The organism is Prolixibacter denitrificans (assembly GCF_003014495.1).
GTDB lineage: Bacteria > Bacteroidota > Bacteroidia > Bacteroidales > Prolixibacteraceae > Prolixibacter > Prolixibacter denitrificans.
In genome coordinates this window covers 1-57,671 of the sequence record NZ_PYGC01000006.1, presented here as the reverse complement: position 1 = coordinate 57,671, position 57,671 = coordinate 1, and the positions used below count along the sequence as shown (strand labels likewise).

The window sequence follows — 57,671 nt, the reverse complement described above, 5'->3', positions numbered from 1 at the left end:
TTCTCCAATCTTTCTTTCAATGGTCGTTCCTTCAAGGTCAGGACAACAGGAATGATGAATATACTCATCGGGATGAGTAAAAAAATGATGACTCTTAACTTCTCTCTTCTCTTCATCGCTTGACACATTCTTCCATTGGATCGATATTTACTCTTTCTTAATTATTCCATTCTCTTGGAGCGTGTATTTCTCGCTGGTGTACCGAGTAACAAAATCACCAGCTTCGGCATCATATCCATCAAAATGAATATTTCTGACGACTTCATTATTTGCAATAGAGGCTGTTTCCAAATAATATACATCAGACACTTGTTCTAATTTTCCCAGCCTGATAGCATCTATGGGGTTCCCTGATTTGTCATAGCTTGCCAGAACTACAAATTTTAGTTCCCCGTCGAGATTCATCGGAATATTAACAAGAAGTATTTTGCCTAGAACTTTATCATTCACAATAAATTTTCTGTATTCATAGTATTCAGCAACCTTCTTTACTAACTCATAGACACTTTCTTTCCCTCCATATATTACTGGCTTTACATCCTTTACTTGAGGCAAACTGTCAACGGTATAGGATGCCAAAAAGGTCGAATCAATACGGATATGAAAACTTAGAGCTTTGCTGTTCATTTGCTGACTTTTAATCCCTCCGCCTCCGAGCCTATATTTCCTTGTTTTCTCAAACTCTTTTACAGACCTTTCAAAATCGATGCTGTCTTTTATCGGATATTCAAATAGCATCCTGCTTTTCTGAGGATTTTTATTGTAGTAAACAACAAGATACTCCTTTCCTTCCACTATTATATTACCGGGAATATTATATGTGTTTGCATCATATCTATTCACGTATTCAATATTTTTAACAGCATACTTAAACTTAACAAAGGGTGGATTTCCAGGTTCATTAACGACGTTATTCGGAGTAATTACGGTACCGCTTCCCTTACTATATTCGATTAATTTACCAATTGAAAAATCAGCATTGTTAAAGATATATTTTGTTTCGTTCCTGGAAACTCCTTTCAGCAAGAAGAATCCCGCAATACATAGTACCGCAATAATAAACTTTGTCAGTTCCTTCTTTGTAGATTTATTTCTTTTCACTTCGAAATCTTGATTTTTAGCCTATTATTTTAAAGTAAGCAAGCTTTGTTATCAATCACCAGTTGCTTTCTTCTTCCTCATTTCCTCAAACTCTCTCACATATTGTTTAAAAGAGGTGCTGTCCTTGATTGGATAATCTAACCTGATAATTGCTTTCTTAGGAGTTTCCATATTATATAATACAAGAAATCTATCTCCAGATTTGGCTAAATCTGGATCTGTAAATGCAAGTGCTGCTTTTCGAGAATCTTGCATGCAACGAGTATCACCTCCTCTATATTCGTGAGAATCGATGATATAACTAAATGATATCGACGACGTAGTTGTATTTGACGCAACTCTTCCCTCAAATACTCCGATTGCAAAACCACCGTGCAAAGCTAAGCTTTCTCGTTCTTCATTACTTTTCCTCGAGTTCATTTGAACAACGAAAATAACTCCAATAAAAAATACAACTAACAACGGAAATAGTAATTTATTCATCCTCACATTATTTAACATGGATAGACTCAACGATAATAGTATCCGGCCAAAGTAAAATTAACAAAATATTCTCACCAACATTCGTCGAAGGCTCCGAGGTGTTGGGCAACACCTCAACTTTCGAAGGGTTTCATGCGTTTGCATGTTATCAAACAACCTTGCCGGTGCATTTTAATGGCATTTGTCATCTTTCAGCTTGCCGGATGGTTGTTATTTTGTTAACAGACTTCAAATCGCAAGTAATGAGTAATAACGACAATCTCTCCTTTTCAAGAGAAGAACTGCAGGACGAAATCAAATACCTGCGCCTGCTATCCGACCGCTTCCAAAACATCCAATCTGCCAGCACCGAGGTCATCAACCTCGAGGCCATCCTCAATCTTCCGAAAGGAACCGAACATTTTTTGAGCGACATTCACGGCGAATACGAAACCTTCAGTCATGCCCTGGCCAACGCATCGGGTGTGGTTCGCAAGAAAATCGACGACGTATTCGGCAAGAATATCCGGGAAAAGGACAAGAAGATACTGGCCACGTTAATTTATTACCCGGAAGAAAAAATGGATTTGGTACTGAAAGAGGAAGAAAATCCGGAAGAGTGGTTTACGGTTACCTTGCGTCGTCTGGTAGTGGTTGCCCGGGCTGCTGCATCGAAATACACCCGCTCGAAAGTGCGAAAAGCCATGCCGCCCGATTTCGCCTACATCATCGACGAGCTCTTGAACGAGAGTGGTGAGGACAAAGAAAAATACTTCGAAGGCATTATCAGCACCATCATCCACATCGACCGGGCCGATGCATTTATCATCGCCATTTGCCGATTCATTCAGCGACTCCTCATCGACCGTCTTCACGTTATCGGCGATATTTTCGACCGGGGACCATCGCCCGAAAAAGTGATGGACCGTATCCTGAATTATCACTCCATAGACATCCAGTGGGGTAATCACGACATGTTGTGGATGGGAGCCGCATCGGGCAACCGGGCGCTGATTGCCAACATGATCAGGATTTCGCTCCGGTACAACAACATCGATACGCTGGAAGATGCCTACGGAATCAATATGATGCCGCTGGCCACGCTGGCGCTTCACTCGTACGACAACGACCCGTGTGAGAAGTTCATTCCACTGGTGCTCGACAAAGGGAAAGACAAGGACCTGGTGAAGAAGATGCACAAGGCGATTTCCATCATTCAGTTTAAACTGGAAGGGCAAATCATCGAGCGCAACCCACAATTCAACATGCGCGACCGGTTGTTGCTCGACAAAGTCGATTACGAGAAAGGGACCATCAAAATTGGGAACAAAACCTACGAGTTGCTCGACAAGAACTTCCCGACCATCGATCCGAAAAATCCCTACCAGCTAAACGAGGAAGAAGCAGCGGTCATCGACAAACTGGCCAATAGCATTAAAAATGCCAACCGTTTGCAAAAACACATTGCCTTCCTGTTCTCGCACGGTAGCATGTACCTCACCTTTAACGATAACCTGATGTATCATGGATGTATTCCCATGACGAAAAAAGGTGAATTTCAGTCACTGGAAATTGAAGGGACGGCATATTCCGGCAAGGCTCTTTGTGATCATTTCGACCGGATGGCCCGCAAGGCTTACCAATTCCGCTTTCAACGGAAGTACGAACCCATCAGCGATTACATGTGGTACCTATGGTGCGGTGCTTCTTCTCCCCTTTTCGGGAAAACGAAAATGGCAACGTTCGAGCGCTATTTCCTGGCCGAGAAAGAGACCCATGCCGAAGGAAAGAATTCCTACTACTCGCTGGTTTACGACGATGAAACATACTGCGATAAAATCCTGAATGAGTTCGGCATTGGCGGCCCCAATTCGCACATCATCAACGGCCATGTGCCGGTGCAGGTGAAGAAAGGCGAAACACCCATCAAAGCCGGAGGTAAACTTTTCGTTATCGACGGTGGCATGTCGAAACCGTACCAGAAAGTGACGGGGGTTTCGGGCTACACACTTATCTACAACTCGTATGGTTTGGTGCTGGTGGAACACGAACACTTCGATTCGCGGCAAACGGCCATCCTCGAAGAGAAAGACATCATCTCGAAGCGGATTTACATCGAGGCCAGTGCCCAGCGTATGCGCGTTAAAGAGACCGATATCGGTAAAAGCTTGCTGGCGCAAATCGAGGATTTACATAAACTCCTCGCCGCTTACAAACGTGGTTTGATTAAGGAACGTTTCTGACAAAAATAAAGGAGGCCCGCCAGCCTCCCGTTAACGTGTGAATACGTTTATATATCTCAGGGGGCTTTGCCCCCTTTTTTTGTCGTTGAATATTGTGGAAGCCCTTCAGGCTTCTGTCATTTTTTCTGCCTTTTTACAGGGGGCGTTGCCCCCAGCTTTGGAATTTCAGGCTTTCAGCCTGTTTGGAGCAATGCTATTAATTGATTGAAAAACGCCCCCAATCGGCAATACCGGAGCCTGAAGGGCTCCTGCGCCATAGCTTGGGGTATCGCCCCAAGAGAACGAACCAACCAGAATCCCCCAGCCTGAAGGGCTGGCACAAGCCCCACTTATTCATTCAGCAGTTTCCTAAAGAACGGCACCAGTTCATCAGCCATCTTCGCCTGGTCATCTTTGTCGGGGTGACCGGCACAACCGTGGCCCTGAATATCGTGAAACTCAAAAACACGGATGGATTGGGCTACCGGCTTTTCGTTGAAATGACCAGCGACCTTGTGCAGGCAATTCATTAACACTGCATTTTTTGTTGAATCCAGAATCGGGCTGTTGAGCAGGGCTATCTGTACGTCGGGATAGTATTTGTAAATCGTATCAACGAAGGAAATGTAATGGCTAACAAACATCTCCGGGTTAAACGGCTTCCGCGCGTGGATGGTATCCCCCTCCGACATATCGTTCGTGCCCAGGCAAATGCTCACCACATCAGGCCGGAAGCGGGAGAAATCCCAGCGCCTGGTGCTGTCGGTATTCAGGTAGCGATTGCCATACACTTCCGGCATCGACGGGCCGGTCATGTTCCAGGTGCGGTAAATCCCGATACCGGAAACCGAGCTCAGCATAAACTGGGTACGCAATGCACGTGCCACTCGCGGGCCATAAGCCCAGTACGAATTGTGTTGATCCTGGTACTCACCGCTGCCGCATGGAATCAGTTTCCAGTCGATGCCCACGCCGCAGGTAATGGAGTTGCCGATGAATTCGATCTTCTTTTCGGGAAGCGTCGGGGGAAGCAGCAAATTATCGACCTCAGCACCGCCGAAGATGATATCTCCTATCATCGATTCGGTCGATTTGTAAACCGTTACCGTGTGCTCTTTCGCCTTTCCCGTTACCGGAATATGGTACCAGGTAGCGGTATCGGAAGCAATCTTCATTTTGGTCAGGTAAACACTGTCGACGGCAATGGACACGTAGTTGTAATCCGAGCCATTTTTCCCGATTTTCAATGATACTTTACAGGAATCGCCGGTAAAACGAAGCGTAACCGACGACGCCGAACCGATCAATACCACATCGCCGTCACTCAGCCGGTCGGTCCTTCCCGCGTATTGGAAATTATCGTTATCAGGAGTAAAAATCTTCAGGGTATGCTGCTGGCATCCGCCGGAAAAAACTGCTAAAGCCATCATCAACAGGATGGTTACTGTTTGTCTCATCGAAAATCGCTTTTAGGTTGTCATTTATACAAAAAGGTGGTCTAAAATAGGGAAAATATCGGTTCGGATTTTGTCTAAAATATTTCCACAACGAACCAATATAGCAAGAAAGTCAATACAGGTATTCCTAAAATCATGAGATAAACAATTATATCAATTATGAGTCTGGCTATTTTTCCCTTTGCCTGGTATCTTGATTTTATTCTGGAAACATCAAGATTGCGATAATAGGGAACATATAATACTACTGGAACGAGAATAAAAACAGACATCCAAATAATGAAATTCGGTGTTGCCAGATAACTGCCAAAGGAGCTATCAATTTTCCGGCCGGCAATATTAATTACAGAAAGTATAAAAAAAGAAACATACGCGCTCAAATAAAGGTATGCACTGTGTTTCGCTCCAGCCTCATCTTTCCTTAAGTAATAAACAATCTGATACCACTTCAAAAGGAAATACTTCATAAGTATTTTTAATTCTGTCTATGATGTCTTCAATATTCTTTCAACATTAATTCTCTCCACAACGCTTAATTTATTCGTCACATCATCAAACCGGGGACGGTACCAACTTTGTGACTCAAAATAACTCTTCCACTTTTGGGTTTTAAATATATAGCCATGATCAGCAAAGATTTCGTTTCGCATAACATCTAATTCATCCTCGTTCATTTGCTTTAACTCTGAGAAAGTAAGTACCCTCAACGAAGCTTGCGGATAAAGGCGTCCATCTGATGGTTCGGACACGTTAGCTGGGCGAAATCCGTGATTATTTATAACATAGTAAGAATAATCATCAATAGTATCTTTCACTGGATTGCCATCGTCGTCATTTTCGATATCATGATCTTGTACTTCGAGCAATGAATCGTTGATCAAACTAATCCTGCTGTTTGTTCCGCCTCCTAAGTCCCCCCAACTACTACCAATATATTTTGAGTTTTCAACTTTTCCATCATCCGTAGTTGAAATCATCACATATGAAAAGCAATAACCTCCGGCATCTCCGGGACATCCCAGCTCAACAATAAAAATGAAACTTTTGCCCCTGTCGAACATCTTAAACGCCTCTACGTATGGCACTTTTTCATTGGTGAGCTTATTCCCCAGTACTTTGCGGTATAATTCAACCGGTATTTGCCTTTCCTTATTAATGGCCTCATCACTACTCTCATGATTTAGAAAATATGATCTAAATTTTCCAAAAGTACTTAACGTATCCAATGGTCGCAGAGGTTGGGCAAATGTTTCCAGTGAAGCAAAGATTAATAAACCAAATACGATTGTTTGGATTACACCTTTTCCGAATAGTCTTTTCATAAAAATGCGATTTATGAACCCAATGTCATGTTTATTATCTGCTCGTTTCTTGTGATTTTGCGCATTCAGAATTCATCATCGATTCTTTTTTTACATATTTCAATGTCTCAAAAGGTACAGCAGTTCCATATTCAATTGCCAGCTCCTTCACATAAAAACTCAGAGATGGCGACGTCTTTATATTTGCTTCCCTTATAAACCGATACAATCTCAAATTTTAAAACGTCTCCCTCCTTGATTTCGTATGGAGCATTCATGTATTTGTGATCTCTTCTGTTGATAAAATATTTCCCGATATCGAAAAATTGAAATTGCCATGTATTCTTTAGCAGAACATAACAGATGGGTGTGTTATTGTAATACACCTTAAGCAACTTAACTCTCGAATTTGCCTGCCATATCTTCAACGATTTACAATACCCGTTAAATACATTACAGATGCCATAAAACTGGTAGGCGCCGGCATAAGCCGTGTTTTCCGGAAAGTTAAATGTAAATTCCAGGTAATCCCCGATTCCTTTCTTTCCAACCCAGGCAGTATTCAAATCATAGTCTTCGATATTCTTCACCCCGTAGGTAATATCCCCAGCCGGATTTAAAACTGAAGATGCTTTAGGGTCACCAATGGGCATTGACCAGTCGCCCCAAAGTTCACTGTTTTTATACGCGTCAATATTGGGTTCATAATTGTCACTCGACTTATCGAATGTTTGGGCCTGAATAGTATCAAGAACAGCAGCCTGAACGGTTGTTGTTATCAGTAAAAACATAAAGAAACCTATAAGTCTCACAGGGTATGTACATTTCATTGCTAGTCTTTTAATTGTTGGACACAGGTATAAACTTAACACATATTTACACTATCTGATTCACATAAGATATGTTTTAAATCAAGCTTTCAACTAACACAAATTAATCAGACACCTATATTCTACAAACCGTATCAACTACGACCGAAAAAGACAAATAAATAAAGAAAAACATCCCCTTTTCAAAGCATCAAACTGCCTTCAAAATATTACCTTTAAGGTCAAACACTGATTTAATCGATGAAATTTACTTCGAAGTTTCATGGCGGCATAAAAGCCCTGGTTGACATTGCTCTGTATGATGAAGGTGAGGGCGTATTACTGAAAGATATTGCCCAACGAAACTGCTTGTCCATCCGGTTTTTGGATCAGATTGTTGCGTCGTTAAGAAAGAACCAGTTAATCTTTAAGAATAAGGGCTACCGGACGGGATACAGACTGGCCAAGGACCCCAATTCGATTAGTTTGTATGACGTCTACATCGCGTTCGAGGGCAAGTTGGATGTGTACCACTGCGTGGACGAAGCAACACCCTGTCCTGTTTCACCTACCTGTGCAACACATTTCACGCTTGAAAATCTAAATAAAGAAGTAACTTTATTACTCCGTAACCAAACCATTGGCGAAGTGTGCCAACTGCAGGCTCAGCTAAACCATCAGTCCGAACTAAAAGCTACCGGGTCCGTCAACGAGAATTAAGGCAACCTGGTATATCATAGAATTCCCGGTCGTCTGGCCGGCACAAAACGTAACCAATAACCAAACTAAAACAACTATGGGACAATCACTGGCCAAACTCTACATCCATCTTACTTTTGGAACCAAGAACCGGGCACCTTCTATTATTCCGGCTCTCAAACCGAAACTGGAAGTATTCATTGACGGAATTTTGGACAAACTGGAAAGCCCTTCCATCCACACGCATGTCGATCCCGACCATATGCACGTCTTATTTTCGCTGTCGAAAGACCAGGCATTGACAAATGTGGTGGAAGCGATTAAAGAACAGTCGACGCAATGGATGAAAGAACAAGGAATCGATGCGTTTGCCTGGCAAACCGGATATGCGGCTTTTACAGTTAGCAGTTCCAACGTCGATTACCTGAAGAAATACATCCTCAACCAACAGGAACACCATCAGAAAATCAGTTTCCGGGAAGAGGTGGAAGAGTTCATTAAACAGTACCAGATTATGGACTACAATACTGACCATTTCTGGTCGGAAAACTAACCAAAGGAAGCCTGACAGGCTTCCTTTTCTTTCGGGCCTTTTACCACGGAGTGTTCGAAACAACGTTTTCTACTCATCCCAACCCTTCTCTAATCATAGAGAAGGGCTCACGGCACTACAAAATTGCAACGACTCAATTCGGAATCAACAAATACTACCGGAAAGAATGAAGCTACCAACATCGATGTAATCTCCGGTCCCCCATCTTTATTTGTCTTAATTCTCCGTTACCTACCCCTCCGAAAAAGGGGCTGGTTTAGGCAATTCGAAAAAAATATCGCATCTTGGGAAACGTTTTTCACGAATTAGTCAGTAACAATAACCTTTCTCTAACGAACAGCGATGAATCGACTACAATCTGTCATCGGAGGGATGATTTTCATTTTCGGCCTGACCATTCAGACGCAGGCACAGCCGGCATCGAACTATGACCAGCACAAGGCGTTCAACCCCGAGTTTATGAGCGAACCCGGCACCACTTTCCGCGGCGGTAGTGGCGCTCCCGGACCATTATACTGGCAAAACCGGGCCGATTACAACCTGGCAGCCACGCTGGATACGACGCAACACAAAATTTCCGGAACCTCGGAAATTCATTATACCAACAACAGCCCCGATGCCCTGCATTACCTTTGGTTGCAGGTCGAGCTGAATCTTTTCAAGGAAGGTTCACGGGGAAGCTATTCAGGTAATGTCCCGACAACAGCCGGTGGCATCGATATTCAACAGGTGGAGGTCACCCAGGATGGGAAGACTTATAAAGCCGACCATGTGATTACCGACACCCGGATGCAGGTTCGCTTGCATCAGCCGGTAAAACCTGACGGCGGCAAAGTAACCATTACCGTGAAATATGCCTTTCGCATGACGACGAACCAGTTCCGACTCGCGATGATGGATTCGAAAAACGGTGCCATTTACGATGTGGCCCAGTGGTATCCGCGCATGTGTGTGTACGACGATGTGCGGGGCTGGAATACCCTTCCTTACCAGGGAGCTGGTGAATTTTATTGCGAGTATGGGAACTTCGATTACAAAGTAACCGTGCCGGCTAACATGATTGTGGCTGGTGCAGGGGTACTGCAAAATCCGGAAGAGGTACTGACGAAGACCGAAATCAAACGACTCGATAAAGCACGTCAGAGTGACGAAACCACCTATATCATCAAACCGGACGAAGTAGGAAAAGCGGAAACACGCCCAAAACAGGAGGGCATGCTAACCTGGCATTTCAAAATGGAAAACAGCCGTGATGTGTCGTGGGCTGCTTCGAAAGCTTTTGTTTGGGACGCTGCGAAAGCCAATCTTCCGGAAGGAAAAACCGTTTTGGCGATGTCGGTTTACCCGAAAGAGAGCATGGGTAAAAATGCCTGGGACCGTTCTACCGAATACCTGAAACACAGCATCGAGTCCTTCTCAGCTGACTGGTATCCTTATCCCTACCCAACCGCTACAAATGTGGGCGGCCCGGTTGGTGGCATGGAATATCCCGGCATCATTTTCTGCAAATGGAGTATCAACAAGGCGAACGTGATGTACTTTGTCACCGCGCACGAGATTGGACACAACTGGTTCCCCATGTTGGTCGGCTCAGACGAGCGCCGTTTTGGTTTCATGGACGAAGGCCTGAACACTTTCATCGACATTTATGCACAAGACAAGTTTAACCATGGCGAATTCGGCCCGAAACGGGACGGCGAGTATGACCCGGAGGGGAAAAATCCGGCTCGTGATATTGTTCCGTTTATGACGAAAGACGGTACCGAAGCCATCATGAACTTCTCGGACGTGCTGCAATGGAAGAACAGCCACATGGTGAATTACTACAAAACATCACTGGGCCTCGTACTCTTACGCGAATATATTCTCGGACACGACCGTTTCGATTATGCCTTCCGGACCTATATCGATCGCTGGGCCTACAAACATCCCAGACCGGAAGACTTCTTCCGGACAATGGACGATGCCGCCGGTGAAGATTTAGGCTGGTTCTGGAACGAGTGGTTCTATCAAACCTGGACGCTGGATCAGGCGGTAACGGCTGTGCACTATGCCAAAGGAAAACCGGAAGAAGGCGCCCTGATTACGCTAACGAACAACGACCAGATGGTGATGCCAACGACTGTAAAAGTCGTAGAAAGCAACGGCAAAACGGGGGAAGTGAAACTCCCGGTAGAAATCTGGCAGCGAGGAGGCACATACCTGTTCAAATACGCTTCCACCTCTCCCATCGACTCGGTGATTGTTGACCCGGGTAAGCAACTTCCGGATGTCAATCCATCCAATAATGTTTGGACCAACGATAACAAATTGACAAAGAAATAGAATCACAAGTCTCCGGCAGCGATTTTGCTGGAATTCCATTTTTCCAAGAAATACCCAAGTTGCACCTAACGTGGCAGCTTGGGTATTTTGACAAACTGTGCAAATACCAATGAAGCTAATGCGATACCGGCGCCACCGATAAACGGAATCCGCCAGTTGTACATCCAAAGCAAACCGCCAAATACCGGAATAACCACCGCCATAATGTGATTGATGGTAAACCCAACGGCCATGGAGGGGGCAATGTCTTCGTGGTCAGCTTTCTTCTGGAAATAGGTATTAATGGCAATAGAGAAGCTGAAAAAGAGATTGTCGACCAGGTACATCGCAGTGGCCACGTTCTTGTCTTCAATCAATCCGTAACCGAGAAAAACCAAAAACAGGCTGGCATATTCAATGGTCAGCATCGTCCGCTCGCCAAACCGGTGGATGGCTTTGGCCACTTGCGGACTGAGGAAGAAGGTCATGATATTGTTCAGAACAAACAGGACGGTGATGTGCCGAACCGAGAATCCGTACTTCTCCACCAAAAGGAAAATCGCAAACACCACAAAAATCTGCCGGCGTGCGCCAGCCAGAAAGTTCAGCGTGTAAAAAAGCCAGTACTTCTTTTTCAGAATCAGTTTTCGCTGCTGTGGGGGCTTCGTTTTATCTACCGGGTCACGCGTCAGCGCATACAACCCGGTCAGGATGAGAACACCGCCAAATAACCAGAACATATTTTGCAACGGAAGAAAACTACTCAGCAACCAAATAATACCTCCTACCGTAATGTTGGTCAGTGCGCCATAGCTCTTAAAACTGGCCAGCACCCGCGGAACGCGCGTATGGTCGAAGTACTGAAGGCTGAGAGATTGATTGGTGGTCTCGAAGAAATGAAAGCCCACGGACATCACCACCGTTGTAAAAATCAATCCGCCAAACGACGGGAAGAAACCGGCCAGCAAAACTCCTCCGCCAAGCATGATGATGGAAAGCGCTGCAAACCGGTGCTCTTTGATGACTAGCAACAGGTAAACGACGAAGAAGGTCAGAAAGCCCGGTATTTCACGAACGGATTGGATTACCCCGATTTGAAATCCGTTGACCCCCACTACATCCACCGCGTAGTTATTGAACAAGGTTCTCCACCCCTGGAATCCAATAGCAGAGGAAATCACCAGCAACAGCAGGTAACGGTACATCGGATTGTCACGAAAAGTCCGGTAAGAATTCATCATCTATCAGTTAGATTAAGACGACAAAAGTAATAAAATGAACCAGTGCCGGGATTGATTTTACACGAACGCGACCGGAAGCTTTCTTAATATTCACTTAAAAGCCCTCTTTTTAGTCTTCCCAGAAACGCGATTACACACTGTGAAACAACCCGCTACACCTTCAACATTTACAGGTCTTTTAATTTTTTTTGCTTGTGTGACTAAAGTTACTGAAGGATGCCTTCTCCAGACCTTTCTTTGTAGCGTCATTCAAGGTTACATACATGATAGGTTTTTTTAAAAGCTATCGATTAAGAATTCTCTTTATCATTCTTGGAGGAATTGCCGGGTACCTTTACTGGTCCCAAATCGGATGTGCTTCCGGCACTTGCCCGATTACTTCAAACTGGTATACGAGCAGCGGTTACGGTGTTTTGCTTGGCTGGTTACTCGGTGATTCCTTCAGAGTGAAAAAGGGACAGAATGAAGAAAATGCAACGAACTAGCCAGATATCCGTACTGATGGCCATCTTCCTTTCCCTGTTGGTTTCATGCAACCAGGCAGGAAATGGCAACCAGTCACAAATGGCAGACAAAGGTAATGAGAAGAATTTGGTGGTTGTAAAGGATATGAGCAAGTTCACTGAAATAATAAACGGGGATACTCCCGTACTCGTTGATTTTTACGCCGATTGGTGTGCACCATGCAAAATGATGTCACCAATTCTCGAACAGCTTTCCAAAGAGATGCAGGGTTCGGTAAAAGTAGTAAAAGTGAATGTGGACAACAACAGAGAAGCTGCCATGCAATATGGCGTACGAAATATACCTACCATGCTCCTGTTTCGCAACGGACAAATCAAATGGCAGGGCGTCGGCGTAATGCAAGCCGACCAACTGAAATCTATTATTCAACAGAATAGCTGATATTGGTTATGATTTAGGTTTGGTTAGGGAAAAGGTTCGGTGGCCACCCGGCTGCCGGCCCTCCTTCCCGCTTTTTTCAGACAGTCCGTTGGTAATTCCAGTAAAACTTTATCGAATTCAGACAAGACAATTTACCCATAGCGAGTAAATCGTGGAACTATTATAATAATCAGATGAAAAGCAGCATTTTAGTAAACGAACATTATTGTCCCAAAAATCATCCTTGTCCGGTCATCAGAGTATGCCCGACAGGAGCGATTTCGCAGAAGTCACCATTTCATGCACCCGAAATCGACGATGATAAGTGTGTAAGTTGTGGAAAGTGTATGTATTTCTGTGCATTTGGGGCCTTTCAGCCTGGCAATTGATTTTATCCCAGCTCATAAGTTCATTGTGTCCCTCTGCCGTTAAGGCGGGGGGATTTTTTATTTTCCACCTATCACAAGTTCCAGTACGCGGGTCGTTTCATCGGTAATCTTGTACCGGTCGTCAATGCGTTTTCCAATCACCCAAACCACCTGTTCCCCATTGGTCACCAGCCAGGTATTTTCCTTCTCGGGAAGGCTCATTTTCTCGTCAATAAAAAAATCACTGAGCTTTTTAAAACCGGTCATTCCCAACGGCCGGAAATAATCACCCGGTTCCCATTTTCGTATTTTCAACGGAAACTGAATTTTGTCCAGGTCGATGCAGGCCACTTTTGTCGAACGGGGAATCCGGAAATGCTGGTCACGTTCCACCTTTCGTATTTGGATGAGTAGCGGTTTGGTTAAATCTTTAAGTTCTTCATCAATGTAATAAACTGCTTTTTCCTTATCAGGAAGTCGGGTAATGATGAGGTATTCCCGGTCGCGGACCAGCCGGTGTGTTGGCGAGAAAAACTGTCTTCCGGATTCACCATCCAGCGTCTCCTCTATTTGGGCAACCACATCACTGTTGAAATGAAAAGGCTTCAAAAATTCAAACAGGTAGGTATTCAGTGGCTGCAGCAATTTCAATTCACTAATGGAGAGATGATATTCCCTTCCTTTGCGCACAGCCACCCGTTCCCAACACTGCTGAATTTCCTGGAAGTAAATCGTCGAAACATCTTTCAGGTAGTGAATGGTCTTCTGCAAGCTTTCGCGGAATGAAGGATTCAGTTCTTCCATCAATGGCAGCAACTGATGCCGGATTTTGTTCCGCTGAAAATCGAGGCTGGCATTGGATGAATCATCGCGGTATTCCAACTCATGTTCCAGGCACCAGTTGGCAATTTCCTTTCTGGAGGCAAACAGCAACGGGCGTACTACTCTCCCGTTCTTCGGCTTGATGCCCGTCATTCCTTTCAATCCGGTTCCCCGGGAAAGATTCAGGAAAAAGGTTTCCAGCAAGTCGTCACGGTGATGCGCCACAGCAATCGCATCGTAATGATTTTCAGCCCTGATTTTCTCAAACCAGTCGTAGCGCAACTCGCGGGCAGCCATCTCGATGGAGTAACCATGCTCTTCGGCGTATTCCTCTGTATCGAACGATTGATGATAATACCGCCGACCATATTTCTCGGCCAACCGGGCTACCAACGCCTCGTCGCCATCCGATTCTTCGCCGCGCAGATGAAAATTGCAATGCGCGATGCCTAAGGCATATCCGGCCCGTTCCAACAGATCGAGCAGTACCACTGAATCCATTCCACCGCTTACGGCCACCAGGATGGTATCGCCCGACGTAAACAGGTTGTGACGTTGAATATAGCTGACCAGTTCGTTTATCATCACTTTGTTTTATTCAAAAATACGATAATCCCGTTAACCAAAAGAAAACCGGAGAACGATTTCAGCCATTCCCCGGTTTCTGTTATCTCTAAAAATACTTTTACAACTTCACAACGACCTGCCCGCGGTTCTTCTTGCTCAGCAGGCGTTGAATATAGGTATCCAGTTCTTCGAGTGAAATAAAGGTAACGAGGTTATCGAGACCTTCCGGTTTCCAATCATTGGCCAGTTTCTCCCAAACGGCTTTCCGTTCTTCCAGCGGTGTTTGCTGTGTATCCACGCCCAACAGCGAGATGTTATTCAGTATGAAGGGATAAACCGTTGTATTCAACTCGCCGGAACCGATATTTCCACAAGTCGTAACATTTCCATTGTATTTACAGGCCTTCAGCAATGTGGCCAGTGTATTTCCACCAACCACATCAACCGCTCCGGCCCATTTGGGGCGTACGATCGGCCGTCCGGACTGGTCATCCGTTTCCGATTTATCGATATGCTGATGCGCTCCGAGCTTTTCAATCACTTCCCGACTGTCGTCGAGATTGGAGGTGGCAGCGATCACTTCAAAGCCTTCTTTCAACAGTATTTTTACCGCCAGGCTACCTACTCCGCCGGCAGCTCCGGTTACCACAACCGGTCCCTGCGATGGTTTCTGACCAGCGTCCAATAACCTTTTCACCGAAAGGGCGGCCGTCAATCCGGATGTTCCGAGCATCATGCTTTCGGCCAGCGACAATCCTTTTGGCAATTGAACAATCCAATCGGCGGGCACGCGAATGTATTCCGCGAAAGCGCCATCGGTGTTCATTCCCAAATCGTAGGAAGTGACGGTCACTTCATCGCCGGTTTTGAACAAGGGCGACGAACTTTCTTCCACCACTCCGGCTGCGTCGATTCCGGGTGTATGCGGATATTTTTTCGTCACACCGCGGTTTCCTGAAGCAGAAAGCGCATCCTTATAATTCAATCCGGCATATTTTACCCGAATAAGTACCTCGCCCTCCGGCAATTCAATAACAGAACGATTCACCAATTTACGTGTAAACGTTCCGTTCTCTTCAAATATCCGGTAAGCTCTGAATGTTGTATCTGTCATTTTCAATGTTCTTTATTTATTCTCTTTATGATACTAACAAAAAGAAAGCAGCCCCGTTCAGAGACTGCTTGTATTTTTTTGGCAAAAGCCTGTTTTATTTTTCCGTTGCCGAAACCTTCTCGATAATTTTCAGAATGACATGGCACGCTTTCTCCATCGACTGAGTCGGAATGAATTCGAACTTGCCGTGGAAGTTGTGCCCTCCGCCAAAGATATTAGGGCAAGGCAGTCCCATAAATGAAAGGCGGGCTCCGTCTGTTCCACCGCGAATCGGCTCAATCTTCGGTTCCACTCCTACTTCTTTCATCGCCTCTTCAGCCATATCGACAATATGCAGAACCGGCTCGACTCTTTCACGCATGTTGTAATACTGGTCCTTCAATTCCAGCTCAACGGTTCCTTCACCGAATTCTGCATTCACCTTGCGAACGATGTGTTCCATCTCGGTTTTGCGATCTTCGAAACGATCTTTCTTGAAATCACGGATGATATACTCGAGCTCTGTTCGCTCTACGCTTCCATTAATCGACAACAGGTGATAGAATCCTTCGTAACCTTCGGTATGTTCCGGCGTTTCGTGGCGCGGCAGCATACTGATAAACTGGCTGGCAATACGCATCGAGTTCTTCATCTTATGCTTGGCTGAACCCGGATGCACGCTGATTCCATGAACTACCACTTTGGCAAAAGCCGCGTTGAAGTTCTCATATTGCAACTCCCCCAGCTCTCCTCCGTCCATGGTATAGGCAAAATCGGCACCGAATTTTTCCACATTGAAATAATCAGCTCCCTGACCAATTTCCTCATCCGGCGTAAAACCAACCCGCACTTTTCCGTGCTTGATTTCGGGATGATTTACCAGATATTCCATCGTGGTAACAATCTCGGCCAAACCGGCTTTATCATCGGCTCCCAACAACGTTTTGCCATCGGTTACAATCAACCGCTGACCTTGATACTTCTTCAGGCCGGGGAATTTTTCGGGCGACATAATAATCTTCTCTTCCTCATTCAGGACAATGTCTCCTCCGTCATAATTTTCGACAAATTGCGGATTCACATTTTTTCCTGAGAAATCGGGACTGGTATCCATGTGCGCGATGAAACCTACTGTTGGTACTTCCTTATCGATATTCGACGGAAGTGTCGCCATCACGTAGCCATTGTCATCCAGCTCCACATCTTCCAGACCGATACCCTTCAATTCTTCGGCCAATTTCTGTGCAAACGTAATTTGCCCGGGTGTACTGGGCGTCAATCCGGTCTTGGAGTCGGACTGAGTATTTATCTTTACATAACCGATAAAACGGTCGACAACCTGGTTCTCCATTTTTATCATCAAATTTGCAGATTTAAGAGTCCGAATATAGCGATTTTTGCCGAGAGAGAAGTGTAGAAAATCACTGTAAAGTAGTGAAAGTGACGAATCTCATTATTTCTCAACCGAATGGAAAAAACGCACATAAAAAAGGGAATTACCGAAGTAACTCCCTCTTTTAAATATGATTGTGCGACTAACTTAATAAGCCAGTGCAAACAAGACTCTTCTCTTCGAAGGTTTACCGGTTACCATACAAACGCCTTCTTCCTCCTCACCCTCGAACGGGATACAGCGAATTGTTGCTTTGGTCTCCTCTTTAATCCGGGTCTCCGTCTCCGAAGTACCATCCCAGTGCGCCAGAATAAAACCGCCTTTGGTATTCAGTACTTCTTTGAACTCCTCGTACGTGTCTACTTTCACCGTACTTTCCTCACGGAATTTCCAGGCTTTCCGGTAGATGTTATTCTGAATTTCAGTCAGCAAGTCGTCCACGTACTGGTCTATATCCTCGAGCGACTGAACCGATTTCTCCAGCGTATCACGACGAGCCACCTCAACGGTTCCGTTCTCCAGATCACGAGGGCCAATGGCCAGACGAACCGGAACACCTTTCAATTCATACTCGGCAAATTTCCATCCCGGGCGCTGCGTATCACGATTATCATACTTAACGCTAATGCCGCGTGCCTGAAGTTTGGTAATAATTTCATCCACCTTCTCCGATACTTCAGCCAACTGTTCTGTTTTCCTGTAAATAGGTACAATCACGACCTGGAAAGGTGCCAGTTTCGGAGGCAATACCAAACCATTATTGTCGGAGTGAGCCATGATCAGTGCTCCCATCAAACGGGTAGAAACGCCCCATGAGGTCGCCCACACATAGTCGAGTTTTCCTTCTTTACTGGTAAACTGAACATCAAAAGCTTTCGCAAAATTCTGTCCCAGAAAGTGTGAAGTTCCGGATTGCAGCGCCTTACCGTCCTGCATCAACGCCTCAATGGTGTAGGTTTCCAACGCTCCGGCAAAACGTTCATTCGCCGACTTTGAACCCTTGATGACCGGCACAGCCATGTAATTCTCGGCAAAATCAGCATAAACATTGATCATGCGTTCCGTTTCCTCCATTGCCTCCTGCTTCGTGGCATGGGCCGTATGGCCTTCCTGCCAAAGGAATTCAGCGGTACGGAGAAACATACGGGTACGCATCTCCCACCGCACTACGTTTGCCCATTGGTTTATTAACAATGGAAGATCGCGGTATGATTGAATCCAGTTTTTATAGGTATTCCAAATGATGGTTTCCGAAGTCGGTCGTACAATTAACTCTTCTTCCAGTTTTGCATCGGGATCGACCACCACACCATTCCCATCCGGATCATTTTTTAGGCGATAATGAGTAACTACGGCACACTCTTTGGCAAATCCTTCTACGTGATCGGCCTCTTTTGAGAAGAAAGATTTGGGGATGAACAGCGGAAAATAAGCATTTTCGTGCCCGGTTTCCTTGAACATACGATCCAACTGGGCCTGCATTTTTTCCCAAATAGCGTACCCGTATGGCTTGATTACCATACACCCACGCACTGCTGAGTTCTCAGCCAAATCAGCCTTCACAACCAGATCATTGTACCATTGTGAATAATTTTCTTCTTTTGATGTTAGTTCCTTAGCCATCTTCTATCTTTTGGTATGGAATTTGCTTTATTTGCAGTGAATTTTCAAGCTTACAAAGTAAAGAAATTCTCTAAGAATATTAAATACTTTTGGGAGGACATAATCATGAAATCAAGGCTAAAACTGCTTACTGCCATTGCGCTTTTCCTGGGTGGATGCTCCACCGGTTCGATGGTATCGAGCGGGTATGTCGACGACATTTATTACTCGCCTGGCGATAACCCGCCCCCCGTTGTGGCACAGACCAGTGTTTCGCAACAAAAAGAAACCACGCCTCAGCGGCAACAAGTGGTTTCCAACATCAAGGAATCGGCCAGCGGCAAAACCGTTGACAATTATGTGCTGAAGGATGGTAGTTCACGTTCGTATGGAAATACTGATGCGTACTACTACAACGACCAGCCCGATTATTCCGACACTACTTATTATTACGATGAGGATTCGTTAAAATACGTCATCAATAATTATTACGAACCCAGTGACAACATGAGCTACAGCTCACGGATCCGTCGCTTCCATGATCCCTATTTTTACGACCCATACTGGGATTCATACATGTGGGACCCGTATTACTACGGACCTTCGTGGAGCATCAGCTGGGGCTTCGGATGGAGTAACCCGTGGTACAATCCATGGTATTATGGTGGTTGGGGGTATCCATACTCCTACTACAGCTGGGGTGGCTATTACAGCCCCTGGTATTATGGAGGATGGGGATACCCATATCACTCTTACTATGGTGGCTGGGGCGGTTACCCATACTACGGTTGGGGCGGATATTACGGCGGCGACTATCATGTAGACCGTTATCACGGAAGACGCAATTATACCGGCCGCCGTGGAGGTTCCAATGCCATTAATTACGGAGGAAGTAGCATCAATAGTGGACAGGCCTTAGGCCGCTCCATTCCGGTTGGTTCTTCCAGATCATCTTCTTCGGGTGCTGTAAAAGATGCTTCTTCATCTACCTCATCCGGAAGAAGAACAATTGGTGGCGCCGGTGCTACCGGAACCCGTTTGCAGGGAACCCGTCCGGGCACGTCACCTGATAAGTCGGGTACCATTAACCGTGGCACTACGACTACTACCCGTACCGCTACTTCAACCCGTCAATCCGGAACATATTCCGGTACACCGGGAAGGAATAGTCAGGTACAGACCAGTCTCCGTCGGGGAACTTCTTCATCAGTTCGCTCAAACTCAGGAACGGTCATGAGCCGGCCAAGAGTTCAGACTCAAACAACAACCCGGAGTCGTTCTGCCGTTCAAACAACAACGACTACCAGGAGATATACGCCAAGTTATTCGAAACCGAGAATGAATACGCGGGCTACGTATAACAGGTCTACCACTCGTCAGTATACACGGCCGAGCAGTTCGTCAACAAAATCGAGCTACAGTCGTTACAGCAAGCCGAGCAGTACCTCCGGAACACGTAGTTCAGCCGTTCGTTCCAGCAGCTCATATCGCCGTGGTTCGAGCAGTTCATCCAACAACTATCGTTCCGGTAGTTCAAGCCGAACTTACCGCTCATCCGGTAGCAGTTACCGTTCTTCGGGCAGTTCGAGCAGCGGAAGATCATACAGCTCACCTTCGTCAAGCGGAGGAAGCCGTAGTTCTGGTGGAAGTAGCGGTGGAAGCTATTCCGGTAGAAGAAGGTAAGTTGTGGCGAGTCCCGACAGAAAGAATGATGAAGAACTTTAATTCCTTTTGACAATGAAAAAGATAATCATGACCATCAGTGCGCTATTGGCACTGACACTATATGCTTCAGCTCAATATGTTGACCAGGCGCTTATGCTGTCTCAACAGAGCTACGGAGTCACAGCCCGGGCGAAAGCAATGGGTAGCGCGTTTGGCGCGCTGGGAGGTGATTTTTCATCTCTCAGCATTAACCCGGCCGGGATAGCCGTTTACCGCAGCTCGGAAATGACATTCACTCCCGATGTCTTCCGGTTCGATAAAACGGAAGCAACCAACCAAGGGTATATGGCTGATGATTCAAAATATAATTTCAGCATTGCGAACGCAGGTTACGTGGGGACTTATCGTCCCGGCGACACCGAAAGCGGGCTCGTATCGGTTAACTTCGGACTTGGATTTAACCGGCTGCGTAACTTCCATCAGAATTCGCTGTCAGAGGCTATGAATTCGCCTTATTCGCGGATGGATGCTTTCGCCCAAAATACGAATGGTATCAACTACAACGACCTAGTGACGACCGACAGTTACGATCCTTATTACAACGGAATTCCGTGGGAAAGTAAAATGGCCTGGGAAAACTACCTAATTGATGTGGCCAATCCGGGTAACGGAGACGATCTGTACAATTCGATTCTGTACCAGGGCGAAACCGTTAATCAGCATTACGCTATTCAGCGCGAAGGTTATATTAATGAGTATGTACTGGCACTGGGAGCCAACTTCAGTGATAAATTCTACATCGGAGCAACAGTCGGAATCGACGACTTGTATTACCTCGAAACATCAACCTACGGTGAAGACGGAGGCTCCAACGGTTTCGGTAATTTCGATTACTACAATTACCTGAGAACAACCGGCCTTGGATTCAACGTTAAAGTGGGTATGATTTTCCGGCCAATTCCCCAGTTACGATTGGGAGCGGCAGTACACACCCCAACTTTCTTCAATCTGAAAGAAAATTATCACTCCTGGATGTCCTCTAATCTTGACGCAAGTGTGGGTGCCGGAGCTGGCAGTCACCGCGAAGAAACGCCCCATGGTGATTACAAATACGATTTGGAGACCCCCTTCCGCGCTATCGGTAGCGTTGCCTACCAGTTTGGAAAGAAAGGATTGCTTTCTGTCGACTATGAATATGTGAATTACAATAACATCAAACTACGTCACGGTAGTGATGGTTATGACTTCTATTCCGAAAATCAGGATATCAACAATTACTACCAATCTATCGGTAATATCCGGGTAGGTGGTGAATACCGGGTAACACCCGCCATCAGTTTGCGCGGAGGTTACGAATATTACGGAAATCCGTATAAATCGACCGTAAGTGGTGTTTCTCAACCGAATTCCAATTATCAGCACGTGACGTATAACGGTGGACTTGGTTTCCGCTTTGGTAGCACCAGTCTCGATATTGCTTACGGCTTGACCGATTTGACCCGTTACAATTATCCGTTTCAGTTAAACGGAGTTCAGGTAGAACCGATTAAATATCACTCGATGGTACACGATGTGATGTTTACCATGGCATTCCGCTTCTAACAAAACACTATATAATGCAAAAGGAGCAATGCCTCCTTTTTACGACTTACGATTAAAAAGAAATCCCTGCCTCATCTGAGACAGGGATTTTTATTTTGTATGAAAATGCTATCTGTTCTTCGTCGAAATATCAGATAATCATACCGGCACCTACCGTGTTGTTGGTCGCCTCATCAATCAGGATAAGGCTTCCGGTGTTACGATTCCGCTTGTATGAATCGAAGAAGAGCGGCTTGGTGGTCTTGATACGAATTTTCGCAATATCGTTCAAACCAACGCTTTTATCATCGGTTATTTCTTCCAGTGTATTGATGTTCACTTTGTGAATCACCTCGGTTACCATGCAACGCGCCTCGTTGGAAGTGTGCTGAAGCATGTATTTTTTCCGAAGAGCCATCGGAGTCTCACTCAGCCAGCTGACCATCAGCTCGATTTCCTGACCTTGCTGCGGTTGATTTTTAGCATCGGAGATCATCGAACCACGACTAATATCGATATCGTCTTCCAACCGGATGGTCACACTTTGCGGCGGAAAAGCTTCCTGCTGTTCCTCGCCACCAAAATCGATGGCAGCAATTTTCGATTTCATCCCGGAAGGGAAAACCGCCACTTCCTGGCCTACTTTGAAAACACCACCCGCTACCCGTCCGGCGTAACCGCGATAATCATGGTACTTCTCGGCGTGTGGCCGAATAACATACTGTACCGGGAACCTGGGATCCGATAAATCTTCGTCGTGTTCAATTGGAATATTCTCCAATAAACCGATGAAGGTCGGTCCATTGTACCAGTCTGTATTCTTCGATTTCTCCACCACATTATCGCCTAACTTGGCACTGATGGGAAGATAATGAACGTCTTTATTTCCGAGCCGATCAGCTACTTTGCTGAAATCAGCTTTAATCTCTTCGAAACGCTCCTGGTCGAAATCAACCAGGTCCATTTTATTCACGCAGACAATGACGTGCGGAATCTGCAACAAAGCTGCAATGTACGCATGGCGACGGGTCTGCTCGATAACGCCGTTGCGGGCGTCCACCAAAATAACTGCTGCATTGGCTGTCGACGCACCGGTTACCATGTTTCGGGTATATTGTACGTGTCCGGGAGTATCGGCAATGATGAATTTCCGCTTCGGAGTCGCAAAGTAACGGTAAGCCACATCAATGGTAATTCCCTGCTCACGTTCAGCCCGCAAACCGTCAGTCAGCAATGCAAGGTTGACCTCTTCGCCTCCCTTACCAACACTGGCCCGTTCAATAGCCTCCATTTGATCCTCAAAAATGGCTTTACTGTCATATAGTAGTCGTCCGATAAGAGTACTTTTTCCGTCATCCACGCTTCCGGCGGTGGTGAAACGTAAAAGCTCCATATCGAGATATCCGCTTTCTTTTCCAGACATATTTCAGTTTTAATTAAAATGCAGAAACGGCATCCGCTTCTGCCGGGTTATCTATTTTGAGTTAAGCAGGTTCTGTTAAAAGTATCCTTCCTTCTTACGATCTTCCATCGCCGCTTCCGAGCGTTTATCGTCGGCCCGGCCTCCTCTTTCGGTTACCCGGCTAATGGCCACTTCCTGGATAATATCTTCCAACGAATCGGCGGCAGAAAGAGTCAATCCGGTACAGGTGATGTCGCCAATGGTGCGACAACGCACTTTTCGTTTTTCCACTTTTTCACCCGGTTTCAACTCCATGAAAGGAGCTTTTGCCAACCAAACACCGTCGCGCTGAAAAACTTCGCGTTCGTGGGTATAATACAGACTGGGCATTTCAATATTTTCGAGAAGAATGTATTGCCATACATCCATTTCGGTCCAGTTACTGATAGGGAATACACGGAAGTGCTCGCCTACGTTCTTTTTCCCGTTGAAAAGGTTCCAAAGCTCCGGACGTTGGTTCTTCGGGTCCCACTGTCCAAAATCATCTCGGTGAGAGAAGAAGCGTTCCTTGGCACGTGCCTTTTCTTCGTCACGGCGTCCGCCTCCCATAGCACAGTCGAATTTCTCTTCCTCAATGGCATCTAGCAGTGTTACCGTCTGCAGCATATTGCGGCTGGCATTCGGGCCTTTCTCTTCCACCGCACGCCCTGAATCGATTGAATCCTGAACATATTTAACAATCAACCGTGTGCCGGTCGATTCAGCTAACTCATCACGAAATTTGATGGTTTCATCGAAGTTGTGCCCGGTATCGATATGCATTAAAGGAAATGGTACCCTTGCCGGGAAAAAGGCTTTTCGTGCCAAATGAAACATGACGATGGAATCCTTTCCACCTGAGAAGAGCATAACGGGATTTTCGAATTGGGCAGCCACCTCACGAAGAACAAAGATTGACTCTGCTTCCAGTTCCCGTAAATGATTTATGGTATATTTTTCCATAGACGTTTGATTTTCCTGAATCTGATCCTTTACGCGGGTATGCAAAAATTATTTTCTGTTTAAAAACAAGTACCCGGTCAGGCCACAAAAATATATAATCTGCCTAAAAAACGGTCCTGTTAGGCAAACAATTAATCAACTCAATCCGTATTCACTCTTTCGGAATTGAAAAATACCGTTATTTTTGCACTCACGTATTGACAAATCCCAAACACATCGGGTATGAAAGAAAGGATAGATGACCTGAATGAAAAATTTCAGGGGGCAAATGTTGGCGAAGTACTTTCCTGGTTTCTAAAAGAATTCAAGGGAAAGATAGCTTTATCCAGCAGCCTTGGAGCAGAAGATCAGGTGTTAACCCAAATGGTTACGGGCATTGATAAAGAAGCAACTGTTTTTACACTAGATACCGGCAGGCTATTCCCTGAAACCTACGACCTAATTCACCGCACAAACACTAAATACGGTATTAAGATTAAGGTTTACTTTCCGGAAGCTGCCCGCGTGGAAGAGATGGTTGGCGAAAAAGGGATCAATCTTTTCTACGAAAGTATTGAGAACCGAAAACTATGTTGCCATATTCGGAAAATTGAACCGTTAAAGCGGGCTTTCAAAGGTCTGGACGTATGGATTTGCGGTTTACGTCGCGATCAGTCGGTTACCCGCCACGATATGAAACTGGTGGAATGGGACGAGGCTAATGGCCTGATTAAACTCAATCCGCTTATCGACTGGACCGAACAAGACGTGTGGGATTATATCAATGAAAACAAAGTTCCGTATAATCCGTTGCATGACAAAGGCTATCCGAGTATAGGCTGCCAACCCTGTACCCGGGCTATTATGGAAGGAGAAGATGTGCGTGCCGGACGCTGGTGGTGGGAAAATCCCGACACCAAAGAGTGCGGCCTTCATAAACGCTAAAAAATATTTGAATTGGGAAAGGGATTGGGTCCCTTGTTAATGGAAAAAGAAAAAAGCGTCCGGAATCCGGACGCTTTTTTTTATGCTTGTAATCTCAATAAACCTATTTATCAATCGTATTTGTGCTTGGGATCGTCACTCAACTGGAAGCCTTTGTTGTATTGCTCCATTGCCTGCAAGCTCATACCCATCGATGAGAAACCTCCGTCGTTGAACAGGTTTTGCATGGTGACCTTCTTCGTCAAATCGGAGAACATTACCAGACAGTAATCGGCACACTCATCAGCTGTTGCGTTACCCAGTGGCGACATCCGCTCGGAGAAGTCGAGCAAGCGGTCGAAACCTTTCACTCCGCTTCCGGCTGTTGTCGGCGTAGGCGACTGTGAAATGGTGTTTACCCTCACATTTTTCTCACGTCCGTAGATGTAACCGAAGCTACGGGCAATCGATTCAAGCAGCGATTTGGCATCAGCCATGTCGTTGTAACCATAGAACGTCCGCTGAGCTGCGACGTACGACAGCGCGATTACTGAACCCCATTCGTTGATGGCGTCGAGTTTCTTTGCTGTCTGCATCACTTTGTGAAAAGAGAGTGCCGAAACATCCAACGTCTTGTTCAGGAAACCATAATCCAGGTCACTGTAATGTTTTCCTTTACGGATGTTGGGTGACATTCCGATGGAATGCAAGATAAAGTCAAGCTTTCCACCCAAAACTTCCATCGACCGGACAATCAGCTTTTCCAGATCCTCAACATTCGTTGCATCAGCAGGAATCACTTCCGTGTTGCATTTTTCAGCCAACTTCTGCGTTTCTCCCATCCGGAGTGCAACCGGTACGTTGGTCAATGTAAAGGTAGCTCCTTCTTCGTATGCTCTTTCGGCCACTTTCCAGGCAATTGAATTGCTGTCCAAAGCGCCGAAAATAATACCCCGCTTACCTTTCAATAAATTATAAGCCATAATCTTAGATATTTAAAACTTGATCTCTTTTCCAAAGGCGGCAAAAATAAAAAAGTTATGATAAACCTTTTTCACCAGATTATTAAATAACACCTTTCCAACCCATAATGGTCAAAAAAGTTCACGATAAAGCAAAAAAAAGCTCCGTTACCGGAGCAGTTCCTGCGCATTTTGTAAGGCCGCATCGGAGATATTCTCTCCGCTCAACATCTTCGCTAACTCTTCTACCCGCTCCTTTTCCGATAGAAGCTTTAGGTGGGTAACCGTCTCGTGTTCGGTATCCTGTTTGTACACCCAAAAATGGTAATCGCCTTTGGCTGCTACCTGTGGAAGGTGAGTAATGTTGATGACCTGCATGCCTCCGGACATCTCTTTTAAAATACCGCCCATTTTGCCGGCAATTTCGCCCGAAATTCCGGAATCAATTTCATCAAATATGATGGTAGGCAAAGCCTTCGATTTTGAAATCAGCGACTTCAGCGAAAGCATTAAACGGGACATCTCACCACCCGAGGCCACTTTCGAAATCTCGCAGAGTTCTGCATTCTTATTAGCCGAAAACATGAAACTAACCTCGTCGATTCCGGTTGCCGAAGGTGTACCGTTTGAAGCGAGCTCAACCCTGAAACGCGAATTGGGCATCCCCAGCTGCAATAAAAGATTATTCACCCGCTCTTCGATGGCCGGCAAAACTTCTTTCCGCTGCTCTGATAATTGCTCAGCCAGCTTTTTCACTTCAGCTTCAGCCGCGTCTCGTTGCTTTTCGAGCTTCTCAATTTCCAGGTCATACGAATCAATATCCGAAAGCTTTGCATCCAACGACTCTCTGATTTCAATCAACTCAGCCACCGTTTCCACCCTATGCTTCTGTTGCAATGTATAGATTGAATCAAGGCGCTCATTCAAAAACTCGATACGTCCCGGATCATACTCTACACTTTCAGCAGCACGTTCGGCCTCATCCGCGATATCTTTCAATTCGAGGTAAGCACTTTCCAACCGTTGGTGCAGGTCCTCACCTTCCGGGAAGAATTTAGACACCTTGCTTAACAGACTCATGCCATCCTTGCTACCGCGAACAACCGACGGTCCTTCGCCATTCAGCAATTCGAAAAGTTGTGTCAGGTTACCTTTTATCTCTTCCGCATGGTTGAGTGTTTCCAGTTCCTTTTCCATCTCTTCCTGCTCACCATCAACCAGAGCAGCGCTTTCGAGCTGTTCGAACTGAAAACGGAAGTAATCCAAATCGGCTTTCGACTGTTCGGCTTTTTCCACCAACGCATTTAGCTCCTGTACCGTTTTCCGGTAAACGCGGAATTTCTCCCGGTAGGATACCAGTAAATCATTGTGACCGGCATACAAATCGACTACCGTGAGTTGAAAATGCTGGTTATTGAGTTCGAGATTCTGGTGCTGCGAATGAATGTCTACCAGGCGCAATCCCAAATCACGCATGGCTTTCAGATTCACCGGTGTGTCATTTACAAACGCTCTCGATTTCCCTGAAGGACTTATTTCCCGACGGAAAATTGCCTGGTCTTCATAATCGAGATCGTACTGCTCAAACAACTCTTTCAATCCATAGGCCTTTACGTTGAAAACGCCTTCTACGACACATTTCTTCTCGCTGTCTTTCAATGCTGTGGTATCGGCCCTTTGTCCCAAAATCAGGGATAAAGCTCCCAGGAGAATCGACTTTCCGGCTCCGGTTTCCCCTGTAATAATGGTAAAACCAGGATGGAATTCCACGTCGAGTTCCCGAATCAATGCATAATTACGAATCTTAAGCCGTTTTAACATAGTATTCTTTGTTAGTGGCGTTTAAATCCCATTTGATTTTTGAATCTTTTCGTATTTCCCCGAGTTCGATGGATCGCACTCCGAGAGCACCGTCATCACCCTGCGCTTTTCATCGGGAGTTCCTTTCTCAAAAATATTCACCAACTCATCCGACTTGGCGTCGAAGAAAATGCGGTTGATATAAGTATCCGGTTTCGTTCGGTAGATACGTTGCATATCGGTCAAGGCATCGGCAATTTCGGCGCGACCTGCATCAGGCTTGTCGGCCATTACGTCTAGTCCCTTCCGGTAATACCGGTACATCAAATCATGAAAAGCGGAATATGAACGATTCAGCAAATTCTCAGTCAACCAGTACCGGTTATAATCACTCTCGTATGCTTTCCAACCTTTCTCACGCGCATTCTGACAACGATTCACAATGTCCTGCGCTTTCTGAAAATACGGTGCTCCGCCTTGCGGTGAAAAGGTGTCGTAATCGAAGCCAATAATAATGTAGGCATAATAGGCCAGAATATTTGTCAATGCATCGGTATTGGAAGTTTCATCAAATTGAAGTGGTTGAAATTCGACATACCGAACGTGAAAATCGTTATCCTTAATATTGAGCACTGTTGATTCGTACGATGAATTGAAAACCGGCCGCCTGGATTGTATTTGGATGGTTCCCTTGAACTCGTCAGCAGCCACCTGTTGGGTTATCTGGATAAAGACGTTGCATTCAATCCGTTCGTCCTGCGAGAAGACGTTATCCGTCCATTTACGGTTATTCATGAACTCGTAAATATCCTTCTGCATCGACTGAAATATCTGCCGATTGGTTCCTTCAATCCGCGAACTGGACACACTTACATTACACCGCAGCTCCTGTCCAAATGCGGTTACCGAAAAGAAAACCAATAAAATAACGAGGATTGTTCTCTGCATACCGTTCTCTGTTTGTCTGCCTAAATTTAGCAAAAAGGAACAGAAGGTCTACTTCCTTTCCATCATATCGATCATCACATTCACGATATCAGCGGCCACTTCGGTTTTAGGCTTCAGTTCAAAACGATGTTGTTTTCCGTTGCGTTCGATGATGGTAATCTGGTTCGTGTCGTACTGAAAACCGGCGCCCTTATCCTGAAGCGAATTCAGTACAATGAAATCCAAATTCTTCTTCTCCAGTTTCCGTTGAGCATTTGTCTCTTCATCGTGCGTTTCCAATGCAAACCCAACCAGCAACTGTCCTTCCTTTTTTATTTTACCTAAACTGGCGGCGATATCAGGATTGGGCTTCAGATCAATGGTGTAATTACCTTCTCCCCTTTTCACCTTCTGCTCTTCCTTTTTTACAGGGGCATAATCGGCTACCGCAGCCGACATCACCGCACCATCGCACGAAGGAAATGCCTCCACAGCTGCGTGATACATCTCTTCAGCTGATGTCACGTCAATTTTTCGAATATTGGGATGGGAAATACTCAACGCCGTTGGGCCGGAAACTAAAATCACTTCCGCCCCACTTTCGGCTAACGAAGTGGCAATGGCATATCCCATTTTACCGGAGGAATAATTCCCGATAAAACGGACCGGATCGATTTTTTCGTGTGTAGGACCTGCTGTAACGAGGAAGGTTTTATTCAGCAGTTTTTTTTTTTGTTGAAGAAGGCGATAACCTTTTCAACGATGACTTCCGGCTCTTCCATCCGGCCTTTACCAACCAAACCACTGGCCAGTTCTCCGGAACCCGGATCGATAATCAGATTACCGTACGACTTGAGAATCTCGATACTCTGCTGATTCGACGGATGCTTAAACATGTCCAGATCCATCGCCGGAGCAACCATAACCGGGCACTTAGCCGACATATAGGTAGTAACCAGCAATGTGTCGGCTATTCCATGGGCCATCTTTCCCATTGTTGACGCAGTTGCCGGAGCCACCAACATCAAATCGGCCCAGATTCCCATATCGACATGACTGTGCCAGGTTCCGTCTTCACTGGAAAAAAATTCACTTACCACCGGCTTATTGCTGAGGGCAGAAAGAGTCAACGGAGTAATAAACTCCTTCGCCGAAGGGGTCATTACGACCTGCACTTCGGCTCCTTCTTTCACCAGCCCCCTTAAAAGATAAGCAGCCTTGTAGGCTGCTATACTTCCGGTTACGCCAAGTATAATTTTCTTTCCCTGGAGTTTCATGTATTCGTTGGTTGTTACCGCAAAACCAAACACTCATTGAGTGCCGGCCAATATTATTTCCGGTCTCTGGCCGGATTGCGGAAATAAATCTGATCGTCTTTCATCTCTTCGTAAGCAATGAGAGTCGGCTTCGGCAGACGCTCGTAGAAACGAGAGATCTCAATCTGCTCACGGTTCTCGAAAACCTCTTCCAGGTTATCGGTATACGAAGCAAATTCCTGCAATTTTTGATTCAGCTCCTCTTTCAACTCAGCGTTAATCTGATTGGCACGCTTGGCCAGGACCATGATTGACTCATAGATGTTTCCTGTACCTCTTTCCAGTTCCTGCAAATCGCGCGGAACAGTTGTGGTAGGGGCTTTGGTCTTCTTGTAATCCATATTATTTATTACTATCGATTTTTAAATCTTCATCCGTAATATTCAACATCTTCTTCGTATTGTTGAAGAATTTGTCGGCTTCCTTCCGATGATCACTGTTTGGGTAATCATCTATAAAGGTATAATATTCATCAAGTGCCGCATTCAAGCGGTTCTCTTTTTTCTCCGGAATACTGTTTTCTGCCAGCAGGTATTTCGATTTCAGCAACAGGAACATCAACTCTTCGCGATACTCCGAATCAGGAAAATCCTTCAAACTATTCGACAACGAAACAACAGCTGCCCGGTAGTCACCCAAATCGTAATACAAACGACCACTCAAATATGATTTGTAAACCAGTTTCTCGCGAAGTTCATCAATCAATTTAGTGGCTTGTTTTACATTGTCCCCATTCGGATAGAGGTTAATGTATAGCTGCAATGCATCGATTCCCTTTTTGGTGATCTCCTGATCGAGCCTCGGGTTCGGTGAATTCTTGTAATAACAATAACCAATTAAATACTGTGCTTCCTCAGAGTAATCGCTTCGGGGAAATTCTTTCAGCAGTTGCCTGAAATAATGCCCTGCAAGCAAATAATCTTTCTGTCCGAGGTAACTCTTGGCCAAATAGTAATAAACCTGATCCGCCCGGCTTGTTCCCCTGTAAATATTTACCAGCTCCTGGTAAAGGGTTGTAGCCCGGTTGAAGTCATTATTATCGTAATACTCCTTGGCCTTTTTGTATTTAAATTCGTAATCGGTACTTTTAAGAACTTTCTGATAGTCACTACACGAAGCAGCAACAGTTGCCAATAAGGCGAACAAGAAAATAAACTTCAGTTTGCGAATCATTTTGCAAAGATAATTTTTTTCAACAAATCAAAACATCAAATTCTCAGAATTAAAAGGTGGTAGCTACCAACCTTCCCCCTAAAACTTTCACCTGTTTTACAACCTAATTTTAATTAGATTGAAAACGGGGAACAAAGGTTGCAAAAAGTCCTGAAAAGTTGATGCTTGCAGCAGGAAATTCAGACATGAAAAATGTCGCTCTAACGCTCTTTTTACTTCATGTTCAGCTGGTAGGGGGTGTTTGGTATAAAATCAAAAAAGTTTACTTTTGCATTGTTTTAATCAAAACCGCATGAATCGTGGATATTTTTGAGAAAATAAAGACAAACAAAGGAAATATTGGCCAGTACAAGAAAGAAGCTCATGGCTATTTTTCTTTTCCGAAACTCGAAGGAGAGATAAGTCCGAGAATGAAATTTCGCGGAAAAGAGGTACTTACCTGGAGTCTTAACAACTACATTGGCTTGGCTAACCATCCGGAAGTGCGTAAGGCTGACGCTGAAGCTGCAGCTCAATATGGTATGGCGTACCCAATGGGTGCCCGTATGATGTCCGGACAAACCAGTAAGCACGAAGAGCTCGAGAAAGAGCTGGCAGATTTCGTTGGTAAACCCGATGCGTTTCTTTTGAACTATGGTTACCAGGGAATGGTTTCCATTATCGATGCCATTGTCGGAAGAAATGACGTTGTTGTTTACGATGCAGAGTCGCATGCCTGTATTCTTGACGGAGTTCGTCTCCACATGGGTAAACGCTTTGTTTACCTGCACAACGATATGGACAGTCTGCGTAAGCAGCTCGAACACGCCACCAGCTTAGCTCAGAAAACCGGTGGAGGTATTCTCGTTATCACCGAAGGTGTTTTCGGAATGTCTGGTGACATGGGCCGTATCGACGATATCGTTGCGCTGAAGAAAGAATTCAACTTCCGTCTGCTGGTTGACGATGCTCACGGTTTTGGAACCATGGGTAAAACCGGTGCCGGAACAGGTGAAGAACAGGGAGTTCAGGATGACATTGACTTGTATTTCGGAACCTTTGCCAAATCGATGGCCGGAATTGGTGCATTTGTTGCCTGTCCGGAAGAGGTTTGTGATTACCTGCGCTACAATATGCGTTCGCAGACTTTTGCCAAGTCGCTGCCGATGCCGATGGTAATTGGTGCACTGAAGCGTCTCGAACTGCTGCGTACACAGCCGGAGCTTCGCGAAAAGTTGTGGACCATTGTTAATGCACTGCAGAATGGATTGAAGGCTGAAAACTTCGATCTGGGTGTGACCAACTCTCCGGTAACCCCGGTTTACCTGTCGGGAAGTGTTGCCGAAGGTACCAATGTAGTGATGGACCTGCGTGAAAATTACAATATTTTCTGCTCCATCGTTGTGTATCCGGTTATCCCGAAAGGTCAGCTGCTGTTGCGTTTGATTCCGACCGCCAGCCATACACTCGAAGATGTTGAATACACCATCAAGGCATTCTCGGAAGTACGGAAAAAACTGGAAGCCGGAAAATACTCAACTACCAAAATGGCTCAGATATCGTAACCGATATAAAAAGCATTCAAAAAGAAAAGCCTTCCGTTTTGGAAGGCTTTTTTTATTTGTCAAAATCAGTGTTCAGCAAAAATCAGCTATTCTTTTCCGAAAGGTAACGCTCAGCATCGATTGCGGCTTTACATCCCGAACCAGCAGCGGTAACTGCCTGCCGATAGGTACTGTCCATTACGTCGCCACAGGCAAATACACCTTCAGCATCAGTTCTGGAACTGTTACCAATGGTATGAATGTATCCGACATCGTCGGTTTTCAAGTAATCTTTGAAAATATCAGAGTTCGGTTTGTGACCAATCGCCAGGAAGAATCCATCGATTTTAATCTTAACCTCTTCTTCATGGGCTTCGCCCTTATTTTTCCATAACGTAGCTCCTTCAACTACCCCATCGCCGAACAGAGCCTTGGTCTGATGTTTCCAGAGAACCACTATATTCTTGGTATTGAATACACGCTCCTGCATCACTTTCGAAGCACGCAACTCGTCACGGCGAACAATCATATAAACTGTTTTACACAGTCCGGCCAGGTACAATGCTTCCTCGGCAGCAGTATCACCACCACCAACAACAGCCACGTCTTTACCACGATAGAAGAATCCATCACAGGTGGCACAGGCTGAAACGCCCGAACCAGCGTATTTCTTCTCGTCCTCCAAACCAAGATACTTGGCTTCTGCACCTGTGGCAATAATTACCGTATCGGCTTCGATTACCTTCTTGTTATCGATGGTAATGCGGTGAGGAGGACCATCTAATTCAGCTTTTGTTGCCAGTCCCCAGCGAACATCCGTTCCAAAACGCTTGGCTTGTGCTTTCAGGTCTTCCATCATTACCGGGCCGGTAATACCTTCCGGGTAACCGGGAAAGTTCTCCACTTCGGTTGTTGTCGTCAGCTGTCCGCCTGGCTGCAATCCTTCGTACATTACCGGACTCAGATTGGCACGTGCTGCATATATCGCTGCAGTGTATCCTGCAGGTCCTGATCCAATGATCAGACATTTTACTTTTTCAACTTCTCCTGTGGGTTCGGTCTTTTCCGACTGATTGTCCCCAAGATTCATGGATTTAAACATCTCTATAATTTTTTCGTTTTTAATTCTTTTTATTTGGTCACAAAGTTACGCATCAAAGCGTTTTCTTCCGAAAAATATCAATTGATTCTTATTATCTGAACATAAACAAAAACTATGAAGAGATGCTTGTTGCCAATTCGAAATTCAGGATTTTTGAAAACCAATGCAATAAGCGTAAACACTCGGACAGCGGGAATCTTTTTGAGTTGAAAATTTTGTAAAATTGAAAAAGCAACCTACATTTGCATCCGCATAAGCAAATCGGGGTGTAGCTCAGCTTGGTTAGAGTACTCGTCTGGGGGGCGAGGGGTCGCAAGTTCAAATCTTGTCACCCCGACAGATTAAAAATCAAAGAGTTGTGAATTTAATTCACAACTCTTTTTTTATGTCTACTGTCGTTTTCCTGCCGCATTCGTCAAAAATACTTGCAAAAAAATTGCATATGGCCTATTACAACTCCCTGCCATCACAACCCCGACTAAGTGGTGGCAGGGAACAATTTAATAGTTGAATATTTGGTTAAGAAGATGAGATGATTGATGAGTTACTACATTCAGTCGATTTATCAATCTACTAGTTCGAGCGGACCAGGGTGAACCAATCCGTTGGGCTGGACGACTCCGATACGGAACTTTCACTGCAAAATCCCAATCCTCTGGGGCACCCATGGAACAGATGATGAGAAAGAGAAACTGGACAATATCATCAAGGCTGTTAACGAGCGATTTTATGCAGGCTGGGAAGAGGCACCGGAAGAAGCAAGGGTGAAATTCAGTTTGCCTGCTTATCATACCGTATGACTCTTACTCTAAAGGGTCACATCTTCATTCAACCTAATATCCCGTGAAGAAGCTCCAACTTTGATGTTGAAGACTCCCGGCTCTAGTTTCCAATGTTTCGTGGATTCATCCCAGAATTTAAACGCATCAGGTTTGAGGGTGAGCTCTACCTTTTTTGTTTCTCCCGGAGCCAGAGAAATCCGTTTGAAACCTTTCAGTTCTTTCAGGGGACGTTCTACCGAACACTTTTTGTCAGTTACATATACCTGGGCAATTTCATCCCCGGCCCTTTTCCCGGTGTTCTTCACATCAAAGGAAACAACTACATTATCACCTTTTTTGTTGACGTTTAGGCTGTCATAGGCATATGTTGTATAGGACAAGCCATATCCAAACGGAAACCTGACATCCAGCCCTTTCTTGTCATACCAGCGGTAGCCAACAAAAATTCCTTCGCTGTAAGTATCATCATAAGTATAAAACCTTGCTGTGTCCTTATCATTGGTAAACACATTGGCCAGTCTTTCGGGAAGTATTTCATCATCAGGAACTCTTTTTAGTTTTTCTGAGGTGATCTGGTCATACCCTGCAGCAGGTGAATCTGCAAATCTTTTTTCAAAGGTATAAGGAAGTTTTCCTGAAGGGTTCGCTTTTCCCGTCAGTATATCCATTAATGCGGATGAACCTGTTTGTCCGCCATAGAATGCCTGAATGATCGCTGCCGGCTGGTCCTCCCATTCCATCTGAACCGGTCCTCCCGTTTGCAAGCATACAATCGCATTTTTATTTAGCGAAACAGCTTTAGTTATCAAGTCATTGTCTGGAAGCACAAACGGACGATCCCTGCCTTCACTCTCTGCATCTTTTCCTTTTTCCGGAAATCCACAAAACAGTATGATTTTTGAGGCAGACCGAAGGTCCTTTGTCGACGGGTCTTCCACATAGTTGACATTGTCTTCTCCAAACGTTTCCTTTACCATTTCCAGGTAGGTTTTGTTGTCATATCCGTGGACATGGGCGGAACCACCTCCGGCTAGTTCTTTCCGCATAGCATTGTTTCCAGCTACAAGGATTTTTCCTTTTACCGTCGTCGGGTCGATTGGAAGAATTCCCTTGTTTTTCAAAAGTACAATCCCTTCCAGATTGGTTTGATAGGCAATTTTCGCTCTTTCGTCCCAATTGTTAATCAACGAGCTGTCTCTGTAATTCTTATCGTAGAACCCGGCATAAATGCATGTTCTCAATATCTCTTTCGCCATTTGGTCAATCCGTTTTGACCCGAAGATTTTTGACGAATCCCTTTGCATGGCCAATCCGGTTGGCATTTCCAGGTCGACGCCACTTTGAATGAATTTCTCACCGTTCCAGACTGAGTTCCAGTCTGTCATCACCAGTCCTTTGAAACCAAATTGATCTTTCAGGATATCGGTCACCAAATGTTTGTTCTGCGCAGCCCACTCACCGTTGACAAGGTTATACGATGTCATCACCGCCTTAGCACCGGCATCGACCCCTTGTTTAAACGGCTGAAGATATATTTCATGCAGAGCTCTGTCAGAAATGATGGAATTGCTGAGCCGCCGTCTGAAATCTGTTTCGTTACCGGCAAAATGTTTCAATGTTGCAGCAGTTCCGATTGATTGCAGTCCCCGAACATAAGAAGCGATGATCTGTCCGGCCAGGTATGGATCTTCTCCTACGTATTCAAAGTTCCTGCCACATAGCGAATTGCGCATGATATTCATCCCCGGTCCCAACAAAAAATGAATGCCACTGGCACGGCACTCCTCCCCAATCGCTCTGGAATATTGGTAAGCCATCGTTGTGTCCCAGGTTGCCGCCAACAACTGAGGACAGGGAAAAGCGGTTGTTTTATCGTAGTAATAATTTTTGTTTTTCCTGATGCCGGCGCTGGCATCGGTAAAATGTACAGCAGGAATGCCAAGTCTTTTAATCGGAAATGTCCCCATCACATCCCCACCTACCAGTTTAAACCGTTCTGCAGGCGTCATTAATTTGACCAATTCCTCTGCTTGTTTTCCAGCTTGTTCAAAGGTTGCTGGTTTCTGCAACAGTTCCTTTGCTTTTTCTGTGGGGGTTTGGTTGCAGCTTGAGAACAAGGCTGCGATGAATAATAGAAAAACGAAATTTTTCATCTTTTTTTAAATTTTTTAATTTCTGAATGTTCAAAATCCCGAGCCACCGATCGGGACAGGAACTCACAAGAATTCTAATCATCCTCGGATGTCTGTTTTGGAATGAAGAAAATCCATGTTCGTTTCATTTTGATATATGATAAGCGCTTGAACTAAAAATTCAATGTAAAAATCCCTGTCGAGGATTATAAATGTAGAAAATATTTATTGTTCCTGTCCGGGGTGTCTATTGTTTTTTCCGGGATTTACGTTAGATGCGGGTTTTATAGCGTATTTGCTTAATGAGGTGGCTGATTCCCATGATGACTGTAAAGCTGTTAAAAGTACCAGCATACTATCGGCCAAAGCACAGGCTTCTCCCAGACCCCGATTGTCTATCCTCGGATAAGCCAACGTCACCTCTTCTTCACAACTTTGTAATAAAATAATTGTTTGCTAAGAAAACCTTTAAAGTTGGTACTTCTCTCGGAGAAAATAAGGAAACAAAGGAGGGACTACTAAAAATAAAGAAGGATGTTGCAAATGATATATGAATCGAGAATCTTGAACGCGACCGGATTTTCGCCTATCCGGTAATTTAGTAACAAAAATAGAGGTTGTAATTTCACCAACATGAAAGGAAGAGAGACGATTATTTGGGTAGGATTGGTGTCCTTTTGGTTATTCTTTATTCTTGAAATTACCTTAGATATTTGGTTCGGTTCAAAATTTCCGGATTACGACTGGAAATCAGAATCGATGTCGTACCTCGGGGAAAGCGGAAGCCCAATTGAGTATTGGGTATCTTTATGGGGCATATTCTTCTTCGTTCTGGTTTCCTTATTCGTCATCGCTTTTTACCGGGTGTACCCTTCAAACAAGTGGGTGAAGCTGGCCGCCTTTTCGTTGTTGCTTTACGGACTGGGAGAAGGAATCGGTTCGGGTTTGTTCCCCATTAATCCTCCCAATACCTCCATTACCGTGGATGGAAGATGGCATAACATTTTTAGCGGAATCGGAGACACGGGAATGGTTCTTCTCCCCTTTTGGCTGATGCTGATGTTTCCGCGGAAGGAAAATCGAAAATTACATGCTTTCCTGTGGACAGTGGTTGGAATCGGCCTGGTGATGACATCGTTCTTTTTAGTTGCCAAATACTATCAACCCGACAATTTCATTCTGCATGATAAAGGAGTATGGCAACGGATTTACACCTTGAATTACTATATGATGCTGCTTGTTTTAAGCTTCAAAATGCTTCGTGATAAAGACAAAAGATCATAAAAAAGGGGAAACAAGATGTACTCATTCCCCCTTTACCGATATCCGGAGAATACTAATCAATCATTTTATTTCTGCCACCAGGCTTTGTAAGTGGTTGTTTCCTTGCCACCCATTTTCTGTATTTCGTCGTTGTAGTTGGTGGTGTTGATGGTGCTTTCGGTGGTCGGATAGAGGAACCGCGTAGCAATATTTCCACCGTTCATGTTGGCATTGCCGCCGGTCTGCAAAGCCGGATAACCGGTGCGCTGATATTCAATCCATCCTTCGAAGCCATTGTTGATATTGACCAGCCATTTCTGGATAATGATTTGCTTCATGGAAGCAGCGCTGGAAGAGCTATCGAACTTCACTCCGTCGTGCATCAGATAGTTGGAAGCAGCGGTCGCATCCAGACCTATTTCCGCGTAAGCGCCCATCACACCTTTGTTGTAAAAGGTAGCAGCGTTGCCCGGGATATAGCCTTTCAGGGCTGCTTCGGCCAGGATGAACTCCTGTTCCGCATACGTCATGACCCGAGCTTCGGTGAGGTAGCCGTTGGAACCGCTTTTAAAGCTGCCATTGAAGTTGGAAGCGGCAGCAGCTTGCGTGCTGGTCGCATCAACGACAATGGGCATTCCTCCGTAGTTGTCGAAACTGAATGTTCCGGCGGAAGAGGCATTCGCGGTTGCCGCAAAATAGTCACTTACTCTTGCCGTGTCACCGGTTGCTTTAAACGTATCGTAGAGAAGGCTATTCATGTACTTCACGTTGAAATCGCCCGAACGTTCGGTCAGACTGACAAAGTTGTAAGGAATGGACGTAGGCAGTTCGAGTGCCGCACTCTGCGTCGCATCATCCATCAACATGCCGTCGTTAACGATGGCTGTCATTTCTGCGGACACATCCTTTTGAGAAGAGATCCGCAGCAGGTAACGCAACCTCAGAGCATTGATGAACTTCCGCCAGGAGGCTACATTAGAATTGAACAGCAAATCGCCACTAACATTACCGTTCGCGTTTGACTTCAGCAAATCGTCTGCTTTCTTCAGACTGGGAAGGATTCCTTCATCCGGATCGGTATACACCTTTTCCTGCGAATCATATTTCGGCGTATAAGTTCCGGAAGCTCCCTGCAGAGCATCCGAAAACGGAATATCACCCCACAGCTCCGTTAATTGGGCAAAAGCGTACGAGCGCAAGGTAAGCGCTACGGCCTGCAACATCGGGTTGCTCTGTGTTTTTCCGAGGTCGTACAACGTATTGGCGTCACGGGCTGCCTCATACATGGCCGTCCAGTACGGCTCGTTGGTGACCGGCGAATAACGTGTTCCCTGGTTGTAGTACGACTGGCTGAAAGTCATATACTGGCCATAACCGTTGCCCAGCGTCCATGCCATGCTGGAGTTGTGGTAAAATTCCGAAACAATGGTATTGGACAACATGGTCGTGGCATCCGGTTTTTCCAGGCTGTTGGGATTGACATTTGCATCCGTCAGTTCTTTGGAACAGGAACTGAAAAGCAAACTGGCTATGATGGGAACGATAAGAACAAATCTATTCTTTTTCATTTTCTTCTTATTAATCGGTTACATTAGAATTTAAGACCCAGTGAGAATCCAAGACTTTTCGTCGACGGAATACTCAGGAACTCTGTTCCAGGCAGAATTTGCTGACCGCGCAGGGCAAGCGTTTCCGGGTCGACATCCTTGTTCTGGGTGAATTCCAAAACATTTCTGGCTACAAACGAGAGGTTCAGATTGGAAGCCGCAGTAGACTTCGTGTGGAAGATATTTCTAAAGGTGTAGCCCAGACGGAATTGCCTTAACTTAAGGAAAGAAGCGTTGTACATGAAAGCTTCGTTGTTGGTGGCGTTATAATACGCATTGTAATAAGTCGCAGCATCCACCCGCACTGTATTGGGAACATAGTTGCCGTTGCCGTCATCCATCACTCCTTTTCCGACAATTCCGGTTTCGCGGCCCGGCAAGGTTTCAACCGACATACCGCCGGCCATCACGCCCAATTCGGTATACGAATAGAATTTGCCGCCCTGGTGCCAGTCCCACAGGAAGTTCAGGTTGAAGTTTTTCCAGGAGAGGTCGTTCGACCAGGTAAGGACAAAATCGGGATTGTAGTTGCCCAATAACGTGTTTTGGCTTGTCGTGAACTGAGGCACGCCGTTTTTGTACACGATGTTCCCTTTATCGTCCCTGACGAATGAATTTCCGTACATGTTACCCAACCGCTCTCCTACTTTGGCAATGTACTGAATGGCGCGATAGTAGCGGTCGTACTGCGTTACCTGGGCATAGGTATAACTGGTGATTCCGCCCGGCAATGCGGTTACTTTGGCTACGTTGTGACTGAAGTTAAACGTCATGTCCCAGTTCAGCTTATCGACGGTGCTGGAACGGAACGGAGAAGCTGTTAATACCAGCTCGATTCCCTTGTTATTGATGGAAGCTCCGTTCACATAAGCATTGGAGTAACCCGATGAAACCGGCACCGGAAGTTTCACCACTTCGTTTTTGGTATCCGAGTTATAAACAGCCGCGTCAATTCCGATGCGGTTATTCAGGAACTTCATATCCAAACCAAATTCCGTCGTTGTGGTCGACGAAGGCTTCAGGTTCGCGTTAGCCAGCACACTGTTACCGGTTGTCAACGGATAATTGTTAAACGGAGTCTGCGTGACGTACGTATTGTTGATGGAATACGGATCGGCATCCCGTCCAACCTTGGCAGCAGATGCCCTGACTTTCAGCAACGAAATGGCTTTCGGCATTTGCACCATGCTGGAGATGACCGCGCTCAACGAAGCCGAAGGATAGAAATAAGAATTGTTTCCTTTGGGCAGCGTGCTGGAATGGTCGTTACGAGCCGTCACATTCAGAAAGAGCTGACCTTTGTAGTCGAAATCGCCAATCGCATACATACTGTAAATGAGCTTTTTTGATTTTTCCAGAAGCGTAGGCAACTGGTTCCTGGCATTCGAGAAGTTGTAAAGTCCCGGAGTAATCAGCGCGTTAGCAATATTCCGGGTATACGTAATGTTTTGCAGGAAGCGGTTACCTCCGAATGAGCCGCTGGCATTGAATATCGAACTCTGCTTTTTCTTATAGCTTAGCAGGAAGTCCGTATTATTCTCGAAATAGTTCACATCGTCGGTACGGAAACCACCGGTAGGAAAACGCACGGTGGTGAAAGCCCGGTGACCTTCGCGGCTATCCACATAAAAATCCGATCCGGTTCGTACCATCAGGTTCCAGTGCGGGTCGAAATCGTATTTCAGCGACGCATTACCCAGTACCCTGTTTTTATTGAAACTATTCACGTTATCGTAAAGGGTTACGTACGGGTTGTCGTGGTTTTTCCAGTAGCGGAACTGATTCTGCTGGTCACGGCCTACCTGCCACTGTTTTTTCAGTGAGTTGATGTCGATGTTCATCGGCATGCCGTAAACTCCGAAGAAGGTATACATCACACTTTCTGAGCCGTAGCCTATGTTCGGACGGTTGGAACTGCCGCTGTTGATGAAATTGATGTATACGTTGGACGTCAGTTTGTTTCCAAATTTATGCTGGCCACGAAGCGCAACGGTGTAGCGTTTCAGGTCAGTTCCGGGCAGAATGCCTTTGTTATACAACTGACCAAATGAGAAGCGGTAACTTCCGTTGTCCGTTGCTCCGGAGAACGCCAGGCTATTTTCGGTCGTAACGCCTGTCTGCAGGAATTTCTTAAAATGGTCCGCATGTCCGATCCACGGAGTCGGTGTTGCTGTTTTGCCACTTTGTCCCAATGCAACGAGGTCGCCGGCCTGCAAATTCGTTCCCGGCACCGGGCTGTCGAACTGCAATACATCTAGTGACGGGTCAAATTTCAGTCCCCAGTTCGGAATATTGTTTTCATTGGAAGTTCCTCCGTTGACAAACGAATAAGTGGTCGGTGAACCGGAAAGCGGATACGCGTCGATACCGGCACCGTATTGGTTCTGAAGACGGGGTAATTTCAATGGAGTCTCCAGCGTGGTGGATGAATGAAAGCTGACGCCAACCAATCCTTTTTTCGAGGCACCTGTTTTCGTCGTAATCACCACAGCACCGTTGGCTGCCCGTGAGCCATACAAGGCAGCGGCAGTAGAACCTTTCAGTACGGTTACATCACCAATGTCATAGGGATTGATTTCGGCGGCACCGTTGCCCCAGTCAACTTCGGCCCATGTTCCTTCGCTGGAGGAATTCTCGACCGCATCGTTGAAATACGTTTCATTGTTAATCGGGACACCATCGACGACAAATAAAGGCTGGTTACTTCCGGAGAACGAATTCTCGCCGCGAATCACGATCCGGGAAGTAGAACCTACTCCTGCCCCGCCGTTGGTGACATAAACACCGGCCAGCTTTCCGCTCAGATCGTTGATTAGGTTGGGAGCCGTTACCTGTGTTAACGCTTTCGGACTTAACGTCTGAACAGCATATCCGAGATTAATTTTTTCCTTCTTAATCCCGAGGGCCGTCACCACCACTTCCTGAAGCCCGGCTTTATCCTCGTTCATGGTCACATCGATATTCGTTTGGTTGGTAACCGGCACGGCTTGGGTGGTATAGCCCAGATAAGCGAAAATCAGAACAGGATTGTCTTCGGTGATGTTCAGCGTATAGTTTCCTGAAACATCGGTCACGGCCCCGTGGGTCGTTCCTTTTACCACAATACTTGCTCCGATTAACGGCTGACCTGTTTTGTCGACTACTTTCCCCGTTATCGTCTTGCCTAAGGCAAACGCTTGAGAAGACATGAACAACAATCCAAGCAGCCATAACATAAAACGTCGGCCGTTGCGAATGGATGGCTGTACCGCAAAATGATTTTTCATGAGTTAAATTTTGGATTCAATACTTAAAAGAGTTGTTTTTCAATGGTTGAGAAGCCAGGCGAAATAATCATTCCGGGCTATATCAAACAGTCACGTGATATCAATCTGTTTCTCAACTCCGAAAGTGGGGAAGCGTCATTAAGGGGACTTAAATCATCATTTAAAATAAAGTCAAACTCAAATTAAAACCGGATTAGAATGAAATTAGCATGGAATTATATTACAATAATTATTTACGTATGTAATATATTTTTAACGGTTAGCTATTAGTCGTAATACTTTTGCAATAAACGATTAGCAAAGTGAATCCGCCCCCAAAAGATATCAGAAACAAGCCTAAATGATATAGATACAAGCGTTTCATTCGTATCTCAAACAACTATCGTTTCCTGGCTGTCACTGGAAGAAGAAAACGTTAGACCACTAAATCACAAAACCTTATCATTTTTAGTTACGACACAAATAGGTGACGACTATCCAATGCCGCGTAACATCTTTGCAACAAGCTGTCAGCAAGTCGTTTTTCGGGAAAAAGTCATCCAACAAATGAAATTTGGGGAATGAAAAAAGACCAAACTCAGGGGCCTTCATTGTATAGAAGAAGCTTCCGGGTTCAGTCTTTTGGGAAGGAGAAGAATATATGATGGATTATTGGTTTTCGGGATACATGTGGGGTTTGTACATTTGATTGTCAATTATTCAGTATTACAAATTGCGACCGCTGTTACTGCTCCTGCATAACGTAACCAAAGCCAATCCGGGTCTTAATCAAACTCTGATGATGGCCGTTATCCATTTTATTTCGCAACGAATTGATGTAAACATCCACGATATTGGACCGCTGATCGAATTTCTTATTCCAGGCTTTCTCGCTCAGTTCCGAGCGACTAACCACTTTTCCCCTGTTCACAGCCAGGTATTCCAGCAAATTGTACTCTTTCGAGCTGAGTTTGATGGGCCGGCGATTCCGGAAAGCAGTCTTTGCATACCGGTTGATTTCCAGGTCCGCAATTTGGATGGTATCGACAGCAACCGGAGCTTCCATCACTCTTCTTAACAACACTCGGATTCGCGCCTTCAGTTCGCTGGTATGAAAAGGAATGGACAGATAATCATCGCAACCACATTCAAAGCCGCAAAGTTTATCCTCTATCTTTTCCGATGCCGATAAAATCAGTATCGGAACCTGGTAATTGTTCTCCCTGACGTTTCTGCAAAACTGATAACCATCTGATTCAATAGTTTTCACAGCTATCAGGACTAAATCATAGTGTCCGGACAATGCCAGCGCTTCGCCGGTTTCATCGACATAGGCAATGTCGGCTTCATATCCAAACTCGTTCAGGCTTTGTTTCAGGGATGAGGCGGTCTTCAGATTTTCTTCGATAATTAGCAGTCTCTTTGTCGACATTCTCAATGTTTTGGGGTTCATAATCAGTTCCGTCAATTACTTCAGAACAATAATAAACCCAAGCCTTTAAAATGGATTAAGAACCAGATTAAAATGAGATTAGAATTTGCCGAATCACGGTGTAAAACGAAGTCTTGTAACGATTTTTCAGTCTTTTATACTTTGGTGGGAAATGAAACCGTTACCTCTGTTCCCTTTTGCAGGACGGAGGAGATGGTTAAGGTTCCCCCGTGCAGTTTAATAATCCGGTGAGCCAGCGACAAACCGATACCGAATCCTTCGAAGCTCCGGGCATTGGTTCCCCGGTAGAAAGGTTCAGCGATATTCTGAAGTTCCGCTTCAGCAATCCCCACGCCCTGGTCTTTCACAGAGACCGTGACGGAACCGGCTTTTCCCGTTATCCCAACAACCACTTCTTTATTATTCGAGAATTTACAGGCATTGCCGATGATATTGCTGAAAGCAGCCCACAGCAAACTCTCGTCGCCCCTGACCGACAACCACCCGGACTCTTCCGGCAACCGGGACATGTCAAGCCGGATTTGATTGTCGGGGTTGGTATTTTCCCATTCGTGAACCAGCTCTACCAGTAATTCATCTATCCGGACCGGCATGTTCGTCACCTCTTCACGGGTGTTTCCGGCCTGAGCCAGTTTCAGCAGACTCGTAATTAAACTGTCGAGCCGTTCGGATTCCTTCTCAATAATCTGAAGCGCCTTTTTATAATCATCCGCACTCCGCTCCTGCTGAAGGGAAACCTCCGCCTCGCCCAGGATGGCTGTTAACGGATTCCGCAACTCGTGGGAAGCGTTGTTCACAAAATTGCTTTGCAGCTGAAAAGCGGTTTCCAGCCGGTCGAGCATGTGATTGAAGGTAACAGCCAACTCGGAGATTTCATCTTTGTTGTCGGTTGCGTCCAAACGGAGATGCAGGTTGTGAGCACTGATATCCTTCGCCTTTTCCGTGATGGCTGCCATGGGCTGCAGCACCTTTCCGGCATACAACCGTCCGATAAAATAAATGACAATCATCCCGATGAAAAAGGCTATCAACAGCACATGCAACAGGTTGTTGAGCTGAGCCTGTCCGTACCGGTTCTTTGCCGACACAATCACCACAAAATTGCCCTGGTTGTCGAAATAAAGAATCCCCACATGATAGATTTTCCCGGTTCGAAACCGGGCATGCTTTTTACTTAGGATTTCAACAAGGAAAGAGGGACTGAAATTCCGGGGAATATGTTGATTATTGATCAACCGTTTCATGCTGTCTGTCGGGATGATTGTCTCTTTTTCTTCCGATAGCTTATGAAGGTATTTTTCCTGAATTTCCGCATACATCTCCGAACTCACTTCATCCTTCTCAAAATGGATTCCGGCAATGATGTTGGCACGTTCACTCAGTCGCTGGTAAAATTCATAATCGGTATAACGATCGGAGAAAATGTAGATGAAAACCATGATGACCAGCAGAACCGAACCGGCGAGAAGTGTGAAGATGAGCGTGATTTTATTGCGGATTTTCATAACCGGACTATTCCTCTTTCATGATGTATCCCATCCCCACTACCGTGTGAATCAGCCGCGAATCGAAGCCTTTGTCGACCTTCTTCCTCAGGTAATTCATGTACACATCAATCACATTGGTGCCCATGTTGAAATTGATGCCCCATACATTTTCCAGCAGGTCGACCCGGGACAGCACCTTTCGCTGGTTCTTCATCAAATACTCGAGCAGGCGATATTCTGTAGAAGTCAGCTTAATTTCCCGGCCGGCCCTGACCGCCATTTTCGTGTTCCGGTTGAGCATCAGATCGGATATCTCCAGCTGGTTTCCGGTCTCGGGGGAAAGGTTTTTTCTTCGCGAAAGCGCCCTGATTCGTGCCGTCAGCTCCTTAAATTTGAACGGTTTCACGAGGTAATCGTCGGCGCCCGAATCCAATCCTTTGGCAATGTTATCGGTGGTTCCGAGGGCTGTCAGCATTAAGATGGGGACGTCGATGAAGCCCAGCTTCCGTATCTTCGTACAGACTTCCAGTCCATTCATCCCGGGAAGGACAATGTCCAGAATCACCAGGTCGACTTCATTCTGGGTCAGCAATTCCAATCCTGTGGGACCATCGTATGCAGCAAAGACCGAGTAGCCTTGCTCGTTCAATCCTTTTTTGATGAATGCGACCACATTCTGTTCGTCCTCTATCAGCAGTATGTTCATCGTTGTGAAAACAAAGAGTCGCTTAAAGGTAATTTTATTTAGATTTTTTCAAGTTAATCAGACGTAATGATTGAAATATTTCGCGAAAATCTTTTGAGTATTTTTAGAGGACTCTATTAATTCAAATCCATCAGTAAAAAAGGCTGCCCGTTGTTTACCAACGGACAGCCTTCATATCATTTAATAGTTAGTTTCCTTTAGAAACGAAGCGACAACCCGCCTCCGGCACCGTACCGGTTGTCGTAGCTGGCTACCAGTGAAAAATTCTTCGATAGCATATATTCCGCACCGGCATTCCATACCTTTTCGGCTTCCACATTTTTATTGGGTGGAAGGGTATTCACCGCTCCAAAATCGAGGCGATACTCGTAGTAGCCAAATACCGATAGCCGAGGGAACAACATCACATCCCGTCCGATGGAAATGCGCGGACGCAATTCGTTATCCACACGAAGGTCCAAATCGAACATGTAGGGCGTAAACCACCGGACTCCGGCAACAGCTGTCGTTTTAATATTATCCAGACTGTTCCGATCTGTATTCTCCATGTTTACTCCGGCAAAAACCCGGAAATAATCATACAAATACCGTTCATAGGTGAACTCTGCCTCCATGTTCTTATTCCAGCCATACTCAGCGTCAAAATTGAACTGATTTCTGGTGTTGGACGATACCAGGCTTACACCGGTCATGTTCGAAGCCACATCAGCAGTTCCCCACGTATAATAGCGGTTCGTTTCGTGTATGAGTTTCTTCACTGGATAACCTTTCAGGCGAGGGTCCCTGGGAGTACCATAACTGAATATCCGTGCCATACCACTCGTCAGGTGATAGAGAATGTGACAATGGAAGAACCAGTCTCCGCTCTCCTGGTTGTAAAATTCAATCGTAATCTTTTTCATCGGAGGCACATTAACCGTATGTTTTAACGGCGAATAGTCGCCATTCTTATTTAGTACCCTGAAAAAGTGTCCGTGCAGGTGCATCGGGTGGCTCATCATCGTCAGGTTATTCAGCGTGATACGCGTGACTTCTCCTTTCTTGATCTTAATCTTGTCCGTTTCCGACAACGGGATACCGTTCATGCTCCAGATATAACGGTGCATGTTACCGGTAAGATTGAGCAGTATATTTCTGACCGGAACATCTTTCGGAAAGGTAGTTTTTACCGGCGACTTCAGATAGTCGTAGTTGTATTTGGCAAACATATCCATCCCTTTCATACTATCTTTCATATCATGGCTCATGTTCCCCTTCATTTTATCGGCCGGCTTATCCATCTGCATACCCCAGTTCTTTTCCATCTTATGGGGTTCATCTTTCCTTGGCCGGTATTTGATAGAGGGAGCTCCCATGCGCATATCCATTTTCGCCATCTTTTTCATCATCCCGATTTTATCGGGTTTGGGAACATCCGGGGCTGCCAGTACAGGTCCTTTCCCCAGGAAGGCTGAAGTAGAACCGGAACCATCGTCAGTTGTGGCCCTGAATTCAATTTGCCCGTTCTTCGGAATGGTAACAATGAAGTCGTACGTTTCCGCTATCGCGATAAAAGTTTTGTTGCGCTTTACCGGCACTACGTTTTTACCATCAGCCGATACAAGCGTAGGTGTTTTTCCTCCAAAGGTCATCCAGTAAGAAGTCGAAGAGGACCCGTTAATGATTCGCAATCGAACCCGGTCTCCCGGCTTGAAATTGGGATACTCATGTTTTTGCGAACCATTCACCAAAAAAGCAGGATAATACACATCGGCTATATCAGCACCATCCATTCGCTGCTTCCAGAATTTAAGCTGTGCTCCCAAAGCGTGGCGGGCAATTACCTTGTTCAGCGGCGTAGCGGTACCTTTCTTTATTTGATACCATTCGCTCCCTCGCTTCAGCGTACGAAGAACGTTGATGGGCTTTTCGTTGGTCCAGTCCGAAAGTACCAGGACTAACTCCTTGTCATACTTCAACTTTTTCTTCCGGGGTTCAATCACAATGGAACCATATACACCGCTCTGTTCCTGCAGCATGGTGTGTGAGTGATACCAGTAGGTTCCGGATTGTTTCAACGGGAACTCGTACTTGCGCGTTTCGCCGGGTTTAATCGGTGGAGTCGTCAGGTACGGTACGCCATCATAGAAATTAGGCAACAAAAGTCCATGCCAGTGAACCGATGTCTCTACATCCATTTCGTTCTTGACATAAATGACAGCATAGTCGCCTTCCTTAAATTTCAATGTAGGTCCGGGAATCGTGCCGTTGACGGTCATCCCCATGACCTTTTTTCCTGCTTTGTTAACTTGTTCCTTCCGTATCGTTAAATGATAGGTGGTGGTGTCAGTCTGAGCATATGCAGGTATCTTCACCAGGAATAATAAACAAAACAGTAATAGGGTATAAATATTTGTTTTCTTTTTAATGTAATCCATAATATATTGTTTCGATGTTTTTTACCTGTAATTACCTCCTCTGCTGTTGTTCATCCGTTATTAAATGGCAGCTCATAGCAATTACAGCCGGCATTGGAAAATGATATGATTCTTTTGATTTCATCGGCCAGGTCCGGTTTAGTGGCGGGCAAGCATGAGAAAAACAGGTCGTTTATGCGATTGTATTTCGCTTTTCCTGGTACTCCTCATTAGTGATTTCTCCGCGTGCAAAACGCTCATTCAAGATATCGAGCGCCGTTCGTGTTGCTTTTGTGTCTGATTTACTATCTGCTCCACTTCCTTTGGACAGAAGCCAAATAATACCTACCATAAAAGCGATTCCAATAATCCATCCAAATCCCATCATGACTATTTATTTTAAAGTTAAATACCAACTAATTTTTTCACAGGAACTTATTCCTGCGTTTCTTTATAGTTTTCTCTTAAATCGATGATACAAAATTATATACCTCGTCTCCCCAGCTGTTACACAATTCATTATTTCTTTTATATGATTTTTAGATTGATTCTTTGCTACCCCTTTTTCTGAATACCCCAAAAGGCTGTGAAAACAATTATCGATGGAAAAACATACTTACAACAATTTGATGCTCGATTGGACTGACCATTTAAGTTTTCGTTCTGCTGGTTCTCCTGGTTTACCCGGCTGTAAAAAAGAGCAATTCAGAAACCCATAAGACCGTTAGCATCAGACGACTCAAAAATATTGTAACAATTTAACTACATGTGTGTTATTCTAACAGAACAACGTTTTCAAAACCAGAAAATCAATGAATACCTCACGCAGAAAATTCATCTGGATTGCCTCTGCAGCATCGGTTGGTGTTCTGAGCGTTCCGGTACTCCCGAAATTGTACAATTCGATTACCGGGGGACAAAGGGTTTCACCCCATCCCCTGAATAAAGACTTCCCGGCTGACATCGATTTGGAGTTCACAGCCAGTCCGGATCAAGTGCAACTTCTCAACGGTAGTAAAACGAATATCTATACCTACCAAACCCGCATCCTGAAAGCAGAGAATGCTTCAGTAGATAAATTGCCGGGCAGCTATCTTGGTCCGGTTATCCGGGTAAAAAGAGGCCAAAACGTTCGTGTTCGTTTTAAAAATCAACTGCCGCGCGAAAGTGTGATTCACTGGCATGGATTGCACATCCCGCAGGAGATGGATGGCCATCCCATGTATGCCATCGACAAGGGCGGGGAATTTGTCTATGAGTTCACGGTCAACAACCGCCCCGGCACCTATTGGTTCCATCCCCACCCCGACAAGTTTACCGGCCCACAGGTATATTACGGCCTGGCAGGACTATTCATTGTCGAAGGCGATGAAAAGGGGTTGCCCGACGGAGAATATGACGTGCCGTTAGTCATTCAGGACCGAAAAATAGATGCTGACAATCAGCTGGTATACCTCGATGGTGGACGAATGGCCCGTATGCAGGGCTTTCTGGGCGACAGAATTCTGGTCAACGGCCAGCCCGACTGGAACCTCGATGTGAAAAAAGGTACCTACCGGCTCCGCATCTTAAATGGCTCCAATTCCCGTATCTACAAACTGGCCTGGAGCGATGGCAGCGATATCGTGGCCATCGGGACCGATGGCGGTCTGCTGGAAAAACCGGTAACGCGGCCTTACCTGATGCTTTCTCCGGGCGAACGCATCGAAATCTGGAAAGACTTCTCCTCCCAAAACGACGGTGAAGAGGTACAATTAAAAAGCCTTCCTTTCGAAACCGGTTCTCCCATGGGAGGCGGCGGAATGATGGGGGGTATGATGGGTGGCGGCCAACAACAAACACCCAACGGAACAGCGTTTGATTTGGCATCGTTCCATGTAACGTCACAGACCGGCGTACAGAAAGAGCTCCCGGCTGCCTTTGCAAAACACAAGACATTGTCTCCCTCGGATGCTGTGAATGCCAATAACCCCAGGTCATTTCATTTCTCGTTCGAACGGATGCAATGGGTCATCAATGGCGAAACCTTTGAAATGATGGGGGTAGCCGACTGGGAAAAAGTAAAACTCAACACCACCGAGGTATGGGAATTCATTAATGGTGGTGGCAGCCGGGGCATGGGCCGGATGGGCAACATGATGCAAATGCCCCACCCCGTCCACTTGCACGGTTTGCAATTCAGAATAATCGACCGCGATGTTTCCGGTATGAATGCCTCAGTATGGGAATCGGTAAAAGATGGTTTCGTCGACCAGGGCTGGCAGGATACGTTCCTGCTTATGCCGGGAATGAAAGTGCAGGCGGTGATGAAGTTCGAAGACTTTACCGGAATCTTTGTCTACCACTGCCATAACCTGGAACATGAAGACATGGGCATGATGCGGAATTATGAGGTCATTGCATAGCAGGCTCAAACCCAATGGACACTAAAATTAAAAAACGGTACAACCGGATAGCCAAAGTTTACGATATCCTCGAAAGTCCAATGGAATCGGGTTTTTCCCGGTGGAGAGAAAAATTGCTCAGCGAGGTAAAAGGGAAAACCCTCGAAGTGGGCGTTGGCACCGGTAAAAACCTGACATATTATCCCGGCAATATCGACCTGACCGGAATTGATTTCAGTGAAAACATGATCGAACGGGCCCGGCGGAAATCCGGCAACAAACCCAATGTCCGGTTAATGGTGATGGATGCCGAGAAAATGGATTTCGAAGCCAACACGTTCGATACGGTTGTCACTTCGTGTGTCTATTGTTCCGTTCCCGACCCCGTGCAGGGAATGAAAGAGATGAAAAGAGTGTGTAAACCTGGCGGCCGGCTGCTCATGCTCGAACATGTCAGGAGCAACCACAAAATGGTTGGCAAACTGATGGATTGGATGAATCCCATCCCACTGCATCTGTACGGCGCCAATATCAACCGGGAAACATACGAAAACCTGCTGAAAGCCGGGTTCGAACCGAACGACATTACCATCAAACATTTATGGTACGATATCGTATTACTCATTAAAGTGAATATCAAAAAATAAAGGCTCAATCGGGTGCGCAACATAACCGAATGAACTCAACCAGGTCATAACAGACATGTCAAGCACAATTTCGATCTGAAAGACCAGATCATCGTCTCTATTTTAAAAGTTGAATCCAAAAAATCAATTACCATGAAAACACTAGTTTTAATCTTTACCATGATTACATTCCTTTCAGCGAAAGGATTTAGTCAGCAAGCAGACGCCAACAAGCTGCTTGAGAACCAGGAAACACGACAGGCTATTTTTAAAGCCATTGCGGGCAACCCCGACATGATGAGCGACTTTATGAAAGTGGCCAAACAGAACAAAAAGGCCATGATGATGATGAACAGCGAAACCATGGGCAAAGACCGGCAAATGGAAATGGGCGACAAACAGGAAGAAATGCACGGCAACAAGGACATGATGGGCAAGGATAAAATGGGACAAAAAGGAACCATGATTGGCAGTGAGAATATGTCGGACCGAATGGAAATGATGAACCAGATGATGGATAACCCCGGCATGAGACAACAGATGATGGAGAACATGATGAATAAAACGGAAAAGGATTCCGCCATGAGAAATCAGTTTATGCACATCATGTCACAACATCCCGAAATGATGAAAATGATGCAGGAGAAAAGCATGATGAAGTCGCAGCACATGAAGAAGGATAAAATGGAAAAACAGTCTCACATGAAAAATAAGTAACCTGCGTACAGAAGGTGCTTTATGCCAGAGGTTGTCCCAAAAGTCTCACTGCAAAATTTAAAACTTATAAATTGTAACCCAGTCTTCCGTTTTACCCCTCCCTCCGATGCCTCGGAGCTCCCTAAAGGGGCGGCTTAAAGTCCCCTTCAGGGTTCCGATACTTCGGAATAGGGGTGAACAAATTAAGCTGTACTTACAATTTGATAGTTCTGAAAATACTCTTTGGACTTTTCGGACACCCTCTGGAAACCTTAAAATCTGGTAATAAACATGCTGAACGTAACATTTCTGAATTTTCTTGAAAACCCCGCGTTTGTCATACCGTGGTACCTGGTTGGTGCCATTGCCGTCATATGGGTGGTATGGGACGTTTTCAAAGTGAACACCCGTGTGAATACCGCATTAAAATATGCCTGGCCCATCATTATGATTTTCTTTTCAGTCGTAGGGCTGGTGCTGTATCTCATTACGTGCAGACCACCCGGGATTGGAAAAAAGAAAGGAAAGGATGAAATCGATTACCACCATCGATATGTTTCGGCCAAATGGAAAAAGGTGACCGGTTCGGTGATGCATTGCGTTGCAGGCGACGGTCTCGGAATCATAACAGCCATGGTCATCAGCCGGATGATTGATTTAAATTTCTGGCCGGAGTTCTGGTTCGAATATGCTGTTGGATTCTTATTCGGATGGTTCATCTTTCAGTTTATTGCCATGCGAAAGATGGCGGATTCAACTTCCAAAGCCCTCTGGCTGGCCGGCAGAGCAGAGTTCTTCTCGATGATAACCGTCATGGTTGGAATGGGTTTGGTCATGCGCTTCGTTACTCCGGAAATTGCCGGCCTAAGCCCCAATCCGGATACGTTTACCTTCTGGGGATTCGGCGCACTCGGATTATTCGTCGGCGCAATATTTACCTTCCCGATGAATTGGTGGTTGGTGTCAATCGGGTGGAAACACGGGATGAGCTAAGGCTTAAAATCAGCATGAAGAAGTTCGCAATAACGGGATATCTCATGTTGCACAACCTTTTTCTACTCACCCAACCCTCTCTAACATAGAGAGGACTTTGGACACTGCAAATTATCAACGTTATAATACTAATGCCGATTCAACCACCGGCCCCGCCCCTCTTTACTTGTAGAGAGAAAATTCGGACGCAGTCCGGATGGGGTGAGTAAACAGATAATCCGACAACAACCGACTCAATCTTTTTCTACTCACCCAACCCTCTCTAACATAGAGAGGGCTTTGGACACTGCAAATTATCAACGTTATAATACTAATGCCGATTCAACCAACGGCCCCGCCCCTCTTTACTCGTAGAGAGAAAATTCGGACGCAGTCCGGATGGGGTGAGTAGAAATTATTTAAAGGAATTGCTCAATTCTTTTCAGTACCTGCTTCATATTTTTGCACTCTTCATTCCTTATCCTTAGAATATGCAGGTCATTGTACCGCAATATTTCATCACGGTTAGTATCATATCCTTTCTGAAAATCGTGAATGCGGCCGTCAACTTCAACCACCAGTTTTTTTTCTGCACAATAGAAATCTGCAATGAAGTATAATGGTTTATTACCATCGACTTGGTATACAATTGGATGCTGCCGAAGAAATTTAAGACCATGAAATTTCCGATTTCTCAAAACGCTCCATATAAGCCTTTCTTCATCCGTCATCCTTCTCCTTAATCTTCTGGCCCTTTTAATAAAATAATTGTCACTCATAAGTTGGTTCTGATTCGTAAATTCAAGTTATGAAATAAGATCTACTCACCCAACCCGCTCTAACATAGAGAGGGCTTTGGACAGTGCAAATTATCAACGCCATAGTACTAATGCCGATTCAACCAACGGCCCCGCCCCTCTTTACTCGTAGGAGGGGCAATTCGGACGCAGTCCGGATGGGGTGAGTAAACAGATAATCCGACAACAACCGACAAAATCTTTTTCTACTCACCCAACCCGCTCTAACATAGAGAGGGCTTTGGACAGTGCAAATTATCAACGTCATAGTGCTAATGCCGATTCAACCACCGGCCCCGCCCCTCTTTACTCGTAGAGTGGGGCAATTCGAATCCAGTCCGGATGGGGTGAGTAAATATCAGAGGTCTCAAGCTGCACAACTTTTTCTACTCACCCAACCCTCTCTAACATAGAGAGGACTTTGGACACTGCAAATTATCAACTCCATAGTACTAATGCCGATTCAACCAACGGCCCCGCCCCTCTTTACTCGTAGAGAGAAAATTCGGACGCAGTCCGGATGGGGTGAGTAAACAGATAATCCGACAACAACCAGGCATCACACTGACAGGTCTGCCGACGCTGTCAGGTGAGCCAGGAATAGGCCGAAGGTCTGAAATTCCGCAGCCCGGGGCAACGCCCCGGGTAAAAGAACAATATGCAAACAGAAGCCTGAAGGACTTCAATTTTCCTCTGAATAGGAATAAGTCCCAGTCTTTCAGGCTGGTTTCATCATCCCAAACCACTGTCGGGGTCACGGACCACCGACAGGGTTCGCACACAAAAAAATCACCCCGCTGATTCTACTTCAGCGGGGTGATTCATTTCATCCGGTGGTTACAAATGGGCTATGCAACCGGTTCGTCGCCCGACGTAGTGTCGGCGGCATCACCGTCAGCCGGTGTTTCTTCTTCCTCCTCATTCGGAAGCGGTGTCGATGAACCGTAAATGACGTAATCGTTGTAGTACGCCTCATTTTCGCCGTTCCAGTACCGTTTGCCCGCATCGCATACCCGGGCAATCTCATCGTACAATTCGTTTGCCTTTTCCACGCGAACCAGGCTAGCTGCGTCGCGTTGGGTCATCACTTCGCGCAATCGGTCGATAGCTTCGTCCAACTCTTCCACATCCTCCTTTACTTCCGTAATGAAAGTATCCAGACCGTCGGAGGCGGCAATTACATCGCTAAACCGTTCGGCTGTTTTGAACAAGCCACGGGCATACCGTACCAGTTCCTCCTCGTTCATCCGGGATGTACCGGAAAATTGAAAACTGCGATAATCGGTTGAGTTATCGCCCAACAATAATTTCAACCGCAACTGGAACAAATCGAGCGAACGGGTAAGTACTTTACGAAAGGCCTTGCGGCTTTCCGAGCTCGAAAACTGGACTCCTTTCCAGTACTCGTCCGGCTCGATGGCCTTAAAAGCATCGACTTTCGACCGAAGGTCGTCTTTAAACGCTGCCGGAAATCCCAGGCTCAGAAAAACCTGTTCATCTCTGACGTAAAGATTATGCACATAATCTCCACGTTGTTCCAGTTCCGGATAACTAAATCCAAATTTGGTGGTTTTAGCTCCCATAGTTAAGTAGTTTTTGGTTAAATAAATCCTGTCAGATATACATCGCAGGGGACTTCTTAACGGGAATCAATCCCTCTAGAAGTACTACGTCCCGGAACCCTATCTGTTTTTGAGCAATTCCAGGGGAGAGGTTGATGTAGGCGCCTTCATACCATCGCCTTTTAGGTTATCGATTTTAATGGTTGATTTCGGCATACCAAACAGGGCATTCTTCTCTGTAACCCTTGCCAGTAAGTCAATTGTAGTCGTTGAAGACTGAATTGAACCCGTTGAAGACTGACCAGTATCTGTCGACGCATGGATAGTAGCTAAGGAAGACTGAGATGTACCTGTTGAAGACTGGATTGTAGATGTTGAAGACTGAATCGTAATCGTTAACACATGGGATGAAACCACTGAAGACTGAACTGTACCTGCGGAAGACTGGCTTGCATCCAAAAACGACTGAATCGTAGTATCTGCCAGCTAGTTTAGGCTATTCATTTCATGTTTCTTTAGATTCTACCCAGTCTTCTATCCGTTTTACCTGTTTACCTTTGGTTTTACCCTGTACCCAAACACGAATTTCCTTTGCATCAGTCCTTTCAATCCGTACTTTTACAACAAAATAGCATAAGCTAGACTGTTTGGTTTACCTGTATAGATAATCAGATGTCAAAGAACGCTCTGAATCCGTTTTGGGAACAAAAAGAGAAAGCCTCCGCCCTTCCTGCCCCACTGTTCTTTACGCCCGCTAAAGTTTCCGTTTTTCTGTCCTGGTAACGAATGAGTTTTTAACTTAAGTAAAAAATATGTTTTATGCCAAAAATTTTGATGAACGGCCCGATTTCTTCCATGAACGGTCGGATCTGGTATGCGAACGAAAATTATGATAATAGAAAAAAGGGGTTGGATGAGGGACCACGAAGCTACTTTTAAAAGATTTTTTATACATTGAAGTGCCTTAACAGCCAACAAAATGCCAACAGACCCGACCATCGTGCTTGAAAGAACCCGTCACCGTGATAACATGGTGGTCACCCTACGGTTTGACTACGACCAGCAGCTGATTGACCGCGTGAAGCAGGAAACCGGTGCCCGCTGGAGTCAAACCATGGGATGTTGGTATGTTCCCGAAGAGCAGTTTGATTTGCATACCTTTTTTGAAGCATTGAAAGGGATAGCCTACGTAGATTATTCGGGGTTAAAAAAAAGAAATAACAAGCAACCTACGCCGAATCCAGGCGCAATTAAGCCCCGTTACAACTTAAAAACCATCAAATCGCAAGTATCGCCCGGGGTGAAGGAACAAATCCAGTCCTTCAAAC

At 45.5% G+C, this 57,671-nt stretch carries 48 protein-coding genes, 1 tRNA gene and 1 pseudogene (1 of these 50 running past the window's edge); 19 read left to right on the top strand and 31 right to left on the bottom strand.

Going from position 1 to position 57,671, the window contains the following annotated elements; all coding sequences use genetic code 11:
- The 3 genes in view from CLV93_RS12425 to CLV93_RS12415 are tightly spaced (at most 51 nt apart) and all read right to left on the bottom strand, a layout consistent with a single transcriptional unit that may run on beyond the window.
- Window positions 1-116, bottom strand: partial view of a hypothetical protein gene (locus CLV93_RS12425; RefSeq protein WP_146142016.1) — the 5' portion only. Its footprint begins 292 nt before the window's first position; only the first 116 of its 408 coding nucleotides appear in the window; its start codon is at window positions 114-116; its stop codon lies off the left edge, out of view.
- 31 nt (window positions 117-147) lie between these two features.
- Window positions 148-1,101, bottom strand: coding sequence for a hypothetical protein (locus CLV93_RS12420; protein WP_106542529.1), 954 nt, complete (start codon window positions 1,099-1,101; stop codon window positions 148-150).
- 51 nt (window positions 1,102-1,152) lie between these two features.
- A complete protein-coding gene (locus CLV93_RS12415) occupies window positions 1,153-1,584 on the bottom strand; it encodes a hypothetical protein (protein WP_106542528.1) in 432 nt (143 codons plus the stop codon).
- Window positions 1,585-1,826: 242 nt separating this feature from the next.
- Between CLV93_RS12415 and CLV93_RS12410 the strand changes: the two genes are divergently transcribed.
- Window positions 1,827-3,806 carry a fructose-1,6-bisphosphatase gene (locus tag CLV93_RS12410; protein WP_106542527.1) on the top strand — a complete coding sequence of 660 codons (1,980 nt, stop codon included), beginning with the start codon at window positions 1,827-1,829 and terminating at the stop codon, window positions 3,804-3,806.
- Window positions 3,807-4,135: 329 nt separating this feature from the next.
- Here the strand turns inward: CLV93_RS12410 and CLV93_RS12405 are convergent, their stop codons facing one another.
- From CLV93_RS12405 to CLV93_RS12390, 3 genes are all read right to left on the bottom strand, one after another.
- The gene (locus CLV93_RS12405) at window positions 4,136-5,242 is read right to left on the bottom strand and encodes an SGNH/GDSL hydrolase family protein (protein WP_106542526.1); all 1,107 of its coding nucleotides are present in this window, start codon (window positions 5,240-5,242) and stop codon (window positions 4,136-4,138) included.
- A 485-nt stretch (window positions 5,243-5,727) separates the two neighbouring features.
- Window positions 5,728-6,564, bottom strand: a complete 837-nt coding sequence (locus CLV93_RS12395; RefSeq protein WP_106542524.1) for a YARHG domain-containing protein — start codon at window positions 6,562-6,564, stop codon at window positions 5,728-5,730.
- 131 nt (window positions 6,565-6,695) lie between these two features.
- On the bottom strand, window positions 6,696-7,334 hold the full coding sequence (locus tag CLV93_RS12390) for an NADase-type glycan-binding domain-containing protein (protein ID WP_106542523.1): 639 nt from the start codon (window positions 7,332-7,334) through the stop codon (window positions 6,696-6,698).
- A 279-nt stretch (window positions 7,335-7,613) separates the two neighbouring features.
- Between CLV93_RS12390 and CLV93_RS12385 the strand changes: the two genes are divergently transcribed.
- The 3 genes from CLV93_RS12385 (at window position 7,614) to CLV93_RS12375 (ending at window position 10,929) form a co-directional block, all read left to right on the top strand.
- On the top strand, window positions 7,614-8,072 hold the full coding sequence (locus CLV93_RS12385) for an RrF2 family transcriptional regulator (protein WP_106542522.1): 459 nt from the start codon (window positions 7,614-7,616) through the stop codon (window positions 8,070-8,072).
- Between the two features lie 76 nt (window positions 8,073-8,148).
- Window positions 8,149-8,604: a transposase gene (locus CLV93_RS12380; RefSeq protein ID WP_106542521.1), complete on the top strand. Its 456-nt coding sequence runs from the start codon at window positions 8,149-8,151 to the stop codon at window positions 8,602-8,604.
- Between the two features lie 342 nt (window positions 8,605-8,946).
- Window positions 8,947-10,929: a M1 family metallopeptidase gene (locus tag CLV93_RS12375; protein WP_211297828.1), complete on the top strand. Its 1,983-nt coding sequence runs from the start codon at window positions 8,947-8,949 to the stop codon at window positions 10,927-10,929.
- A gap of 65 nt (window positions 10,930-10,994) precedes the next feature.
- Here CLV93_RS12375 and CLV93_RS12370 read toward each other — a convergent pair whose 3' ends face one another.
- Window positions 10,995-12,149: an MFS transporter gene (locus CLV93_RS12370; protein WP_211297827.1), complete on the bottom strand. Its 1,155-nt coding sequence runs from the start codon at window positions 12,147-12,149 to the stop codon at window positions 10,995-10,997.
- 263 nt (window positions 12,150-12,412) lie between these two features.
- Between CLV93_RS12370 and CLV93_RS20555 the strand changes: the two genes are divergently transcribed.
- From CLV93_RS20555 to CLV93_RS20665, 3 genes are all read left to right on the top strand, one after another.
- Entirely contained in the window at window positions 12,413-12,634 is a 222-nt protein-coding gene (locus tag CLV93_RS20555; RefSeq protein ID WP_106542520.1) for a DUF6132 family protein, read from the top strand.
- Entirely contained in the window at window positions 12,612-13,055 is a 444-nt protein-coding gene (gene trxA, locus CLV93_RS12360) for a thioredoxin (RefSeq protein WP_246187257.1), read from the top strand. Before CLV93_RS20555 ends, trxA begins: the two co-directional genes overlap by 23 nt.
- A gap of 173 nt (window positions 13,056-13,228) precedes the next feature.
- On the top strand, window positions 13,229-13,423 hold the full coding sequence (locus CLV93_RS20665; protein WP_106542519.1) for a 4Fe-4S dicluster domain-containing protein: 195 nt from the start codon (window positions 13,229-13,231) through the stop codon (window positions 13,421-13,423).
- A gap of 57 nt (window positions 13,424-13,480) precedes the next feature.
- Here CLV93_RS20665 and tilS read toward each other — a convergent pair whose 3' ends face one another.
- From tilS to proS, 4 genes are all read right to left on the bottom strand, one after another.
- Window positions 13,481-14,809: a tRNA lysidine(34) synthetase TilS gene (tilS, locus tag CLV93_RS12350; protein WP_106542518.1), complete on the bottom strand. Its 1,329-nt coding sequence runs from the start codon at window positions 14,807-14,809 to the stop codon at window positions 13,481-13,483.
- Window positions 14,810-14,909: 100 nt separating this feature from the next.
- Window positions 14,910-15,905 carry a YhdH/YhfP family quinone oxidoreductase gene (locus CLV93_RS12345; RefSeq protein ID WP_106542517.1) on the bottom strand — a complete coding sequence of 332 codons (996 nt, stop codon included), beginning with the start codon at window positions 15,903-15,905 and terminating at the stop codon, window positions 14,910-14,912.
- 94 nt (window positions 15,906-15,999) lie between these two features.
- Window positions 16,000-17,244, bottom strand: coding sequence for a peptidase T (gene pepT / locus CLV93_RS12340; protein WP_246187258.1), 1,245 nt, complete (start codon window positions 17,242-17,244; stop codon window positions 16,000-16,002).
- A gap of 180 nt (window positions 17,245-17,424) precedes the next feature.
- Window positions 17,425-18,900, bottom strand: coding sequence for a proline--tRNA ligase (gene proS, locus CLV93_RS12335; protein WP_106542516.1), 1,476 nt, complete (start codon window positions 18,898-18,900; stop codon window positions 17,425-17,427).
- A 105-nt stretch (window positions 18,901-19,005) separates the two neighbouring features.
- Between proS and CLV93_RS12330 the strand changes: the two genes are divergently transcribed.
- The gene (locus tag CLV93_RS12330) at window positions 19,006-20,562 is read left to right on the top strand and encodes a hypothetical protein (protein WP_146142015.1); all 1,557 of its coding nucleotides are present in this window, start codon (window positions 19,006-19,008) and stop codon (window positions 20,560-20,562) included.
- Between the two features lie 54 nt (window positions 20,563-20,616).
- Window positions 20,617-22,146: an OmpP1/FadL family transporter gene (locus CLV93_RS12325; RefSeq protein WP_106542514.1), complete on the top strand. Its 1,530-nt coding sequence runs from the start codon at window positions 20,617-20,619 to the stop codon at window positions 22,144-22,146.
- 130 nt (window positions 22,147-22,276) lie between these two features.
- Here CLV93_RS12325 and CLV93_RS12320 read toward each other — a convergent pair whose 3' ends face one another.
- Both CLV93_RS12320 and cysD read right to left on the bottom strand, forming a co-directional pair.
- The gene (locus CLV93_RS12320) at window positions 22,277-23,548 is read right to left on the bottom strand and encodes a sulfate adenylyltransferase subunit 1 (protein WP_106542513.1); all 1,272 of its coding nucleotides are present in this window, start codon (window positions 23,546-23,548) and stop codon (window positions 22,277-22,279) included.
- A 75-nt stretch (window positions 23,549-23,623) separates the two neighbouring features.
- Window positions 23,624-24,574, bottom strand: coding sequence for a sulfate adenylyltransferase subunit CysD (gene cysD / locus CLV93_RS12315; protein ID WP_281351390.1), 951 nt, complete (start codon window positions 24,572-24,574; stop codon window positions 23,624-23,626).
- A 177-nt stretch (window positions 24,575-24,751) separates the two neighbouring features.
- On the opposite strand from cysD, the gene CLV93_RS12310 reads away from it, so the two are divergent.
- Window positions 24,752-25,453 carry a phosphoadenylyl-sulfate reductase gene (locus tag CLV93_RS12310; protein ID WP_106542511.1) on the top strand — a complete coding sequence of 234 codons (702 nt, stop codon included), beginning with the start codon at window positions 24,752-24,754 and terminating at the stop codon, window positions 25,451-25,453.
- A gap of 110 nt (window positions 25,454-25,563) precedes the next feature.
- Here CLV93_RS12310 and CLV93_RS12305 read toward each other — a convergent pair whose 3' ends face one another.
- The 7 genes from CLV93_RS12305 to CLV93_RS12280 form a co-directional block, all read right to left on the bottom strand.
- Window positions 25,564-26,415 carry an enoyl-ACP reductase FabI gene (locus CLV93_RS12305; RefSeq protein WP_106542510.1) on the bottom strand — a complete coding sequence of 284 codons (852 nt, stop codon included), beginning with the start codon at window positions 26,413-26,415 and terminating at the stop codon, window positions 25,564-25,566.
- 147 nt (window positions 26,416-26,562) lie between these two features.
- Window positions 26,563-28,215 (bottom strand): DNA repair protein RecN, encoded by a 1,653-nt coding sequence (gene recN / locus CLV93_RS12300; protein ID WP_106542509.1) that lies wholly within the window; start codon window positions 28,213-28,215, stop codon window positions 26,563-26,565.
- Window positions 28,216-28,236: 21 nt separating this feature from the next.
- The gene (gene porD, locus CLV93_RS12295) at window positions 28,237-29,142 is read right to left on the bottom strand and encodes a type IX secretion system protein PorD (protein ID WP_106542508.1); all 906 of its coding nucleotides are present in this window, start codon (window positions 29,140-29,142) and stop codon (window positions 28,237-28,239) included.
- Window positions 29,143-29,190: 48 nt separating this feature from the next.
- Window positions 29,191-29,778 carry a phosphopantothenoylcysteine decarboxylase gene (locus CLV93_RS20470; RefSeq protein WP_246187291.1) on the bottom strand — a complete coding sequence of 196 codons (588 nt, stop codon included), beginning with the start codon at window positions 29,776-29,778 and terminating at the stop codon, window positions 29,191-29,193.
- Window positions 29,779-29,837: 59 nt separating this feature from the next.
- Window positions 29,838-30,398, bottom strand: coding sequence for a flavoprotein (locus CLV93_RS20465; protein WP_246187259.1), 561 nt, complete (start codon window positions 30,396-30,398; stop codon window positions 29,838-29,840).
- A 53-nt stretch (window positions 30,399-30,451) separates the two neighbouring features.
- Window positions 30,452-30,778 carry a DNA-directed RNA polymerase subunit omega gene (locus tag CLV93_RS12285; protein WP_106542507.1) on the bottom strand — a complete coding sequence of 109 codons (327 nt, stop codon included), beginning with the start codon at window positions 30,776-30,778 and terminating at the stop codon, window positions 30,452-30,454.
- Between the two features lies 1 nt (window position 30,779).
- Window positions 30,780-31,610, bottom strand: a complete 831-nt coding sequence (locus CLV93_RS12280; protein WP_246187260.1) for an outer membrane protein assembly factor BamD — start codon at window positions 31,608-31,610, stop codon at window positions 30,780-30,782.
- Window positions 31,611-31,909: 299 nt separating this feature from the next.
- On the opposite strand from CLV93_RS12280, the gene CLV93_RS12275 reads away from it, so the two are divergent.
- On the top strand, window positions 31,910-33,154 hold the full coding sequence (locus CLV93_RS12275; protein ID WP_106542506.1) for an aminotransferase class I/II-fold pyridoxal phosphate-dependent enzyme: 1,245 nt from the start codon (window positions 31,910-31,912) through the stop codon (window positions 33,152-33,154).
- A gap of 82 nt (window positions 33,155-33,236) precedes the next feature.
- Here CLV93_RS12275 and trxB read toward each other — a convergent pair whose 3' ends face one another.
- Complete coding sequence (gene trxB / locus CLV93_RS12270) at window positions 33,237-34,235, bottom strand: thioredoxin-disulfide reductase (RefSeq protein ID WP_211297826.1); 999 nt, start codon at window positions 34,233-34,235, stop codon at window positions 33,237-33,239.
- A gap of 262 nt (window positions 34,236-34,497) precedes the next feature.
- Here trxB and CLV93_RS12265 point away from each other — a divergent pair.
- Both CLV93_RS12265 and CLV93_RS12260 read left to right on the top strand, forming a co-directional pair.
- A tRNA-Pro gene (locus CLV93_RS12265) sits at window positions 34,498-34,572 on the top strand.
- A 268-nt stretch (window positions 34,573-34,840) separates the two neighbouring features.
- The gene (locus CLV93_RS12260; RefSeq protein ID WP_106542505.1) at window positions 34,841-35,035 is read left to right on the top strand and encodes a hypothetical protein; all 195 of its coding nucleotides are present in this window, start codon (window positions 34,841-34,843) and stop codon (window positions 35,033-35,035) included.
- Window positions 35,036-35,043: 8 nt separating this feature from the next.
- Here CLV93_RS12260 and CLV93_RS12255 read toward each other — a convergent pair whose 3' ends face one another.
- Window positions 35,044-37,170 (bottom strand): beta-glucosidase, encoded by a 2,127-nt coding sequence (locus CLV93_RS12255; protein WP_106542504.1) that lies wholly within the window; start codon window positions 37,168-37,170, stop codon window positions 35,044-35,046.
- A 612-nt stretch (window positions 37,171-37,782) separates the two neighbouring features.
- On the opposite strand from CLV93_RS12255, the gene CLV93_RS12250 reads away from it, so the two are divergent.
- A complete protein-coding gene (locus CLV93_RS12250) occupies window positions 37,783-38,433 on the top strand; it encodes a DUF998 domain-containing protein (RefSeq protein ID WP_106542503.1) in 651 nt (216 codons plus the stop codon).
- A gap of 65 nt (window positions 38,434-38,498) precedes the next feature.
- On the opposite strand, the gene CLV93_RS12245 is transcribed toward CLV93_RS12250, so the two are convergent.
- The 7 genes from CLV93_RS12245 to CLV93_RS12215 form a co-directional block, all read right to left on the bottom strand.
- Complete coding sequence (locus CLV93_RS12245) at window positions 38,499-39,980, bottom strand: SusD/RagB family nutrient-binding outer membrane lipoprotein (protein WP_106542502.1); 1,482 nt, start codon at window positions 39,978-39,980, stop codon at window positions 38,499-38,501.
- A 23-nt stretch (window positions 39,981-40,003) separates the two neighbouring features.
- On the bottom strand, window positions 40,004-43,285 hold the full coding sequence (locus CLV93_RS12240) for a SusC/RagA family TonB-linked outer membrane protein (RefSeq protein ID WP_106542501.1): 3,282 nt from the start codon (window positions 43,283-43,285) through the stop codon (window positions 40,004-40,006).
- Between the two features lie 724 nt (window positions 43,286-44,009).
- A complete protein-coding gene (locus CLV93_RS12235; RefSeq protein WP_170108935.1) occupies window positions 44,010-44,696 on the bottom strand; it encodes a response regulator transcription factor in 687 nt (228 codons plus the stop codon).
- A 155-nt stretch (window positions 44,697-44,851) separates the two neighbouring features.
- Entirely contained in the window at window positions 44,852-46,222 is a 1,371-nt protein-coding gene (locus CLV93_RS12230; RefSeq protein WP_106542499.1) for a sensor histidine kinase, read from the bottom strand.
- 7 nt (window positions 46,223-46,229) lie between these two features.
- Window positions 46,230-46,910 carry a response regulator transcription factor gene (locus CLV93_RS12225; protein ID WP_106542498.1) on the bottom strand — a complete coding sequence of 227 codons (681 nt, stop codon included), beginning with the start codon at window positions 46,908-46,910 and terminating at the stop codon, window positions 46,230-46,232.
- 197 nt (window positions 46,911-47,107) lie between these two features.
- Complete coding sequence (locus tag CLV93_RS12220) at window positions 47,108-49,327, bottom strand: multicopper oxidase domain-containing protein (protein ID WP_106542497.1); 2,220 nt, start codon at window positions 49,325-49,327, stop codon at window positions 47,108-47,110.
- Window positions 49,328-49,499: 172 nt separating this feature from the next.
- On the bottom strand, window positions 49,500-49,694 hold the full coding sequence (locus tag CLV93_RS12215; RefSeq protein WP_106542496.1) for an SHOCT domain-containing protein: 195 nt from the start codon (window positions 49,692-49,694) through the stop codon (window positions 49,500-49,502).
- A gap of 424 nt (window positions 49,695-50,118) precedes the next feature.
- On the opposite strand from CLV93_RS12215, the gene CLV93_RS12210 reads away from it, so the two are divergent.
- From CLV93_RS12210 to CLV93_RS12195, 4 genes are all read left to right on the top strand, one after another.
- A complete protein-coding gene (locus tag CLV93_RS12210; protein WP_106542495.1) occupies window positions 50,119-51,711 on the top strand; it encodes a multicopper oxidase family protein in 1,593 nt (530 codons plus the stop codon).
- 14 nt (window positions 51,712-51,725) lie between these two features.
- On the top strand, window positions 51,726-52,337 hold the full coding sequence (locus tag CLV93_RS12205; protein WP_106542494.1) for a class I SAM-dependent methyltransferase: 612 nt from the start codon (window positions 51,726-51,728) through the stop codon (window positions 52,335-52,337).
- A gap of 132 nt (window positions 52,338-52,469) precedes the next feature.
- The gene (locus CLV93_RS12200) at window positions 52,470-53,033 is read left to right on the top strand and encodes a DUF4175 domain-containing protein (protein ID WP_146142013.1); all 564 of its coding nucleotides are present in this window, start codon (window positions 52,470-52,472) and stop codon (window positions 53,031-53,033) included.
- Window positions 53,034-53,303: 270 nt separating this feature from the next.
- Complete coding sequence (locus CLV93_RS12195; RefSeq protein WP_106542492.1) at window positions 53,304-54,005, top strand: DUF4396 domain-containing protein; 702 nt, start codon at window positions 53,304-53,306, stop codon at window positions 54,003-54,005.
- Between the two features lie 398 nt (window positions 54,006-54,403).
- Here CLV93_RS12195 and CLV93_RS20660 read toward each other — a convergent pair whose 3' ends face one another.
- Complete coding sequence (locus tag CLV93_RS20660) at window positions 54,404-54,763, bottom strand: endonuclease domain-containing protein (protein WP_106542491.1); 360 nt, start codon at window positions 54,761-54,763, stop codon at window positions 54,404-54,406.
- 866 nt (window positions 54,764-55,629) lie between these two features.
- The gene (locus CLV93_RS12185; protein WP_106542490.1) at window positions 55,630-56,364 is read right to left on the bottom strand and encodes a hypothetical protein; all 735 of its coding nucleotides are present in this window, start codon (window positions 56,362-56,364) and stop codon (window positions 55,630-55,632) included.
- Between the two features lie 958 nt (window positions 56,365-57,322).
- On the opposite strand from CLV93_RS12185, the pseudogene CLV93_RS12180 reads away from it, so the two are divergent.
- Window positions 57,323-57,671 (top strand): annotated as a pseudogene (locus CLV93_RS12180) (hypothetical protein); the annotation flags it as partial.

Excerpts from the sequence above, each read along its gene's own strand:
- CLV93_RS20660 (WP_106542491.1), bottom strand. The coding sequence starts at position 54,763 with ATGAGTGACAATTATTTTATTAAAAGGGCCAGAAGATTAAGGAGAAGG.
- CLV93_RS12325 (WP_106542514.1), top strand. The coding sequence starts at position 20,617 with ATGAAAAAGATAATCATGACCATCAGTGCGCTATTGGCACTGACACTA.
- trxA (WP_246187257.1), top strand. The coding sequence starts at position 12,612 with ATGAAGAAAATGCAACGAACTAGCCAGATATCCGTACTGATGGCCATC.
- CLV93_RS12410 (WP_106542527.1), top strand. The coding sequence starts at position 1,827 with ATGAGTAATAACGACAATCTCTCCTTTTCAAGAGAAGAACTGCAGGAC.
- porD (WP_106542508.1), bottom strand. The coding sequence starts at position 29,142 with ATGCAGAGAACAATCCTCGTTATTTTATTGGTTTTCTTTTCGGTAACC.
- proS (WP_106542516.1), bottom strand. The coding sequence starts at position 18,900 with ATGGCTAAGGAACTAACATCAAAAGAAGAAAATTATTCACAATGGTAC.
- CLV93_RS12255 (WP_106542504.1), bottom strand. The coding sequence starts at position 37,170 with ATGAAAAATTTCGTTTTTCTATTATTCATCGCAGCCTTGTTCTCAAGC.
- CLV93_RS12230 (WP_106542499.1), bottom strand. The coding sequence starts at position 46,222 with ATGAAAATCCGCAATAAAATCACGCTCATCTTCACACTTCTCGCCGGT.
- CLV93_RS12385 (WP_106542522.1), top strand. The coding sequence starts at position 7,614 with ATGAAATTTACTTCGAAGTTTCATGGCGGCATAAAAGCCCTGGTTGAC.
- CLV93_RS12390 (WP_106542523.1), bottom strand. The coding sequence starts at position 7,334 with ATGTTTTTACTGATAACAACAACCGTTCAGGCTGCTGTTCTTGATACT.
- CLV93_RS12310 (WP_106542511.1), top strand. The coding sequence starts at position 24,752 with ATGAAAGAAAGGATAGATGACCTGAATGAAAAATTTCAGGGGGCAAAT.
- CLV93_RS12415 (WP_106542528.1), bottom strand. The coding sequence starts at position 1,584 with ATGAATAAATTACTATTTCCGTTGTTAGTTGTATTTTTTATTGGAGTT.
- CLV93_RS12285 (WP_106542507.1), bottom strand. The coding sequence starts at position 30,778 with ATGGATTACAAGAAGACCAAAGCCCCTACCACAACTGTTCCGCGCGAT.
- trxB (WP_211297826.1), bottom strand. The coding sequence starts at position 34,235 with ATGTTTAAATCCATGAATCTTGGGGACAATCAGTCGGAAAAGACCGAA.
- CLV93_RS12200 (WP_146142013.1), top strand. The coding sequence starts at position 52,470 with ATGAAAACACTAGTTTTAATCTTTACCATGATTACATTCCTTTCAGCG.
- CLV93_RS12240 (WP_106542501.1), bottom strand. The coding sequence starts at position 43,285 with ATGAAAAATCATTTTGCGGTACAGCCATCCATTCGCAACGGCCGACGT.
- CLV93_RS12370 (WP_211297827.1), bottom strand. The coding sequence starts at position 12,149 with ATGATGAATTCTTACCGGACTTTTCGTGACAATCCGATGTACCGTTAC.
- recN (WP_106542509.1), bottom strand. The coding sequence starts at position 28,215 with ATGTTAAAACGGCTTAAGATTCGTAATTATGCATTGATTCGGGAACTC.
- pepT (WP_246187258.1), bottom strand. The coding sequence starts at position 17,244 with ATGATAAAAATGGAGAACCAGGTTGTCGACCGTTTTATCGGTTATGTA.
- CLV93_RS12220 (WP_106542497.1), bottom strand. The coding sequence starts at position 49,327 with ATGGATTACATTAAAAAGAAAACAAATATTTATACCCTATTACTGTTT.
- CLV93_RS12185 (WP_106542490.1), bottom strand. The coding sequence starts at position 56,364 with ATGGGAGCTAAAACCACCAAATTTGGATTTAGTTATCCGGAACTGGAA.
- CLV93_RS12395 (WP_106542524.1), bottom strand. The coding sequence starts at position 6,564 with ATGAAAAGACTATTCGGAAAAGGTGTAATCCAAACAATCGTATTTGGT.
- CLV93_RS12375 (WP_211297828.1), top strand. The coding sequence starts at position 8,947 with ATGAATCGACTACAATCTGTCATCGGAGGGATGATTTTCATTTTCGGC.
- CLV93_RS12250 (WP_106542503.1), top strand. The coding sequence starts at position 37,783 with ATGAAAGGAAGAGAGACGATTATTTGGGTAGGATTGGTGTCCTTTTGG.
- CLV93_RS12320 (WP_106542513.1), bottom strand. The coding sequence starts at position 23,548 with ATGTCTGGAAAAGAAAGCGGATATCTCGATATGGAGCTTTTACGTTTC.
- CLV93_RS12280 (WP_246187260.1), bottom strand. The coding sequence starts at position 31,610 with ATGATTCGCAAACTGAAGTTTATTTTCTTGTTCGCCTTATTGGCAACT.
- CLV93_RS20555 (WP_106542520.1), top strand. The coding sequence starts at position 12,413 with ATGATAGGTTTTTTTAAAAGCTATCGATTAAGAATTCTCTTTATCATT.
- CLV93_RS12245 (WP_106542502.1), bottom strand. The coding sequence starts at position 39,980 with ATGAAAAAGAATAGATTTGTTCTTATCGTTCCCATCATAGCCAGTTTG.
- CLV93_RS12205 (WP_106542494.1), top strand. The coding sequence starts at position 51,726 with ATGGACACTAAAATTAAAAAACGGTACAACCGGATAGCCAAAGTTTAC.
- CLV93_RS12195 (WP_106542492.1), top strand. The coding sequence starts at position 53,304 with ATGCTGAACGTAACATTTCTGAATTTTCTTGAAAACCCCGCGTTTGTC.
- CLV93_RS12380 (WP_106542521.1), top strand. The coding sequence starts at position 8,149 with ATGGGACAATCACTGGCCAAACTCTACATCCATCTTACTTTTGGAACC.
- CLV93_RS12330 (WP_146142015.1), top strand. The coding sequence starts at position 19,006 with ATGAAATCAAGGCTAAAACTGCTTACTGCCATTGCGCTTTTCCTGGGT.
- CLV93_RS12225 (WP_106542498.1), bottom strand. The coding sequence starts at position 46,910 with ATGAACATACTGCTGATAGAGGACGAACAGAATGTGGTCGCATTCATC.
- CLV93_RS12405 (WP_106542526.1), bottom strand. The coding sequence starts at position 5,242 with ATGAGACAAACAGTAACCATCCTGTTGATGATGGCTTTAGCAGTTTTT.
- CLV93_RS20665 (WP_106542519.1), top strand. The coding sequence starts at position 13,229 with ATGAAAAGCAGCATTTTAGTAAACGAACATTATTGTCCCAAAAATCAT.
- CLV93_RS12345 (WP_106542517.1), bottom strand. The coding sequence starts at position 15,905 with ATGACAGATACAACATTCAGAGCTTACCGGATATTTGAAGAGAACGGA.
- CLV93_RS12215 (WP_106542496.1), bottom strand. The coding sequence starts at position 49,694 with ATGATGGGATTTGGATGGATTATTGGAATCGCTTTTATGGTAGGTATT.
- CLV93_RS12305 (WP_106542510.1), bottom strand. The coding sequence starts at position 26,415 with ATGGCTTATAATTTATTGAAAGGTAAGCGGGGTATTATTTTCGGCGCT.
- CLV93_RS12235 (WP_170108935.1), bottom strand. The coding sequence starts at position 44,696 with ATGTCGACAAAGAGACTGCTAATTATCGAAGAAAATCTGAAGACCGCC.
- CLV93_RS20465 (WP_246187259.1), bottom strand. The coding sequence starts at position 30,398 with ATGAAACTCCAGGGAAAGAAAATTATACTTGGCGTAACCGGAAGTATA.
- CLV93_RS12210 (WP_106542495.1), top strand. The coding sequence starts at position 50,119 with ATGAATACCTCACGCAGAAAATTCATCTGGATTGCCTCTGCAGCATCG.
- tilS (WP_106542518.1), bottom strand. The coding sequence starts at position 14,809 with ATGATAAACGAACTGGTCAGCTATATTCAACGTCACAACCTGTTTACG.